We start from the raw sequence: 46,040 nt of genomic DNA, 5'->3' as shown, positions 1-46,040 counted from the left end.
TTTTTAAAGTACCCCACTTTAACACCGATTGCATCTGTGAATTGTGATAATCTACGATATCACTCAATTTTTTGTGATCTTCATCAAGTCCGCTGTAAGCAGCTTTAACGGCTTTGGCGCTAATAAGGTTATCTTTCTCTAATAAACGCTTGTGCGTCTCTAATAATTGGTAGTAAACCTGGTCTAAGTAACGGTTCATTTGTTTGATGCGTTCACTTGATCCTCGAAGCCTTCCTTTAGAAGAGTCCCATTCATTCACTGAAGTTTTACGTTGGAGGCTCATTTCGGCTGATTTACCGTTGACGGTAATACGGGCATAAATAGAAAGTTTCTCAGCATTTTTGCTGATCTTTCTGGTAAAGAATAATACGGAAAAGGTAGTAAACTCTGGCATAAGCTGGTTTTTTAATGAAACAAACATGACTATAGACGAAAATCAAATCAGCCGTTATGCACTCTTAAGGTAAGAAATAAATGAAGAAAAAGCATTCACCGAACAGAACCATAACCTTTGGTTTTAGATGGTATGCCCTAAAACAAAAAATCACCGAAAATGCTTGATTTTCAGTGATTTTACTAAAGTTTGATACTTAGTTCGTCGGGGTGGCAGGATTCGAACCTGCGACCTCCTGCTCCCAAAGCAGGCGCGATGACCGGGCTACGCTACACCCCGTATAGCAATCAAATGCGGGTGCAAATATAAACATACTTTTCAATTCACAATAAAAAAATATAACTTTTTTTATTCTTCACTTTTAGACTCTATTTTTCTTAGTATATTTAGAATTAATCAACACTCGATCTCTATGAGATTTTTACTTAAAATTAGTATACTTATTTGCATAATAGCTTGTAATGGTCAAAAAGAAAATTCTAAAAAAACAAAAGAGGTAATAAATATTGAAGATAATAGTAACGCCACCATAACATTACCAGAAATTTCTAGTAACCAAAATTTCAGTACTGAACTAATTATTAGCGATGTCTCTATTCCGTGGGGTATAACATTTTTACCCGATAACAGTATTTTGTATACTGAGAAAAAGGGAGAGTTTATTCATTTTAAAAATGGAAAAAAATACCACGTAACAGGTGTTCCTGAAGTTTATAATTCTGGGCAAGGTGGTCTTTTAGATATTACTCCTCACCCTAATTTCGAAAAAAACAATTGGATTTATTTCACTTATGCTTCTACAGCTGGAAATTCGGAAGGTGGGAATACAGCAATTGCTCGAGCTAAATTATTAAACAATTCACTTAGCAATCTAGAAGTTCTTTACAAAGCTTCTCCTAATACACAAAAAGGGCAACACTTTGGTTCCAGACTTGTTTTCGATGGTAACAATCATATTTATTTTAGTGCTGGAGAGCGTGGAGAAAGAACGGTAAACCCACAGGATATTACACGAGATAATGGTAAAGTTTATCGATTAAACGAAGATGGATCTATTCCTGCAGATAATCCTTTTGTAGATCAAGAAAACGCAAAAAAAGCAATTTATTCTTACGGGCATCGTAATCCTCAAGGAATGATTCTTAATACTGAAACAAACGAAATCTGGATACATGAACATGGACCAAAAGGAGGCGATGAAATTAATAATATTAAAGCAGGAGCTAATTATGGTTGGCCAGTTGTAACTTATGGTGAAAATTATGATGGCACCCCGATTACTTCCGAAAGATCGAAACCCGAATTCGAAGATCCACTTTACTACTGGTTACCGTCTATTGCTCCTAGCGGATTTGAGTATGCAACTTCAGACAAATATCCAGATTTAAAAGGCAACTTATTGGTAGGTTCTTTAAAATTTCAGTATTTAGAACTTCTAAAATTAGAAAAAAATAAAGTTGTAAAAAGAGAAAAATTACTAGAGGGTATTGGGCGAGTTAGAGATGTAGCTCAAGCTCCGGATGGTAATATTTATATAGCTGTAGAAGGAAAAGGTATTTTCAAATTAATCAAGAATAATAACTAATAAAACAACACTACACAATAATGAAAAAAATTCTGAGTATTGCTCTTATTTTAGGAGCGTTTGCCTGTAAAAACAATGAAAAAAACTCTCAAAATAAAACTCAAAAAAACTATACAACTACTTCAGAAGTGAAGTCTACAGGAAATACAGATCTAGATATTAGTATTGCTAAAGGCAAAAGTATTTATAATAAACTATGTGCTACTTGCCATTTACCAAGCGGTAAAGGTATTCCCGGAACTTATCCTCCTTTAGATGGTTCTAATTGGTTAACCGAAAAAAGAAAAGCTAGTATTAAAGCTGTAAAATTTGGATTACAAGGTCCTATTACCGTTAATGGAAAAGAGTACAATAATGTAATGACAAATATGGGACTAACTGATAAGCAAGTAGCTGATGCTCTTAATTATTCTATGAATAGCTGGAGTAACTCAAATACAGATATGATTACTCCCGAAGAAGTCGCCCAAATAGAAAAATAAGAATAATACCGATATTTTGGGGCAATTAGTTAAATTTGCCCCAAATTTTTTTGCAATGCTTATAATTGGAATTACCGGTGGAACCGGAAGTGGAAAAACCACCGTTGTTAATCAAATAATTGATGAATTAAAGAATGAAGAAGTAGACGTTATTTCGCAAGATTCTTACTATACCGATACTACACATCTTAGTTTTGAAGAACGAAAAAAAATAAACTTCGATCATCCAAAATCAATAGATTTTGATTTATTAGTAAGCCATCTTAAAGATTTAAAAGCAGGAAAAAATATTCAACAACCGGTTTATTCTTTTAAAGACCATAATCGAACAGGAGAATTTGTTGAAGTTCATCCACGTAAAGTAGTAATTGTAGAAGGTATTTTGATTTTAGCCCATCCGGATATTCGTGATATGTTCGACATTAAAATATATGTTCATGCCGATAGTGATGAACGCTTAATCCGACGTTTGAAACGAGATATTGCTGATCGAGGTCGAGATTTAGATGAAGTACTTTGGCGTTACCAAACTACCCTAAAACCTATGCATAATCAATTTATTGAACCTACTAAAGAGTTCGCTGATATTATTATCCCTACAAACCGATATAATACCGTAGCTGTAGACATTGTACAAACTATAATTAAAGACCGCTTAAGTTAATTTTGTATATTGATAAATATGAAATTGAAAAAACTCTCGCAAAAAAGATGGTTTCGAATACTTCGGAATAAATATGTACTGCTAAGCCTTATTTTTGCTGTATGGATGTTCTTTTTTGATAGTAACTCGTACTTTGTACATAGAGAGTTAAATGGCGAATTAGAAGAATTAGAAAATAATAAAGCTTATTTCGAAAAAGAAATCAATAAAGATGAAGCTATTATAAGCAAACTTGAAGATACTGTAGAATTAGAAAAATTTGCGCGCCAAAAATATTATATGAAGCGTCCTAACGAAGAAATTTATATTGTAGAATACGATACAATAGATTAATTCTCTACTTCTTTTTCCATTAAACTTATTTATTATGCATAAATCGTTCTTTAATGAATTTGACGAGATTTCTGCCAAGCAATGGAAACAGAAAATTCAGTTTGAATTAGAAGGGTCTCCTTATCAGGATTTAATTTTCAACTCCTTAGACGGAATCGATATTAAACCTTTTTACACCAAAGAAGACTATAAATCGGATATAGAGCTTAATACCTCAACCCGAAATTCGTTAATTTGCGATCAAATTTATGTAGTTTCAGAAGAAAAAAGCAATCAGCACGCTCAAGAAATAATTGCTGATGGAGCAGAAAGTATTTGGTTCATAATTAGTTCAGAATCTATAAATTTAGAGCTTCTTTTTAACGAATTACCTTCTGAACTACCTATTTTTTTAAAGTTTGAATTTCTTTCAGAAAAAATAAGTTTATCACTAGAAAAACTAAAAAATCGCTTTAAAAATATCCATTTACAAATCGATAATATTGGACACTTAGCCCGCTATGGTAATTGGCATACTTCGCTACAAAATGATTTTTCTGTTCTAAAAAAATTACTCGAAAATTCTGCTAATTTCAATACATGTTTAGCTGTAGATAGTACATTATATCAAAATGCAGGAGCTACTATTCCGCAGCAACTGGCCTATACCCTAGCCCATGCTAACGAATATTTTAATTTTATAGATCAAAATCTTTCTAAAGATCAAGCAAAATCTATACAGATTCAGGTTTTAATTGCCTCAGGATCTAATTTTTTCTTTGAAATTGCTAAAATTAAAACTTTACGCCGATTATTTTCTAGCTTGGCAACAATATATAATTTCAAAAAAGAAATAGTTATTCTAGCTCAACCTAGCAAACGGAACAAGACTTTATATGCTTCTAATTTCAATTTATTACGATGTGCTACAGAAAATATGAGTGCCATTATTGGGGGGTGCGATGCTATTTACAATATACCATTCGATAGTATTTACCGAAAAAGTAACAAAACCAGTAAACAAATTGCTCGTAAACAACTTCAGCTATTAAAAGCAAACTTGAATGATGCTAAAAATGCTTCAAACGGAGCTTATTATATTGAAAATATAACAGAACAACTTGCTGAAAAATCACTTCGAATTTTTACGAGTATTGAAAAAAGCGGCGGATTTTTAGTACAATTAAAAGCTGGAAGTATTCAGAAAAAAATACAAGAGTCGGCTGCTATTGAACAAACTAAATTCGACAATAAAGAGCTAACTATATTAGGCGGAAATGTAGCTATTCCGAATAATGAGAGTTTAAAAAATGACATTCAATTATATCCTTTTTTAAAAAAGAATCCTAGAAAAACATTATTGGCTCCTATTTTAGAACGGCGTTTAAGTGAAAAGTTAGAACAAAACCGCTTACAAAAAGAAAAACTGTAACTACTGAAAGTTTATGAAAAATCGTAAAAATCTAAAGGATTTACAGTCCGTTTATTCTCAAAAAAATTCCGATTCGCTTATTTCCGAACATGATTTTGACTTTGCAGCTGGTTTCCCTCCTTTTTTGCGAGGAGCTAATGTTACTCCTACCCAAACAAAATCTATCCAACGCTTTACGCTTAAATTTATAGAAGTTGAAGCGCAACAATTAGAGCTGACACTAAATATTACTACTAAAAAAAGAATTCAGATTCGATCAGTTTCAGAATTTATAGAAACTATAGAAAAATTACCTTCTAGCTCTGTAATTCAACTAAAATATAGCAAATACAGCGTATTACTTTTAGCTATTTGCGGTGTTGTTTCAGAAAATTTGAAGCGTCGAAAAATTTCTATAGAGTTGCATTTTAATAGTCTTCAATATTATTTAGAAGAAAAAAAGCAAGCTTCAACTATTCAAAAAAAGCTTGCTATACTCGAAAATTCCGATTTTTATAAGACATCGGTAGCTATTGTTTTTTCTGAAAAAGGAATGAAAAAACATCAACTTTCGGTTGAAGATTGTTTAGTTGTTAATTTATATTCAGCTTCTAAATGTATTCAGCAAAATAGAAATTTAATTCCAAAATTAGAATTAGAATCAACTTCAAATTATTTTCTGGAAATTGCTAAGGTACGAGCGGCAAGAGCACTATGGAGTAAGCTCTTATTAAAACTAAATTTACCGCTTAGTGCAACAGCATTACATATACTTTCTACCGAAACAAATATAACAAACGGTAAAAATATAACTAAAAAAATAACGCAATCCGTTTTAAATGCAAGTGCTAGTTTTGTTAACGAAACACAAGCACTTGAGCTTACAAAAAACACAAAAATAACCGCAGAAAATATATTTAAGTATTTAGAAGAAGAAACACTTATAAATAAAACTACCGACCCATGGGCCGGCAGTTTTTATGTGGAACAACTTACTCAAAAAATTATCGAGAAAGCTTGGAATACTATTTCTGAAATTGAAAATGGAATAATCCCCGATTCTTTAAAAGAATTAAACCACGTTGAAAGCCTAAAAAATCAATTGGTTACCGAAGAAGATTTCGATTATTCTATCATTAAATTTGATACTGAAAAAACAGGAAATGCTCCGAACAATTCAAATAAAGATAAACTTCAAAAAAGTAACCTAAATTTTGCTAATTCTAATTCTATTTTAGATTCTGCCATAAAAGCAATTTCAACCGGAAGTTCTATAAACGATATAAAAAATTCGCTTGAAAAGATAATTCTTAATTAAGTATACCGAAAGAATTACTATAGGTATTAATTCTAAAGTTTCCAAAAAGCACACTTGCTCCATTATCGGACTGTAAAGGACTGCTTATAAAGAAATGCTTAAATTTCTGCCCCCTAAACAATTCGCTATCGGCAATCTTTGTATCGTCTAAATAAACTTGTACTCTATCGCCATCTACTGCAATAGCTACGTGCATTTTTTGGTTGGCATATATTGCTAAATCAAAGTTTCCTGATCTATATAAATCTCGCACCCTACTTGATACAACAAAATCGTTATCATTCATATACTGTAATTCTGTATACCAAATATTGTTGTTACTTGAAATCCATCTACTTAAACTATTATCTTTACTAAAACCAAAATACAGGGATGATAAGTCATCTACTTTTTCGGCAGCAACTATCAAATCAAACTCTACAGTAAACCGATCTGGATAATTAATAGTGCGCTTGAGTTTATAGCTAGTACGCTCACTCATATTTAGCCATTTTCCAGGAAATCTACTTATTTTTACGATAGAGCCTGATCCGGTAGTTTTCCATTGTTTAGACATACTACCGGTAGGTAGATGGTTAAAATTAGTGGTATAAACTAATGAATCTCCGGGCATAAAAGCATTACTTTTTTCAATTTGAATTCGGTTAGAATTATTAGAACTATTATCCTCTATAATTCCATTATTTTTAGAGTTTTTATTTAGTTGTTTATCTACCGCTTTTTCAGCTTCTTTTTCAATCTTATTTTTTAATTTTTTAAATATTTGAGCTTGCGTTGAAGGTACGCTTACCAACATTACAACTCCAAAAATTAGTAGTTGATATAAAAATTTCATAGGTTTATTTTTCAAGTTAGTTTATAGTTACAAATTTAATATGACTAATAGCAGTTTGTAAACTTAGCTATCCATTTTTAGCAATTGCAGTTGTTCTGTTAGAATTCAACAAGAATCAGCTAGAATTTATTAAAAAAATCTAATAAAACGGTTCGTTTTGCAATAGATACCGGTATATCTTCTTCAGAGGTTAACACTAAATTATTTATCTTTTTTTGAAATTTCTTAATGTAGTTTGTATTCACTAAATGAGATTGGTGTACACGTATAAAACCAGAAAAAGATAATTGGTTTTCAATTTTCTTTAAAGATTGCGATACTAATATAGAATCTCCAGAGTAACGATAAATAGTAGTATAATTGTTATGCGCTTCAGCCCGAATAATATCAGCAACATTCACCACATAAATATCTTCCTGTGTTTTTAAAACAATTTTACGTTTTTGTGGTTCTTGCTGATTATATAGTAAAGTTTCTAGCTGGAGTTTATATGAATCTTCTTCCCAACGCTGCAAAACTTTTTGAATACTTTCAATTAATTGATTTGGGGTAAAAGGTTTTAAAATAAAATCTAACGCACTAAATTGAAAAGCTGCAACGGCATATTTAGAAAAAGCAGTTATAAAAACTACTTTGAATGAATGGGTATTTTCTGTATAAATTTCTTTTAAAAAATCAATAGAATTACCATCGGGAAGATTTACATCTAACAATAAAATTTTAGGTTCAAATTTTCTAAATTTTTCAGTAGCAACCTTTAAATTTTCAGCTTTTAAAAGTGTTAATTCAGGGAAGTTATCACTCAAAATTTTCTCCATCATTAGTGCAGACGAAACTTCATCTTCAACAATTAGCGTTTTCATTTGTTCATATTTTAAGCAACTCGGTAAGGCATATAAATTACAATATGTGTACCTGGAGAGTTCTTAGTTTTATCAGCTTCTAACACTTGTAGTTTTATTTTACGAGAATGCGTTTTATTATATTCTAAAACGCGTTCATCTAAAATAGCACTACCCATAGAATTGTGCAATCGCTGCTGATTTATTTTTTTTGTATGCTCAATTCCTTTCCCATTATCAATAATTTCAGCTATAATTTGTTGATTGGTTACATCTTGTTTAAAAATCAACTGTATCTCTCCGTTAGCATGATCATTTACACCATGTAAAACAGCATTTTCTACAAATGGCTGTACTAACATAACAGGAATTTGCAATTCAGAACTATCGGTTTCGGTATTTATTGTAAAGAAATATTGAAATTTATTAGAAACTGCACTTTGCTGTAAATACAGGTAATTTTTCAGCATTTCTATTTCTTCTGATAACGAAATAAATTCTTTGTTAGAGGTTTCTAAAACTAATCGAATTAACCGACTAAAATTAGCTAAGTAATCCATCGAATTTTCTTTTTCATTATTGAAAATATAAAATTGAATTTGCTGTAATGCATTAAATAAAAAGTGCGGATTTAACTGAACCTGCAAAAGCTGCTGCTTTAGTTTGGATTTTGCTAATTTTTGTTTGACTTGCTGATTTTTGAAATACAAAAAACCAATGATAATTAACAAGCCTAATAAGATTATTCCGCCGATAATTAATTGCTCAAATTCACGTTTTTTATGTGCATTTTCAGCTTGTAATAATTCTATTTTCTTTTTGTTTTTTTCAGTTTCATATGCTGTTTGAATAGTTGCAATTTTTTCACGGTATTGCTTAGCATCAATACTATCTTTTACTCTATCGTATTGCTGAGAAAATGCTAAAGCTTCTTTATAATTTAAGGCTCCTTTATAGGCATTCATTAAGTTAAAAAGCAAGCGTTCTTTTTCTTGTAAAGAGGCTTTAGGTAATGCCTTTTTATAGGCGTTAATACCTTCTTTTATATTTCCTAACTGTACTAACGCATAGCCATAATTATTATAAGTAATTACAGAAACAGGCATTTGTAACTGTTCCCTAATCTGTAAACTTTTCTCGGCATTTAACTTGGACGATAGCCATTTCTTTTGTTCTATATAATAATTACTCAAATTGGTATAAACGACAGCCTGAATATCTTTTCGGTTCAGCTTCTTGGCTAATTTCAAACTTTTTTGATAGGTTGATAAAGCTTTTGGATTATCAGTTTCTATATAAAGGCCGGCTAAATTTATATATACTTTTAGAGCAAAGATATTTTCAGTAGTAATTTGATTAAGTGCTTTTTTAAGATAGTCCTCAGCTTTCTTAAAATTTTTAAGTTTAGAATGTACTACACCTATCCCGGTATAAATTTCCTGTAAATTTTGTTGATTTTGGCTATTTGTAAAAGTTTCTGCATGTATATAATTTCCCAGAGCTCGATCAAACTTAGACTGCACTAGTTCAGATTTTGCTAAACCAATATATGCTGCTGCTAATTGCGAACTATCTTTAGTAGATTTTATTTCTAATTGATAGAATTCCGCGGCTTTTTCAAACTGACCTATTCTCAATAAGCTATCTGCTTTTTCTATTTCTTCGGATTGAGCTTGAAGCTGGGAAAAATGAAAAAGTAAAACGACTATTGATATAAAAAAGAATAATTTATGCGAATTCTGAAACTTTACAACCATCTGTTAAATTAAAAACACCTACAAAATTATCATTTTTAATTGCAGGAATCATTCTTTTAAGAAGATACTAAACATAAATTTTTATCCTTATATTTAATTTAAATAGAAATTTATGGATTATACTAAAAAAATGTTGCGTGATGATGCTCTAAAAGGTAAAACCATAGTAGTTACTGGTGGTGGTAGCGGACTTGGAAAATCCATGTCTACCTACTTCTTAGAACTAGGAGCTAATGTAGCTATTTCATCCAGAAATTTAGAGAAATTGGAAACTACCGCAAAAGAATTAGAAAAATTGACTGGTGGAAAATGTTTACCGGTACAATGTGATGTAAGAAACTACGAAGAAGTAGAAAAAATGTTAGCGGTTGTTCTCGAAGAATTTGGGGAAGTTGATATATTACTAAATAATGCCGCTGGAAATTTTATTTCTCCTACCGAGCGCCTTTCCGCAAATGCTTTTGATACTATAATTGATATTGTTTTAAAAGGAAGTAAAAACTGTACACTCGCATTTGGAAAACATTGGATCAACAAGAAAAGAGAAAATAAAACAATCCTAAACATTGTAACCACTTATGCTTGGACAGGTTCAGCTTATGTAGTTCCCAGTGCTACAGCTAAAGCAGGCGTATTAGCTATGACGCGATCTTTAGCTGTTGAATGGGCTAAATACGGAATTCGATGCAATGCAATTGCTCCAGGCCCCTTCCCTACCAAAGGAGCTTGGGATAGATTATTACCGGGCGATTTAAAAGATAAATTTGATCTTGCTAAAAAAGTACCCTTAGATCGAGTTGGCAATCATCAAGAATTAGCGAATTTAGCTGCTTATTTAATTTCCGATTTTTCAGCATATATAAATGGAGAAGTAATAACCATAGATGGCGGTGAATGGCTTAAAGGCGCCGGGCAGTTTAACATTTTAGAAGCTTTACCTAATGAAGTATGGGATCAGTTAGAAAATCAATTAAAAAGGAAAAAAAAGGAATAATAATTTCAATTATAAAAAGTTATTAATAGGCTGTTAACAAAACAATTTTCTAAAGCTAGAATAAATTGTATTTTTACTTTTCAAAAATCGATATCATTTAATGGGGAAAATAATTGCTGTTGCTAACCAAAAAGGAGGTGTAGGGAAAACCACTACATCAGTTAACCTAGCTGCTTCTCTAGGAGTATTAGAAAAAAAGGTACTGCTTATTGATGCCGATCCACAAGCAAATGCCACATCTGGTTTAGGAATAGATGTGGAAGAAATAGAATTAGGCACCTATCAGTTACTTGAACATTCTATAGCTCCAGAAAAAGCGATTATAAAAACCAGTTCCCCAAATTTAGACCTAATACCAGCTCATATAGATTTAGTGGCTATTGAAATTGAATTGGTAGATCAGGAACAAAGAGAATCAATGCTTCGTAAAGCGATAACTCAATTCAAAAACGATTATGATTACATTCTTATAGATTGTGCTCCTTCTTTAGGATTGCTTACGCTAAATGCATTAACGGCATCCGATTCGGTAATTATTCCTATTCAATGTGAATATTTCGCCTTAGAAGGTTTAGGCAAGTTATTAAACACAATAAAAAGTGTTCAAAAAATACATAATAATAAATTAGATATCGAAGGGCTTTTACTTACTATGTACGATAGCCGTTTACGTTTATCTAACCAAGTAGTCGAGGAAGTTCAAAAACATTTTAATGAAATGGTTTTTGATACAATCATTCAAAGAAATGTTCGTTTAAGTGAAGCACCTAGTTACGGAGAAAGTATAATAAATTACGATGCTTCTAGCAAAGGGGCTACAAATTACTTAAGTTTGGCGCACGAAATTATCAAGAAAAATAGTTAGAAGATGGCGAAGGCAACGAGAAAGCAAGCACTTGGAAGAGGACTTTCTGCTCTTTTAAAAGATCCGCAAAACGATATAAATTCAGCTGAAGATGAAAATGCTAATAAATTAGTTGGCCATATTGTTGAATTAGAATTATCTTCTATTGAAGAAAATCCATTCCAACCTCGAACTAATTTCAATGAAGAATCTTTACAAGAACTAGGAAGTTCGATAAAAGAACTAGGTGTTATTCAACCTATTACCGTTCGAAAATTAGACTTTAACAAATATCAATTAGTTTCTGGAGAACGTCGTTATCGTGCATCGAAACTTATTGGCCTTTCTACAATTCCGTCTTATATAAGAATTGCAAACGATCAGGAAAGTCTTGAAATGGCTTTGGTAGAAAACATCCAACGTCAAGATTTAGATCCTATCGAAATTGCATTATCATACGAACGCTTAATTGATGAAATTAAATTAACTCAAGAGCAGTTAAGTGATCGTGTAGGTAAAAATCGTTCTACAATTGCCAATTACCTTCGTTTATTAAAGCTAGATCCAATTATCCAAACAGGAATGCGAGATGGCTTTTTAAGCATGGGGCATGGTCGAGCTTTAATTAATATAGACGACACTCAAAAACAACTAGATATTTACGAGAAAATTCTTGAAAAATCTTTATCTGTACGAGATACAGAAAGTTTAGTAAAAGAATTTAAAAACGGAGGTCAGAAAAAAAAGGCTCCCAAAACTCCAACATTACCGGTTAATTATCGAAAAGGAATAAAAGAATTTACAGATTATTTAAACGCTAAAGTTGAAGTAAAAGTTCAGAAAAATGGAAAAGGAAAACTAACAATTCCTTTTTCTTCCGAAGAAGATTTTAATCGAATAAAAATGTTGATTCAGGGTGACAATTAATCAGTTATTAGCTAGTATTTGCTTTCTTATTATTACTACTGTCTGCCATGCGCAAAAAGATACAATATCGAATAATCTTGCCATGGTTAACGACTCTAAAGTAGAAGTAAAGAAAGATTATAAACCATACAATGCGCTAGCACCGGCAAAAGCAGCATTTTACTCTGCTATATTACCAGGGTTAGGCCAAATTTATAACGGAAGTATCTGGAAGGTACCTTTTGTATACGCCGGTATCGGTATCCCTCTCTATATATATTTAGATAACGATAAAAAATACGATAGATATCGTACCGCTTATAAGCAACGATTAGCCGGAAAAGAAGATGAGTTTGCCGGAAAATTCTCTACAGAATCCTTACGAAGAGCCCAAAAAGTTTACCAAGACAATAAGGAAATGTCGTTACTATTCCTTATTGGTTTTTATGCACTGAATATTGTAGATGCTAATGTAGATGCGCATTTGCAGCAATTTAATGTAAGTAAAGACCTTAGCTTACGGCCGAAATATAAAATGGATAATTTCACTGGAAAATCAAATTTTGGACTTTCACTAAATTTCAAATTCTAAATTTAAACATGAGAATAGCATTATTAGGTTACGGAAGAATGGGAAAAACAATTGAAGAAATTGCTTTAACACGCCACCATGAAATCGTAATTACCATCGATAAACATATTGAAAATTATGAACTTGAAAAGATGGATATCGATGTAGCTATCGATTTTAGTGTTCCCGATGCTGCTTTTAAAAACATTACCTCGTGTTTTAAAGCCGGAATCCCTGTAGTTTCTGGAACTACAGGATGGTTAGATAAATATAATGATGCGGTTGCTAGTTGTAATGAAAATAAAACGGCTTTTTTATATGCTTCAAACTTTTCATTAGGAGTTAATATCTTTTTCGAGCTTAATAAAAAACTAGCAGACATGATGAAGAATCTGGATAGCTATTCAGTAGAAATTGAAGAAATTCATCATACTAAAAAATTAGATGCACCTAGCGGAACTGCTATTACGCTTGCAGAACAAATTATTGAACGTAATGAATCTAAAAAAGGCTGGAAGTTAGAAAAAGCTGCTGGAAACGAAATTCCTATCTATGCTAAACGAATTGAAGATGTACCGGGTACACATACAGTAAGTTATCGTTCTGAAATAGACGATATCGAAATTATGCATACGGCAAAATCTAGACAAGGTTTTGCAAAAGGTGCAGTTATTGCTGCTGAATGGCTCCATAATAAAGAAGGCGTTTTTTCTATGAAAGATGTGCTTTCAAGTTTATTTTAATACAAATTACAAATCTATGGCTTAGGCTAAAATATTTATAAGACTATGACATTTACTGAATGGTTCATTTTTTTCTTAGTAGTACAGGTAATTCATTTTGCCGGAACTTGGAAGTTATATAAAAAAGCAGGGCGCCAAGCTTGGGAAGCATTAGTTCCTGTTTACAATGCGGTAATTTTAATGAAAATTATTAACCGCCCTTGGTGGTGGGTTATTTTACTATTTATACCAATTGTAAACCTAATTATGTTCCCTGTAATTTGGGTTGAAACGTTACGAAGCTTCGGAAAAAAAAGTACTACAGATACTTGGCTAGCTATCTTAACTTTAGGATTTTATATTTATTATATAAATTACGCACAGGATGTTTCTCATATAAAAGAGCGTAGTTTAAAGCCAGCCACAACTGTTGGGGAATGGGTGAATTCTATTTTATTCGCTGTTATTGCTGCAACTATAGTTCACACCTATTTTATGCAACCTTTTACTATCCCTACTTCTTCTTTAGAAAAAACATTGCTAGTAGGCGATTTCCTATTTGTAAGCAAAATGCATTATGGTGCTCGATTACCACAAACTGCAATTGCTTTCCCTATGGTTCACGATACTATTCCTCTTTTAGGAATTAAATCGTATACTACAAAACCACAAATTCCGTATATGCGACTACCTGGTTTTGAAGATATTGAAAAAAATGATATTGTAGTTTTTAATTGGCCGGTAGATACTGTAAATGCTTTCCATCAATATGGAGATGGAAAATATCATTACAAGCCCATAGATAAAAAATCAAATTACGTTAAACGTGCAGTTGCTACTCCTGGAGATTCATTAAAAATTGTAGAGGGGCAAATATATATTAATGGTAAAAAATTAGCATTTCCGGAACGTGCAAATCCACAATTTTCATACAAAGGAAAAACAAACGGACAGCCATTAAGTGCGGAATACATGTACAAAATGTACGATGTTACTGATGGCTTTAGTTACGACCCTAATACCAATGAATTCTATATACCAGCTCTTTCTAAAGGGGCTGTAACTCGTCTAAAAAATAATCCATACATCGAATCTCTAGAACGTATTATTTATCCGAAAGATTATAAAATGACGAATATGTTTCCTAACGATGGAAACAAACGTTATAATGTAGATTTCTTCGGCCCAATTTATATTCCTAAAAAAGGGAAAACAGTTAAAATTGATGCCAAAAGTTTGCCTTTTTATAAACGAATTATAGAAGTTTATGAAGGAAAAGAAATGGGTGTTACTAATAAAATTACTAAAAATGGCACTCAAATTTTATTAAATGGTCAACCTATAAACAGTTATACCTTTAAGCAGGATTACTATTGGATGATGGGTGATAACCGACATAATAGTGAAGATAGCCGAGTTTGGGGATATGTTCCTTTTAATCATGTAGTGGGAAAACCTGTATTTATTTGGTTTAGTAAAGATAAATTTGCAGCTAAATTTTTAGATAGTATTCGTTGGGATAGAATTTTCACAACAGTATCCGGAAAAGGAACTCCTGTTTCTTATTTACCATATGCACTTATTATTCTAGTAATTGTAGTAGGATGGAACTTCTTTAAAAAACGTCAAAATAAAAAGTCCTAGATAAAAAATGAGAGAGAAAGTATTAACACACCCTGTGTATTTTGGGCCTATAAGCTTATATGCTACTCTTTTAAAATTCGATACGTTTGTTTTTGAAAATGATGATAATTTTCAAAAACAAACATATCGCAATAGGATATATATTTACGATGCAAATGGTCCACTTTTATTAAATATTCCTATAAAACATAAATCTAGCTTAAGTAACGTAAAACCCGAAGGAAAGCAGAAATATAGAGATGTTTTTATAGATAATTCATTCGAATGGCAAAAGCAACATTGGCGTGCATTAAAAGCTTCTTACCAAACTTCACCATTTTTCGAATTTTATGAGGATGAGTTAAAACCTTTATACGAAAAAAAGTTTGAGAATTTAATAACTTTCAATTATGAATGTCTAAATTTTATTGCTGAAGCTCTAGAAATTGACTGGGACATTGAAAAGACTTCAGAATATATTGCAGTGCCGAAAGATGCTTTTGATGCTCGGAAATTGGTTTTTTCAAAAAAAAGGCTAGCGCCAAAATTTGACGCAGAACGTTACGCTCAGGTTTTCGAAACAAAACATGGCTTTATTAATAATCTAAGTATTTTAGATCTTTTATTTAATTGTGGCCCTCAAACTTTAGCATATTTAGAGGCGCAACAATTACCTATTTTTGAAGTTTCTGAATAACTTATAATCTATCCTTAAAGTTATTTTCAGTAATAAAAAAGTATAAGTAGTATCTTGTTCTTTATAAGAATCGAGCCTATAAAAGCTCGTTAATTATTTATATGAAACAAATATCTACAGTACTAGTTGTATTTCTAATAACTCTTGTAAATCCACTATTAGCGCAAAAATCTTTCGATATTCCTAATAGTAAAATTACAGAACGTTTTATCGAAAACTTACCTAATAAGTTAGGAGCACTTAATTTAAAAGACCTAAGAACTTCTCTAAATTCTATAACTATTAGAATTTGGAAGAATAATGAAGTCTTTACTATTAATCATAACGATTCTACTTTTTTAGATTATAAACTCTATATTAAAAATAATGAACTTTTAGTAAGGTCTTTTAAGTTCTCTGAAGCTATTTCGCAACCCTTATTAAATAAACTAATAGATGCAAAGATTACAGATTTAGAAAATGATAATTTTAGAGGCATCGACGGGAGTTTTATTTATATAGAGACCTCAACTAAAAAAAAGTACAAAATTGTTAGTTTCTGGTCTCCGAGCTCAGAAAGAAGTGCAGATAATAAAACACTTATTCAAATTCTTAAAATGCTTAATCAAGCAATCGATTCTAAGCATTTAAAACATCACTATTTAAATTCATTATCTCCAGGAAATTACACATGGGGAACTAGCACTATCCGAATTGATTCTTTTTTAGATGAAAAAATACACAAAACAAATTTCTATAATAAGGCTGAAACTAAAATTAGAAATAAATTAAAAATTACAGATTCCACTAAGCATTGGGAGTATCCAGTGGTTTTTATAAATAATTCTATAGCTAAAATTTCAAATTTAAACTTATACAACAATGAAGATGTTACTAAGTTTAAAATTATACCGCCAGATATGGGTTCTGTTTTATATGGCAATATGGGAAGGAATGGAGTTATTGTAGTTGATGCAAAGTGAAAAATCAGTATTCATAAAATATAACTGACTCCTAAATTCATTTAAATTTTAATAACATAATTATTTATTGCATAAACAGTACACCAGATTACTTAATATTTAGAAAATTAATCTTGTATAAAATAGCTTATTTTTAGTTCATCAATTAAAAATTATCAATCAATATTACCATGATTCAAAATTCTTCTCTTAAACTTTTTATTTGCATGATACTAATCTCGTTGATATCTGCCTGTAAAAATGATGTGAAAATTGCAAAAAATGAATCGAAAATAGCTTCAGATACCATTAATTTCAATTGGCTAAAACTAAAACAAGATGGTTTTACGATAAATCATGGTGCTATCTTAATTCCAGTAAGAATTGAAGGTATCGATAAAACCTTCAATATGCAGCTCGACCTTGGCATAAATCATAATGTGATTTTTGGGGATAGTCTAAAAGTTATTACTTCAGCATATCCTCAGCTCAAAAGCAATATTCAACATCGTGAGGATTACGATATATTTTATTCCAAATTAAAATTCAGCAACAATAAATCTGCTAATGGAGATAGTTTATTTGTTCTAAAAAATCATGGTGAAAATGGAGATTTTGAAGATTTAGATATTATTGGAACTCTAGGCGCAAACGAAATTAAAGATAAAATTTTAATAATCGATTTTAGTACGCAACAACTTGTAATTACCAATAAATTAGAAAATTGGGAAGAAAAAAGCTTTAGTTTTACTCCGCTTAGTTTTAAAAACAATCAAATTTATATAGATCTTATAGCTGCCGGAAAGAAAAATGCTTTTATATATACTGCACAAGCCAATTTATTCCCTTTAACTACAGTTGATCGTTTTTTATTTAACAAGCTAACCACAAAAAATAACGAAATTAAGAAACTGAAATCGTGGAATGAAGAAATCAAAGTTATTGGTGGCAATATTACAACTGCGGTCAAAATAGCCGATGTAAATCTTCCTATTAATAACAAAAATGCCTTTTTTATTAATGCTGAAAATGCTACTAAATCTTTAAATACTGAACATATACAGGGCGTTTTGGGAAATGATTTTTTTATAAACAATACCATTGTAATCGATTTGGTTAATAATCGATTTGGAATAAAGTAATTTCACTTTAAATTCTTAGTATTTATAAAAAGTAGTACATAAATTAAAATCTAACTTTTAAAATAATTCCTATGAATAAGCTATTATACTTGCTTTTGCATATCTATTAATTTCTAATAATGGTGAAATAGAAATAACTACAGACCCTATAGGTATACCTCCAGAAAATACATCAAAAACTTTTGTCTATAAAATAGTTATGAAATTGAAAATCTGAATTTAGATGGTAATCGGAATATTGATGAAAATGACCTTCTTTTAGATCTATGGAGTTTATGCGAAAATCCTTTTTTTGACGAGATAATATTAAAAAAAGATTCCATCTTATTTAATATTGAAATATTCTTACAAATTCGAAGTAAAGAACGATAACTTATTTATTGAAATTAATGATCAGGATATTTTTATCGGAAAAGTTATAGATGAAAATAAAGAATTAATTATTTATAAAAAATACCTTTCCTATCTTGTTGTATTAGACAAAGAAAATTATACGTTCACGACTGAAAGGAGCAGTGATCTAGGATTTTATGAAGAAAAAGATATATACCCAAGAATTATAAATTCATCAGCAGATTTAAAAGAAGATGAGGAGTTTATTTTATGGAGTACTATTTCTTATAGGTCTATGCTTAAAACTAATTCCCCCGAATAATAAACTATAGATTAATTAATATTTATAATAGCATAAAAAAACCCCATTATCATTACGATACGGGGCTTTTTAGCGGAGAAAGAGGGATTCGAACCCCCGGAGGTGTGACCCTCAACAGTTTTCAAGACTGCCGCATTCGACCACTCTGCCATTTCTCCTTGAGCGTCTCATCAGCTATTCGCTGATTGCGGGTGCAAATATACAAAGCTTTTTATCTTCTCAAAAGAAAAAATAAATAAAATTTTGAACTTATTTATAATATATTGATTTTCAACAAAATTAATTTTCTATTTTATTACCTCAAATAAATATTGCATTTTTAAAAGCACGTAAATATTCAAAATAGCTTTTAATTCATTCCTATGACCCGATTTTTAGTTATCGCTATAGCACTTACAAGTTTATTAAGTTGTAGAAAAATAAATAGTCAATCTCAAGTTGACTTATTACAATATGCTGAAACAATTACTGCCTCAGAACTTAAAGAGAAAGTGTCAATTTTTGCTAGTGATAAATTTGAAGGAAGAGAATCCGGAGAAACTGGACAAAAAAAAGCTGCTGAATATTTAAAGAATCAATATCAGTCGCTTCAAATAAAAGGTCCTTTAAAAGGAAGCAATTACTTTCAAGAAGTCCCATCAAGTTATTTTTTAGGGTCCTCAAAAAAATCAGAAAATGTAGTCGCATTTATCCAAGGATCAGAAAATCCTGAAGAAGTTGTAGTTATTTCTTCTCATTACGATCATTTAGGTGTAGATGAAAAGGGTAATATATTTAATGGTGCTGATGATGATGCTTCTGGAACGATGGCTGTTATTGAAATTGCTGAAGCTTTTGCTGAAGCTGTAAAAGATGGGAATACTCCAAAACGCAGTATCTTATTTTTAAATAATACCGGAGAAGAAAAAGGACTCGTTGGTTCAAGATATTACACCGATAATCCTATTTTTCCTCTTGAAAACACGGTTGCTAATTTAAATATAGACATGATTGGTAGGATAGATAAACAACATCAAAATAACCAAAATTATTTATATTTAATTGGTAGTGACAAACTCAGTACCGAGCTCCATGAATTAAGTGAAAAAATTAATACCAAATACGTACAATTAGAATTGGATTATACATATAATGATGAGAACGATCCTAATCGGTTTTATTATCGTAGCGACCATTACAATTTTGCAAAAAACGACATCCCTATTATTTTCTATTTTAATGGCACTCATCCCGATTACCATAAAACTACAGATACTGCTGAAAAGTTAGATTATCAATTATTAGCTAAACGGACAAAACTTATATTTTTAACAGCCTGGGAAATAGCAAATCGAGAAAATAGATTAAAAGTCAATAATTTATCAAAATTCAATTAACTTTTATTTTTTAAAAGTGGTACAAATCGAAATTCTCCATAAGTTGTTTTATCAAATTCAGTAGGCGATTTTCTTAAAAATTCAGTCATAATCTGTACATCTTTTCCTAGCGGTATTACCAATTTTCCGCCTACTTTTAATTGTCCTAATAAACTTTTAGGAAGACTAGGCGCCCCGGCAGTAACAATAATTTTATCGAATGGAGCATATTCTGGCAAACCTTTATACCCATCGCCAAAACTTAAATATTTAGGCCTATAACCCAAATCATCTAAAAACTTCTTTGTTTTTTTGTACAATTCATGTTGGCGTTCAATACTATACACGCGCGCTCCCAACTCGCATAAAACGGCTGTTTGGTAACCACTCCCCGTCCCTACTTCAAGCACATGCTCTCCTGGTGTTATTGCTAATAATTCAGATTGAAATGCGACTGTATAAGGTTGCGATATGGTTTGGCTTGCAGCAATCGGAAAAGCTTTGTCTTGGTAAGCATGATCTTCAAAACTACTATCCATGAATAAATGCCGAGGAATTTTACCGATAGCTTGTAATACACGTCTATCTTTAATTCCTTTCTCCCTAATGGTTTTCACTAACTGTTGGCGTTTTCCTTGCTGCCTGTAACTATCTTTATACAATGATTAAAAGCTTTTTTTGAGGTTAAAAATAGGGAAAGTATTCCCTTTTGCATAAAAAAACTAAATAGGATATTCGTATAAAACTAGATTACTTTAGAATCAAAATAGTATTTTTGAAAAAAATAAAATCCTATGCTTACAGTTGGGGTACTAGGTGCCGGGCACCTAGGTAAAATCCATTTAAAATTACTAAATCAGTCTTCTAAATATCAACTTGTCGGATTTTACGATCCAGACACTAAAAACGCTGCAAAAGTTAGCGAAGAATTTGGCTATAAAGCCTACGATAATTTAGAAGATCTTATAAATGATGTAGATGTGGTAGATGTGGTTACGCCTACTATGGCCCATTTCGAAGTAGCTAAAAAAGTTATTACTGCCAAAAAGCATTTGTTTATAGAAAAACCTATTACTAATACTTACGAAGAAGCTCAAATATTAATTAAGCTTGCTGAAGAAAATAATGTAAAAGGACAAGTAGGTCATGTAGAACGGTTTAATCCTGCTTTTCAGGCAGTAACCTCTCGTATCGAAAATCCTATGTTTATTGAAGCGCATCGTTTGGCTGAATTTAATCCTAGAGGTACCGATGTCCCTGTTGTGTTAGATTTAATGATACATGATATCGATGCTATTTTAAGTGTTGTAAAATCTGAAGTAAAAAGCATTAATGCTAGTGGTGTTTCTGTAATTAGCGACACTCCGGATATTGCCAATGCTCGTATTGAATTTGAAAATGGCTGTGTGGCAAACCTTACTGCTAGCCGAATTTCGATGAAAAACATGCGAAAATCAAGATTTTTCCAGCGAGATGCTTATATTTCAGTAAATTTCTTAGAAAAGAAATGTGAAGTGGTGAAAATGAAAGATGCACCAGAAGAGCCTGAAGAATTCGCTATGGTGTTGCAAAATGCAGAAGGAGTAAAAAAACAGATTTATTTTGATAATCCTTCCGTTGCGCTTAACAATGCTATTTTAGATGAATTAGAAACTTTTGCTGATGCTATCGAAAATAATACTACGCCAATTGTAACCTTACAACAAGGAGCGAAAGCTTTACAAGTGGCAAAACAAATTATTGCGAATTTCTAACTAAATTTTTATAGAATGAGGACAGTTGCTGTAATTGGCGCGGGTACAATGGGAATCGGAATTGCACATACGTTTGCCCAATCTGGATTTCGGGTACAATTAATAGATGTTTCTAAAGAACAACTCGAAAACGGACTACATACTATTACGGCAAATTTGGACCGAATGGTTTCGAAAGAAAAAATTTCGGATTCCGACAAAGAAAATACGCTAGCTAATATCAGTAATTTTATAGATATACCTACGGGTATTAAAAATGCAGATTTAGTTATTGAAGCGGCAACCGAAAATGAAGCTGTTAAGCTGAAAATTTTTAAACAGCTTAACGATCATTGTTCTTCTCAAACTATTTTGGCTAGTAATACATCTTCCATTTCTATTACTAAAATTGCTTCAGTTGTTGAAAATCCAGAACGAGTTATCGGAATGCATTTTATGAATCCGGTCCCTATTATGAAGTTAGTAGAAATCATAAAAGGATACAACACCTCTACCGAGGTTACCAATAGTATTACAAAACTAGCGGAAAAACTAGGAAAAATTCCGGTAACAGCAACCGATTATCCTGGTTTTGTAGCGAACCGAATTTTAATGCCAATGATTAATGAAGCTATCGAAACGCTTTACAATAGCGTAGCTGGGGTTTCAGAAATCGATTCGGTTATGAAGTTAGGCATGGCACACCCAATGGGCCCTTTACAACTAGCCGATTTTATTGGGTTAGATGTTTGCTTATCAATTTTAGAGGTACTATATAATGGGTTCAAAAACCAAAAATATGCACCTTGCCCGTTATTAGTTAACATGGTTCAGGCTGGTAAACTAGGCTTAAAATCTGGTGAAGGATTTTATAATTATTCTGAAAGTAAAAAAGCAGAATATGTTTCCTCACAATTCCTGTAAATTTGCATACAAAATTGTAAAAAGTAATAATTGAAATTTTTTAATTTCAATTATTACTTTTTTAATGTTTCAATAAAAATAATCTTTTTTGGTCCAAATAATTCCATTTAAAGCAGTACGTCCTCAACGTGCACGAGCCGGTTTAGTAGCTTCTCGCCCTTATGGTGAATACAACGAAGATGAAATGAAAGCTCGCCTAGAATATAATCCTTATTCATTTCTTCATATTTTAAATCCTGGTTATAAGTTTAAGCATACCTTAAATGGAACAGATAAGTTTCAACTAATAAAAAACCGGTATTTAGAATTTAAAGAGGAAGACACATTTATTCAAGATACTTCTCCCTGTTTATATGTCTATAAAATTGAAAGTCGAGATTTAACTTGTTGCGGAATTATTGCCGCTGCCAGTGCCGAAGATTATAAAAATGGTATCATAAAAAAGCATGAAGAAACTATAGAGAGTCGTGAAATTCTATTTAAAGATTATGTAAAAACAATCGGTTTTAATACAGAACCCGTATTACTTACCTATGAAAATACACCGGAAATTCAGCAATTTTTAAATAAAATAATGCAGGAAATTCCGGAATATGAATTTGCTACACGACAGCGAGAAACTCATTTTCTATGGAAAGTAGAAAAGCCTGAAAACATTCAAAAAATTCAGCAGTATTTTAAAAATTTAAATTCTATTTATATAGCCGATGGTCACCATCGTTGTGCTGCCTCTGCATTACTTTCCGAAGAAAATGCTCAAAAAAATGATTTACACACCGGTAAAGAATCTTACAATCACTTTTTAAGCTACCTAATTCCTGAAGATGATCTAAAAATCTACGAATTCTCTCGGTTAATTACCGATTTAAACGGCTATTCTAAAGAGGAATTCTTAATGTTGTTAGATGAACATTTCCGCATTGAAAACATGCATCTTCAACTCCATATTCCTTCTGAAAAACATCATTTCAGCATGTATTTAGATGGAGAGTTTTATTATTTATGGCTACGCAAAACTAGTTCTAACTTCGATAATTGTCTTAGTGAATTAGATAGTCAAATTTTATTTGAGCGTATTCTAGAACCTATTTTAGGAATACATGACCTTAGAAACGACAAACGGATTAATTACATACCCGGAAAACGAGATATTTTACAACTAAAAGCGCTTATAGATTCTGGAGAATTTGCAGTCGGTTTTGGAATGAAACCAATTTCGATTACTGAGATTAAAAAAATTGCTGATCAAAATTTTGCGATGCCTCCTAAAAGTACTTATATAGAACCAAAATTAAGAAGTGGGCTTACCATATATGAGTTTTAATAAAGATGCTCTCTATTACGTGGATTAATTAGTATCTTGCATATAGTTTAAAAATTCAATTATTGAAATGGGTACAATTGCTGAAAATATAAAAAATTATACAGACGAACTTCCAGAGGGAGTAGATCTTATAGCCATCAGTAAAACTAAACCTATCGAAGCACTTAAAGAGGCTTACGATGCCGGACAACGAATTTTTGGGGAAAATAAGGTTCAGGAAATGACCGATAAATGGGAGCAACTTCCTAAAGATATTAAATGGCATATGGTTGGGCATGTTCAACGTAATAAGGTAAAATACATGGCTCCGTATGTAGATCTTATACATGCTGTAGATAGTTTAAAACTTCTTAAAGAGATAAATAAACAAGGTGAAAAAAAGGATCGGATAATACGATGTTTACTCCAAGTTAAAATAGCAGAAGAAGATTCTAAATTTGGCCTTACAGCTGCGGAAGCTGAAGAAATTCTAGAATCTGAAACATACCGAGAATTTAAAAATGTAGCTGTTGTTGGTTTAATGGGAATGGCGACTAATACCGAAGATACTTCTAAAGTAAACAAGGAATTCGATTTTTTAGCTTCAGTACTAAAAAACCTACAAATTAAATACCCTGTTTTAAAAGAACTTTCTATGGGGATGAGTGGTGATTATAAAATTGCCATAGAAAACAATTCTACCATGGTGAGAATTGGAAGTGCAATATTTGGAGAAAGAAATTATAATTAATTTAGAAGAATAAGTTTTTGTACGCAATTTTAGACATAGAGACTACCGGTGGTAAATACAATGAAGAAGGAATTACTGAAATTGCAATCTATAAATTTGATGGAGATGAGGTAGTCGATCAATTTATAAGCTTGGTTAATCCAGAACGCCCTATACAACCTTTTGTAGTAGGATTAACAGGCATTAATAACGAAATGCTTCGGAATGCACCAAAATTTTACGAAGTAGCAAAACGTATTATTGAGGTTACAGAAGATTGTATTTTAGTAGCGCATAATGCAAAATTTGATTATCGAATCTTAAAAACCGAATTTCGACGCTTAGGTTACGATTATCAAAGAAAATCTGTATGCACAGTTGAATTATCTAAAAAACTGATTCCAGACATGCCTTCTTACAGTTTGGGCAAATTAGTACATTCTTTAGGAATCCCTTTAACCAATAGGCATCGTGCTGATGGAGATGCAAAAGCAACTGTAAAACTTTTTAAAATTCTTTTAGCAAAAGATAGTAAAAAGGCTATTTTAAAGGATAACGTTAGGCTAGAACCTAAACGCCAATTAGATAGTAAATTGGTTCATATTTTAGATGATTTACCTAGTATTGTTGGTGTGTATTATTTGCACGATAAGGATGGTGAAATTATCTATGTAGGTAAAAGTAAAAACATAAAAAAACGTATTAACCAGCACTTTACTAATGATAATGCAAAAGCTCGTGATATGCAAAAGCATGTTGCAGCGGTATCTTACGAGGCTACTGGTAACGAATTAGTCGCTTTACTAAAAGAAAATCAAGAAATAAAAAAACTTAAACCTAAGTATAACAAAGCATTACGAAAAAATATCTTTACTCACGGTATTTTTCATTTTGTTGATGACAATGGATATATTAATTTTAAAATCCGAAAAGCTACTGTTACTAAAAATTGCATTACTACATTTTCAAGTTTACAATCTGCTAAACATACATTAGCAAACTGGATTGAAGAATACCAATTATGTTCTCGTATTGCAGGATTGCATCCTGGTAAAGGGAATTGTTTTAATTATACCATAAAAAGTTGTTATGGTGCTTGTACTGGTGAAGAGTCAGCTAAGGATTATAACAAAAGAGCCCAGCAACTTATTGAAAAATATTCTTATACAAATGAGAATATGCTAATTATTGATAGAGGCCGGAAAGTAGATGAAAAAAGCGTTGTTTTAGTTGAGAGTGGTAGTTTTAAAGGTTTTGGGTTTTTCGATCTTAATTTCCAGATTCAAAATCCGGAAATTGTTAAAAATAGAATTACTTCCATGCGTAATAACCGCGATGCAAAGCATATTATACAAAGTTATTTACGAAAAAATAAAAAAATAAAAACGATCAACTATTAATTATCCAGCATGAAAAAATGCTTCTTTTTACTTTTAAGCCTGAGTATTTTCACTTCATTATTTGCTCAGGAAAAAAAGTTCAATGTTCAAAATTTTAATATTAAATCAGGAAATGTAATTCAGACAGATTTAAAAGCAACAATATATTTACCCGATACTACTGCGAATGCATTTTATATTTACGAATATGGAAGTAGCAAAATTGAAGACGGAAACGACTATAATCTATTCACAAAATATGTAGCTAAAATTAAGATTCTTAATAAAGAGGGATATCACAAAGCTTCTATTGAAATACCACTATACAAAGGAGGAAGTGGAGAAGAAAAGATTCATGACCTGAAAGCGACAACTTATTACCTACAAAATGGGAAAAAGCATAGTACCCTACTTTCCAAAAAAGAAATTTACAGAGAAGAAACCGAAAAAGTGGATTATGTAAAATTTACTTTTCCAGATATTAGACCGGGTGCCGTTTTAGTTTACTCTTATACCCTAGAAAGTCCTTATATTTTTAATTATCATACTTGGACGTTTCAAGAAGATATTCCAAAAGTATATAGCGAATATCATACTGAAATACCGGGGAACTATAATTACAATATTAAAAAAGTAGGTGAATTAAAATTAGATACTAACGAGGCAAATATTAAAAAGAATTGTTTTTATGCAGGACAAACAGCAAATGGTGCAGATTGTTTAGTAACAACCTACGCAATGAAAGATATTCCCGCTTTTATAGAGGAAGATTATTCAACTTCAAAATACAATTATATTTCTCGAATTGAATTTGAATTAATGCAGGTTACTCATTTAGATGGATATGTAAAAAAATTCACTAAAGAATGGAAAGATGTAGATAGAGAAATAAAAACCGATAAAGGTATTGGTCGGCAATTACGTAAAAGCCGATTGGTAAACGATATATTACCCGAGGAAATTAAAAGGCTTCCAAATAATTTAGACAAAGCAAAAAAAATATTCGAATTTGTTCGCAATAATTATAAATGGAATGGGAGATATCGCATTTTCGATAAAATGAATCTGCGTGATTTACTAAAAGAACATACCGGTAATATATCCTCTATAAATGTTCTTTTACATAATTTATATGATAGCGAAGGCTATAAAGTAAACCCCATACTTAGCGCAACAAGAAGCTTAGGTTTCCCTACAAAAATACATCCTGTTTTATCCGACTTCAATTATCTAATGGTTTTACTTACAATAGACGATCAAGAATATTTTTTAGATGCTACAGGTAACTATACAAAATTTGGCCAATTACCATATAGAGCATTAAACCAGTATGGTCGGAAAATTGATTTTGATAAGGGTAGCGAATGGGTTTCTATAACAGCGAACCAAAATTCATTTGAAATTTATAATGATTCTCTAAAAGTTAACCAAAATGGAACAGCATCTTTAACCTCTCATGTAAAACTTACCGGTTATGAAGCTAGTTCAGCGAGGAAAGTTATCAATACATATAAAAATGCTCCTGAAGAAGAACTTTTTTTAAAGCTCAATAATTTAAGAAATTCATATCAATTAAATTCAACTAATTTTGAGAATGAAAAAGCTACAGAAAAGCCATTAAAAATATCATATAAAGTAAAAAATAATTCTCAAAAAATAAACGATGTCATTTACTTGAATCCGTTTACATTTTTATTCTGGACAGAAAATCCGTTTAAACTTGAAGAACGAAAACATCCTATAGATTTTGGTTTCAAACGGACATATATTAATAATATAGTTATAAAAATACCAGAAAATTACTCGATCAGCGAAATGCCTGAAAATATATTGTTAGGCTTGCCTAATAAAACGGGAGTTTTAAAATTTATAATACAAAAAATTGCAGATAATACTATAACCATTCAGTATTTAGCAAGAATTGATAGTCCTATGTATCCTTCAGAATACTATCCGTATTTAAAAGAATTTATAGATCGTGCTATCGATATTCAGAAACAAACTGTTGTTGTGCTTACAAAAAATAAAAAGTAACTTAGTCCGAAACATATATGTTTGAAATCTAAAAACACATTACATACTTGGAAAGACAAGCTTTATGAGATTATTTATGAAGCCGATACCCCAATGGGGAAACTTTTCGATATCGCCCTATTAGTACTTATTGTACTAAGCGTTATTTTGGTGATGTTAGAAAGTATAGCCACTATTAGCAAACAATATCATAACTATTTTTACATTGCTGAATGGATAGTTACCGTTTTTTTTACTTTAGAATATATTGCTCGGATTATAGTTATTAAACGGCCTAAAAAATACATTTTCAGTTTTTATGGAATTGTTGATTTACTCTCTACCCTACCCAGTTATTTAGGGTTTTTAATGGGCGGACATAATTTATTTTTTGCAATTCGAGCATTACGCCTTCTACGAGTTTTTAGAATTTTAAAAATAACTCGTTATGTTGGCGAATCACATAAATTAATTATCGCTTTAAAAAATAGCCGCCCTAAAATTTTAGTGTTTTTGTTTGCAGTATTAATAGTCTGTATAATTACAGGAACTTTAATGCATTTAATAGAAGGGAAAGAAAGCGGATTTACAAACATCCCAATTAGTATTTATTGGTGTATAGTAACATTAACCACTGTAGGCTTTGGTGATATTGCTCCTATAACTCCTTTAGGACAATTTTTAGCCGGATTATTAATGATTATGGGGTATGGAATAATTGCAGTACCTACGGGTATTGTAGGTGCCGAATTTAGTAAAAGTAATGAGGAAAGCATTGCTAAAAACACACAAGTTTGCCCCCATTGTAACGAAGAAAAGCATCTTTCAGATGCAGATTTTTGCCATAACTGCGGAAATAAATTAAATGAATAACGAAAAGTACCTAATCTCAGTCGTTGGGCCAACTGCAATAGGAAAAACAGCAAAGGCCATAGAAATTGCTAATTATTATAATACTGAAATAATTTCAGCAGATTCTAGACAGTTTTTTAAAGAAATGAATATTGGTACGGCTGTACCTAGTCCAGAAGAATTAGCAAGTGCAAAACATCATTTTATCCAACATGTATCAATAGAACAAAAATATTCCGTTGGAGATTTCGAAAAAGAAGCAATTGCTACTATAAATAATTTATTCGAAAAACACGATATTCTGGTTTTAGTTGGTGGCAGTGGGCTTTACATTAAAAGTATTATAGAAGGGCTGGATAATTTTCCTGAAGTGCCTACTGAAATTCGAGAAAAATTGAATGAAATTTTAGAAAAAGAAGGACTACATATACTTCAGCAACAATTAAAAGGTTTGGATCCTGAGTATTTTGAAAAAGCAGATATCGAAAATCCACACCGAATTATTCGAGCGCTTGAAATTTGCATAGGTACTGGTAAAAAATTCTCTTCATTTTTAAATAAAAAGAAAAAAATAAGACCTTTTAAAACTATCGAAATAGGATTAACAGCCGATCGAGAAATTGTGTATGACCGAATTAATCGTCGGGTAGATATAATGATGAATGAAGGCTTATTAGACGAAGTAAAAATACTATATGCTAAAAAGGGATATAATGCTTTAAATACTGTTGGCTATAAAGAGTTGTTTAGGTATTTAGAAAAAGAAATTTCTTTAGAATTCGCAATCGAAGAAATTAAAAAAAATACTAGACGTTTTGCGAAACGGCAACTCACTTGGTTCCGAAAGAATAAAAACATCGAATGGTTTAACTATACCGATCCTGCTAATTCAATACTAGACTATGTTGAAGAAGCTAAAAGCTAACTAAAAACTAGCTTATTTCAGTTAAAGCTTGGAATATTTTTAGGTCTCAACGCTAAAAATATTCCATTGCTTTTGAAACTGAAAATACTTATCTTATTTTTTTAAAATTTGTATTCGTTAAGGCTTATTTTTCTTCTTTATTCTTAATAACAAGCCTAAATCCTTCACCATGGATATTTAATATTTCTACATTTTCATCCTTTTTAAGATACTTACGTAGTTTTGCAATATAAACATCCATACTTCGTGATGTAAAGTAATTATCGTCTCTCCATATTTTAGTTAATGCTAATTCTCTAGGCATTAAATCATTTTCATGAAGTGCTAATAAACGTAACAATTCGTTTTCCTTAGGTGATAATTTTTGAGGTTCTTCCTCTTTAAAAGTTAAAAATCGAAGTTTAGAATTTAAATGGAAATGACCTATTTCAAATTCAAATTGCTTACTATCGGCAACGCTATCTGTTGCTTTACGTTGCATTATAGCTTGAATTTTCATTAATAACACTTCACTATCAAATGGCTTGTTTAAATAATCATCAGCACCTACTTTATATCCTTTAAGAACATCTTCTTTCATGGCTTTAGCCGTTAAAAAGATTATTGGTACTTCTTCGTTTTTTTCTCTAATTTCTTTAGCTAGTGTAAAGCCATCTTTATACGGCATCATAACATCTAGAATGCATAAATCGAAATCATCCTTTTTGAATTTTTCGAATCCTTCCATTCCGTTCTTTGCATGCGTTACTTCATAATCGTTCATGGCAAGATAATCCTTTAACACTGTTCCAAAATTTGGATCATCTTCTACTAGTAAAATCTTTTTGTTTTCAGTTTCCATATATTAAGATATTAATGGTAATTTAATTATAAATGTACTTCCTTTTCCTTTTTCACTCTCTACGGAAATAGTTCCGTGGTGATCGTCTAAAATTTGTCTAACATAAGCCAAACCTAAACCGTGGCCTTTTACATTGTGTATATCTCCGGTGTGCTCTCTATAGAATTTTTCAAAAATTCGTTTTTGCACACTTTTTGTCATTCCGCCTCCTTGGTCACGTATTCTCACAAAAATGTAATTTTTTACATTTTCAGTATAAATATCAATCTTAGGTTCATCTTCACTATACTTTATTGCATTATCTAAAATATTTACAACAACATTTGTTAAATGGTCGTCGTTGGCTAAAACAGAAGATTTTAATGCCCCAAAATGAGTTTGAATATACCCCTTCCTATCTTCAACTATTAACTTAACGTGAGTAATAGCGTCTAAAATTATATCGTGTAATTGCAAGCGTTGCTTTTTAAGATCAAGCTCATTACGCTCTAACTTAGATATTCTTAATACATTTTCTACTTGGGCATGCATTCGTTTATTTTCATCACGAATCATTTGCAAATAGCGTGTTACTTTTTCTTTATCTGATATTATTTTAGGATTTTTTATAGCATCTAACGCTAAATTTATTGTGGCAATTGGTGTTTTAAATTCATGCGTCATATTATTAATAAAATCCGTTTTTATCTGAGAAATTTGTCGTTGCTTAATTAATTGAGATAACGCACTAGAATAAGCAATTACTATTATAAGCGTAAAAATAACAGACAGTATAGTCATCAACATTACAGAAGAAAGAACTACCTCTTTTTTCTGATTAAAATTTACTAATAATTGATAATTACTTTCTCCTTCGCTATTTGCATATAACGGAACTCCATAAGTTCCAGGAAACGACACATCAAAATTTTCAGAATGAATTCCTGTTTGAATAGAATTACTATAGACTGCAAACTCAAAATCTGTTTTTAAATCTTTATTTTTTAACTCTTTAGATATTAATTTTTCAATTTTTGTTTCTGAAATACGTTTACGTAAAGGTTGACGCTGAGCAGATTCTGAAATTAAATCTCGCAACATTTCCTTTTCATAATCTTCAAGCCTCATAATCTTTTTTATGATACTCGACGTTTTTTTATCCTTAGAATTTAAATTATTATTCTTTATAATTTTTGTTACTTGCTTATTAATAAGCTTCGTAATTTGTATACTATCATTATCGTTTTCGCTGCCTAAAAAATCCGAAGAGACTTTATATCCTTTCTTCTGAATAGAATTAAAATTTAAAATATCTTCGCCTTTAGAATCATCTCTAGTTGAGAATAAATATTCAGTAAGCGTAATTTCGTCTACCTTTTTATTAGCATTACCAATTTTATTCTCTAGATAATAGTAAAACTTTTCTATTTCTTCATTTTGTATTTTACTCGCTACATCAATTAAAATTTGTTTTGCATTATAAGAAAACTGCTGTTCACGATCTTCCACCGTACTTTTTATCCAATATCCTTGCACGAAAATTATCCCCACTAGGGATAAACTCATTAAAATAACGAGAAGGATAAACAACTTCTTATTCATAGTTTCAAAAGTAGTATTTTAACATTTAGACGATAAGTGGTTTAACCAAATGTTAACAGAAGATCTAATAATTTTTAATCGACTTTAAGATTATCTCATTTAAATGTAATGTTTGATCTTTTGTTTCTAAAAAATTTACATTTTGAATTTCAAAAGAAGCCAACTTTCGTTTGCGATCGTCTGTCCACTGATTATTCATTCGAGATTCGATTTCTTCACGACTGCTAGCATCCCTTTCCAATAATCGTTGAATACGAATTTCTTTAGGAGCTGTTACTAAAATTGTATAATCGAACTGCTTGTAATTTCCGCTCTCAAATAAAATTGCAGCTTCGTAAACAACATAATCAGCTTTTTGTTTGGCTACCCATTGCTTAAAGTTATTTGCTACGGCTGGGTGTATAATTGAATTTAATTGCTTTAATAAAGCTCCATCATTAAAAACTTTTGAAGCTATGTACTTTCTGTTAGGCACTGATTTTTGGTACGATTCCTGACCTAATAGTTTTACTATTTGTTCTCTAATTTCAGTAGAAGTATCCATTAACTTTTTTCCGGCTTCATCGGCTATATAAGTGGGAATATTCAATTCCTTGAAAATATTAATAACAGTAGTTTTACCGCTACCAATACCTCCTGTTAATCCTACTAAAATCATCGTTTAATAATAAATTGAATTTTTCGCTCGCTTATCCGGATATTCCGAACAAATTTTGGCTTAGCAGAAACAGAAGCTAACATATACCCTACTCCCTTCTGAATTTCATTATAATCACAAGATACCGAAAACTGAGAAGTTTCTACATCATCATAACTTTTCAGATTAACTTGATAATATAGCATTACTTCCTTAGGAAAAATACTCAGGTTTGTTCCTTTTGGTACATTTTCTACCTCAACAGGAACTTGCACTTTCCCTTCCGTAAATTTTTCTACACTTTGGTGGTATGTAACTTTGTTCTTGTAAAAGTTTACCATTCCTAGATTTGAAGTGTCAATAGAGATGGATCCTGATATATCAGAATTTAATTTTGAACCAGAAATAGTATTCGTTTTAATTTGAGTTAAAGTATCTATTACTTTTTCAGGACCACTTATCATTATACTATCTGGCGATAAATTTACAGGATTTATGGCAGAAAAGCCTATATCGTAATTTAATTTTGTAACTGGAGTAACTAATACCTTTTTCTCTTTTCGCTTTTGAAAATCGATTACTAATACTTTTTTTGAAAAAGTAGTATTATCAAAATCTACCCCCAACTGATTTTCGATACTATTTCGATTATCGTCTAAACTATATACTAATTTAGAATTTTCATTTTCTTTAGCTTGTTCTAAATCGATAGTTAAATCAGGTTTAAACAAACGATATTTCCATAATATCCGAAATCCTTTAGCTTTTAAACCTACTTTTAAAGTTTTTGGCTCATTAAATAAACTCTTATCTATAGGCTTATTAATGTAGTTTAAAGATAATTGAATTGTCTCGGTATATTCTTTAGAGAATTGTACCAATACCCAAATTATGGATGAAAAAATTAGAAAAAAACCAAATGTTTTTGCATCTGCTTTTTTAAATTTCATTTTTCCTATTTTTTTATAGTCTGGCATATTAAAAAAATAATCCTGGATAAGCCTCTTCTGGTTTCAATTTTAAAACTAAAATACTCCAACTAGATTTTAAAAAACCATAGCCATAACCAAAAAATTGTATCATTGTTGCTAAAACAGCTAAACTACCTATTCGTAAACTTTTAGTTTTAAAGGAAGCTGCTAAAAAAAGTATCAAAAAATATACAATATAACATGCTAGAAACCACCAAAAATCTAGTTTAATAACTAATACAGAAAATACAAATCCAATTACAAAAAGAGTAGGAAACCAATAGGTTATTTTCCCGCTTCCTTTGTGCCATTTATTAAGAATTGGCCTTGTAAGTCCAAATTTGTGCACTTGTAAATAAAATTTATCCCAATCTATCCGGCGTTTGTGAAAAACTTTAGCTTCTGGTATTAACCGGATTTTAAAACCCATTTTTTTTAAGCGAATAGAAAGATCTGGATCTTCTCCTGGATGAATATTTCCAAAACCATTAGTAGCTTCAAATGCTTTTTTAGAAAGTCCCATATTAAAACTACGAGGCTGAAACTCGGAAACCGATTTTTTTCTACCACGAATACCACCGGTAGTCAAAAAAGATGTCATACTAAAATCTATAGCTTTTTGAATATTGCTAAAGCTTGCATGGGAGCAATCAGGGCCGCCAAAACAATCACAATAATCTTGCTGTAAACTATGTGTTACCGATTTTAAATAATCAGGTGGTAACAGTACATCGCTATCTAAGATTAGGAAATAATTGCCTTTTGCCTTTTGCATTCCAAAATTACGAGACTTTCCTGGTCCGGAATTTTTCTTGTAATAATAATTAATTGATAATTTATCTTGAAATTCGGCAACTACTGCTTCTGATGTATCTTTAGAACCATCTTCTACAATTACAACTTCAAAATCACTTTCGAAATTTAATTCCAACATACTACTCAGTAATTCTCTAACCTCTTGTGGCCGATTATAAACAGGTATAATAAATGAATAATATAGTGGCATCTAATTAGAAAATGTTAGTATAAAAAACTGAATTTATCTTAACTGATAAATTCAGTTTATAAATGGATCTATTTTTCGTCTAATCCTTTCAAGAAAGCTTCCATAACCTCTTGGCTTACACCAACATTAGAAAAACCACCATCATGGAATAGGTTTTGAAGTGTTACTTTTTTAGTTAAATCAGAAAATAAACTTATAGTATAATCAGCACAATCTTGAGCTGAAGCATTTCCTAGAGCAGACATTTTATCGGCATACGCAATAAAGCCATCAAATCCTTTAACACCTTGTCCTGCAGTAGTAGGTGTTGGAGACTGAGAAATGGTATTTACTCTAACTTTTTTCTCCTTTCCAAAGAAATAACCAAAACTACGAGCTATACTTTCTAGATATGCTTTATTATCTGCCATATCATTATAGTCTGGAAATACTCGTTGAGCAGCCATATAAGATAACGCTACAATACTTCCCCACTCATTCATAGCATCTTTTTTATAAAGCGATTGCATTACTTTATGGAAAGAAACAGCTGATACATCCCAACCTTTTGCTGTCCAATCGTAATTTTGATCTGTATAATGCTTTCCTTTTCTCACGTTTACAGACATCCCGATGGAGTGTAATACAAAATCAATTTTTCCACCCAAAATTTCCATGGATTTCTCTACCAAATTCTCTAAATCTTCAGTACTAGTAGCATCTGCTGGAATAATTTCAGAACCGGTTTTCTCTGCTAAACTTTTTAAATTTCCCATTCTCATGGCAATAGGAGCATTTGTTAATACAAATTCGGCTCCTTCTTCATGAGCTTTTTCTGCGGTTTTCCAAGCAATAGAATTTTCATCTAATGCACCAAAAATAATTCCTCTCTTGCCTTTTAGAAGGTTATATGACATGTTACTATTTATTTTATGTTCGTTTTAGCGGGTAAAGATACTAATTTTCATTTCAGTAAAAATTTAGTTCCCATTAATCTTGCTCTAACAACGATTTTGCATGTATTCTAGCAGAATCTGTAATTGTTTTTCCTCCAAGCATCATCGCTAGTTCTTCTATACGCTCGTCTGTATTTAAAGCTTTTATTTTAGTTTGGGTTACTTTTGCTTTATCTTCTTTAAAAATTTTAAAATGGCTATTTCCTTTACCTGCAATCTGCGGTAAATGAGTAATGGCTATCACTTGCATACTCTGTCCCATTTTATATAAAATTTCGCCCATTTTTTGTGCAATATCACCTGAAACCCCTGTATCTATTTCATCAAAAATAATACTTGGTAAATTACTTTGTGCAGCTAATATACTTTTTACAGCTAACATAATTCGAGAAAGTTCTCCGCCTGAAGCGGCTTTTCTAATTTCTTTAAAATTACCCCCTTTATTCGCGGCTAAATACCACACTAATATATCGTTCCCATTTGAAAAAAACCGATCTTGCTGTTCTAATTCTATTTTTAGTTTTGCATTAGGCATTCCTAAATCTGCCAAAATAGTTTCGGTTTCTTTTACAAAAGCAGGAATTATTTTTTTTCTACGTTGGTGTATTTTTTTAGCAATATTCGCTAATCTTAACTCTTGTTTTTGTATTGCTGAAGTTATTGCAGCTAAATCCTCTTCGGCATTCTCGCTTAACGAAATTTCTTCTCGAAGTGTTTCTGCTATATTCAACAATTCATCTACTTCTGAAACATTATGTTTTTTCTGAAGGCTGTATATTAATTGTAATTTGTCGTTTATCGTTTCTAACTCATGCGGATTTGCTTCTATTTGTTCAAGCGCATTTTGAAGTTCTTGTTCTACATCGTCTACTTCAATAATTACACTATCTATACGCTGAAGAATATTTTCATATTCAGAAGAAAAGCCTGCTATTTTAGCAATACTGCTTTTTGAGTTTTTAAGGGTTGCTAAGCTACCTATTTCGTCCTGACTAATATAATTAATAGCGGCACCAAGATTTTCGGTAACAACCTCTACATTATTCAATTCTTCATATCGAAATTCTAATTCTTGTTGCATTCCCGTCTGAAGATTGGCTTCGTCTATCTCTCGCAATAAAAACAGGTTATAATCGTATTCTTTAGTAGCCTGAGCTTGCTCTTCTTTTAATAATTCTTGTTTTTTCTGAAGTTTTTTAAGTTGCTGTAAGGCTTCTTTATATTCTAACTTTAAAGCTTCATTTTTAGCAATAGTATCTATTACTTCAAATTGATAATCTGTATTGCCTAAACTTAATGTTTGATGCTGACTGTGAATATCTATTAAATAACTTCCTAGCTCACTTAAATTCGCTAATGTTACTGGAGTGTCATTAACAAAAGCTCTTGATTTTCCAGAAGAAAGAATTTCTCTTCGAATTATTGTTTTAGGGTCGTAATCTAAATCGGCATTCTCAAAAAAGGAAAGTAGTCCATAATTTGTAATATCAAAAACACCCTCTATTACACATTTTTTTTTCGGATTTTTAATAGCACTATAATCGGCTCTATTTCCTAACAATAGCCCTAATGCTCCTAACATTATAGATTTTCCAGCTCCGGTTTCTCCAGTTATAATGGTAAACCCTTCAGTTAAATTAATGTTGATATCTTCTATCAACGCATAATTTTTTATTGATAATGATGTAAGCAATGTTTCCTAGAATTTATTTTTAAAGATACGAGAGAAATTACAGCTAATCAACTTCAAATAATTTAAAATTAAATTTTAAATGAAGTATCAAAAATAAGTAGAAAAGCTTTAAAAAAGCAGATAAATTTTATTCAGAAAAGAAATAAACACTATTTAATTAAACGCCACTTTCTAGCATAATTAGGTGCCATAGAATTTAATTTTTGCGGCAAACTAGGGGAATTAATGTCAGGGCCATCTTTAAAAATAGCTACAATTTCTTCTACTTTGGCATCAAAAAACACTCGTAATAATAGCGAATTTCGACGTAAAGCATTCATCTCTCGAAGCAATTCTAAAGCATTTGCAATTGCTTGTTTACCTTCTTTAACATCCTCATGCATTACATCTAAGCCTAAGCGATGATATTGATAAAGTGCTGTACGGTATTGTGAATATGCATTTGATAATAAATCTGCATTTAAACGAAATCTAGATCTATTATTTCCACTTGGCTGCCAACCTGAAGAGCCTCCTTGTTGTGCAACAGTTACAATTTTTTTAGCTTCTTCGTAATATGGAGTTCCTGCATTCTCTTCAAACGTATCTGCATCTAAGCCTAAAATAGTATAGACATAAAATGATATTACTGAAACTAAATTAGATGAAAATGTATTCTGACTATAATTGAGAGGTTGATATTGCTCGTATATAAAATTAAAATTGGTGTCTTTAAAATTGAATATAGGAGTAACCATATCGGAGCCAAAAACAGGTCTAGATGCCTGAACTTGTATAGTAGCCGTAAAATTTTGATCTTCTAAAGCAGCAACAGTAATAAACATACTGCAATTAATACGTTGTTCGGGAGGTAATTCTCGTCCCGTCCAACTTCTTTCATTAATAAATTCCTGAAGTGAAGATTTTAGCGTTTTTAAAATCGACAAATTAGCTTGCCCTGTTTGCTCTGCATTAATTTGAATATCGCAATTCAATTCTTGTGCTTTTAAGAATTGAAAAGAACACACTATTAATAAAAAAGCAATCAATTTATTCATCTAATAATAAGATAATTTCGTTTAAAATGTCGCTTGCTACGGCAGTTTTAGATTTTAATTCAAAATTCTTTTCGCGATCCGAAAAAATAAAAGATACTTTATTTGTATCGCTTTTAAAGCCTGCGCCTTTATCTTGAAGTGAATTTAGAACGACAAAATCTAAATTTTTACGTTCTAATTTAGATTTTGCATTTGCTAATTCGTTATTAGTCTCTAGAGCAAATCCTATTAACTTTTGATGTTTTTTTTGTTTCCCAAGAGCTTGCAAAACATCTTGCGTTTTAGTTAGGTTTATAGTAAAAGATTCTTCTTTCTTTTTAATTTTTTGATTAGCTACCGTAACCGGTTTATAATCTGATATTGCTGCGGAAGCAATTACCACATCTACATCTTCAAAATAAGAAAGTGTAGCTTCGTACATCTCTTGCGTATTGAAAACAGAAACTAAGGTTATGTCTGGATGTGGGTTTTCTAAAAATGTAGGTCCTGAAATTAAAATTACTTCAGCTCCTAATCGTTGTGCTTCTTTAGCAATTGCATAACCCATTTTACCACTGCTATGATTTCCGATAAACCGAACCGGATCTATAGCTTCGTAAGTTGGTCCTGCGGTTATTAGCATTTTCTTTCCCTTAAGTGGTAATGAACAATCAAAATGCTCGCTCAATTTTTTAAATATAGTTTCAGGTTCTGCCATTCTACCTTTACCAGATAGACCACTAGCTAATTCACCAGTTTCAGCCGGTATCATCTTATTACCGTAATCTTGTAAAATCTGAAGATTTTTTTGGGTAGAAGGATGTTGGTACATATCCAGATCCATTGCAGGTGCAAAAAACACAGGACATCTTGCAGATAAGTATACTGCAACTAATAAGTTGTCGCTATTACCTGCTACCATTTTAGATAAGGTGCTTGCGGTAGCCGGTGCTATTAAAAAAACATCAGCCCATAAGCCCAATTCTACATGGTTATTCCATTGTTCTTCCTCAGATTGAGTAAAGGAAGAATAAACTTGATTTTTTGAAAGGGTAGAAAGTGTAAGCGGCGTTACAAACTCTTTTGCAGCCGGCGTCATAATTACTCGGACATCTGCGCCGGCTTTAATAAGAAGTCGCACTAAGGAGGGAGTTTTATAGGCAGCAATACCACCTGTAATACCCAAAAGTATTTTTTTACCTCTTAGTACGTGCATATTTTATAAGGTATCTTCTGAATCTTTTGTATTTCTCCAGTAAATCTTATCGTTCAACCATTCCTCTACAGCTAACGCATGTGGCTTTGGAAGTCTTTCGTAAAACTTAGAAACTTCTATTTGTTCTTTGTTTTCAAAAATCTCATCTAAGCTATCGTTATAAGTAGCAAATTCATCAAGTTTTTCTAATAATTCCTTCTTGATTTCTCCATTAATTTGATTCGCACGTTTCGCTACAATCGATATTGCTTCATAAATATTTTGAGTTGGTGCATCAACTTCATTTTTATTCAGCGTAATCGTATTTACGGGTGCATCAGATTTCTTAATATCCATATTCTAAAACTAATTAAAAGTTTTTAATCTTTTTTCTATATCCTCATGAGCTGCTTCTGCCTCTACTATAAATTTTCCGTCAGGATAACTTTTTTTATAAGCCTGATAAAATTCTTCAGCAGTTTCTAAACGCTCTTGCATTAAATTTCTAAAACTATTGGTAGCATATAAATATGCTGAATCAAATCGTAAATAAAAAGCTTCTTCACGGTATGGTGTTCCCGGAAAATCTGCTATAAAATTATTAAAAGATGTAATAGCTGCTGTAAAGTTGCCTTCTCGGTAATTACCACCTATTTCATAATATTGTTTAGCAATCTCAAATGCTTTTTTTTCTAACTTCAGTCGTAATTCGGTAGCTAACTTATTTGCCTCATCAGAAAATTCTCCATCCGGATATTTATCTAAATAGGTTTGCAAAGCCGTTATTGCTTTATTGGTATCGGTTTGGTCTAGATCGAATCGAGGTGATTGCTCATAGTAACTTCTACCAGATTTAAAATAGGCTTCTTCTACTTTTGAACTATTTGGATAGGATTTCACAAAACGTTCAAATTCAAAACCTGATAAATAATAATCGCCAACCTGATAATAGGAGTCAGCATAAATAAAACTCAATTTTTCACCTTGTGGTTTCCCACGATATTTTGGCATAATTTGCTCAAAAAGGCGAATTGCTTTTCTAAATTTTCGGTTACTATCTTCCTGTTTAGCTTCATTATAAAGATTTTCAGCAAAAGTATATTTTTCACCGGCATCTTTACTTTTTAACATGTCTTGATATTCGCTACATGATTGTAACAAAAATATTGCGCTTAATAATAGTAATCCTTTTTTCATCAATTTTAAAAACATCTGGCAAAAGTACATTTTTTGGATTATAAAAAAAACTTTAAAGTATCACAACAATAACTAAATAAGAATTTATTTAGTATAAAAGTACCTACTTTTAAATTTTATGATCAAAATCTATAAAAAGAGCTGCTTAAAAGCAGCTCTTTTTTTGAAGCTATTCTAACTCTAAAAATTAGAAATATATGTTGCTATGTTTTTTTGTAAACTCTCGGTTGCATTAACCAATGGTAAACGTACATGAGGTTTACAAATCTTCTGTTGAGCTAAAAACGATTTAATACCAACCGGATTTCCTTCTGCAAACGCTAATAAAATTGCTGGAGCTATTTTATAATGTAATTGATATGCTTCTTTTGAATTACCTGCTATTCCTAAACGAATCATTTCTGAAAATTTCTTAGGACAAGCTTGCCCTATTACCGAGATCACTCCTGCTCCTCCTGCTAAAGTAATTGCTAAAGCGATCATATCATCACCAGATATTACCAAAAAATCTTTTGGCAATAAACTTATTAATTGCATAGCTTGCACCAAATCTCCGGCAGCTTCTTTAATACCTATAACATTATTGCACGCTTCGGTAATTCTTAATACTGTTTCTGGAAACATGTTAGATCCGGTTCTACCCGGTACATTATATAATATTACTGGTAATGGTGAAGCTTCTGCTACAGCTTTAAAATGCTGAAAAATTCCTTCTTGAGAAGGTTTACTATAGTATGGAGATACAGAAAGTATGGCATCAAAACCAGATAAATCTTCAGTCTTTAAACTATTTACTAACAAACTGGTATTATTTCCGCCTACTCCTAAAACTAATGGCAAGCGTTTATTATTCTTTGCTACAACACATTTTATCACCTGCTGTTTTTCTTCCCAGCTAAGGGTAGCATATTCTGCGGTAGTTCCTAATACTACTAAATAATCAACCCCATTATTTATTTGGTATTCTACCAAACGCTCTAAAGCCTCTAAATCTACACTAAGGTCGCTTTTAAAAGGAGTAATCAAGGCAACTCCTGTCCCTACAAATGCGTTCATTTATCGTATTTGTTTAATTGTTTTGTAATAGTTCAATAATTCATTCTCAAAACTTTTAACTTCATCTGCATTAATAATCAAATTTGCAGTTGATATTTTGTGATTTGAGGTTTTTAAAGGGGCTTGTACTAGTTTAAAAACAAACTGAAATAATTTTGTTGGCTTTTGGCTAAACCCTATAACTATTTCAAATTTTTGCTGAAAAACAAGTTTCAGTTCTTTGTTTGAAAAATCACCGTTCCCTTTTATTGCTGAAGCTGAAAAGAGCAAAGAATTTTTATCTTCAATAACTATAGGTTTTTCGGTACAAACAATAAATTTAAAATGATCGTTTTTAAGATTGAATTTTTGACGAAGCTCAACCAGTTTTTTTGCTTCAACTAAACTCTCTGCAGTAGTTACAATAGCTAGTCCTTTTCCAAAAGAATCATTATTTCCGACGTTTAATTTTGAAATTTTCCTTTCTAATAAAGAAAACTTCAATCTAGTAAGCATATTACCCATATAAAGCAACAAATGTAAAATTTTTGTATTTACAATCTGTCTTGCAAAGCAAGCAATATTTACTCAACTTTTCATATTTAACAGCTTTGTTTTTTTTGTTAGAATAAATACAAGAATTTTATCGAATCCTAGATTTTTTAAATTTACATAACACATTTTATACATTCTGTTATACCTTTGCATTACATTTTTTGACTTAATTAAAATGCTAAGAAACTCATTTATTGCGCTAATTCTTCTTGCCTCTATTGCCTGCGGAAGAAAAAAAACAACAAGCACAGCACCGGTTGTTGAAGGAATTGAAATTCCAATCAATCAAAATATAGAAAGTGATACAGCTATTGAGAACTTTATAGCTCCTTATAAAGAACACTTGCATAAAACTTTAGATAGTAATCTTGTCTACAACCCTACTTCTTTAGAAAAATCTGAAAAGGGATTAAATACCGGAATCGGGAATTTAATGGCAGATATTATCATGGAACAAGCAGAACCAATTTTCAAAAAAAGAACTGAACATAATATCGATTTTGCCTTATTAAATTATGGAGGTATTAGAGCCGACTTAAACAAAGGATATATTACTACTAGCGATGCTTACCGAATGATGCCTTTTGAAAATGAAATTGTAGTGGCTGAACTTACCGGTGAAAAGGTAAATGAAATTTTAGCATATCTAGAAAAAACAAAAACAGCACATCCAGTAAGTGGTATTAAAATTGTAATGAATAGTGACTATAAAGTGACCAATGCAACTATTAATGGGCGCCCTATTTTAGCTGACCAATCTTATTATGTGGCCACTTCTGATTACTTACAACAAGGTGGTGATAATATGAACTTTTTTAAAAATCCTGTTCATCTATATCATCTAGATTATAAATTGCGAAATGCAATTATCGATTATTTTGAAAAAACAGATACGCTCCACACAAAACAAGATGACCGATTTTATATTCGATAACTCAATGTTTTGCTAATACCATAGAAAAATGAAAAGAAGACAGTTTATACAACAAACCTCAGCAGCAACTACATTTTTAGGTCTCGGTGGACTTTCAGCATTGAGTTTTGCTGAGCCGGCTAAACACATCACCATTTTACATACTAACGATGTACATAGCCATATTGAACCTTTCGGACCAAACGATCCGAAAAACCCAAATATGGGAGGTGTGGCGAGACGTGCTATTTTAATCGACAAAATTAGACGAGAAAATCCTTATACGCTTTTATTAGATGCTGGAGATATTTTTCAGGGAACACCTTACTTCAATTTTTATGGAGGTGAATTAGAATTTAAGCTAATGAGCAAACTCCGTTACGATGCTTCTACTTTAGGTAACCACGATTTTGATAATGGTATTGAAGGTTTGTACAAACAATTACCCAATGCCGATTTCGATTTTCTTATTGCAAACTACGATTTTAGCAATACGGTGATGAACGGACACACCAAACCCTATAAAGTATATACTAAAAATGGAGTTCGAATTGGTGTTTTTGGATTAGGAATTCAATTAAAAGGTTTGGTTAACGACAAACTATATAAAGAAACTAAATATTTAGATCCGGTTGAAATTGCTACCGACATTAGTAACACCCTTAAAACCGACGAAAATTGCGATTTAGTAATTTGTCTTTCTCACCTAGGGTATAAATACGATGGCGATAAAATTGATGATAATAAATTAGCGGAACAAACCGAAAATATCGATTTAATTATTGGTGGGCACACCCATACTTTTTTAAAAGAACCTACTATAAAGCGAAATAAAGTAGGCAACGAAATAATGATTAACCAAGTAGGCTGCTACGGTTTATACTTAGGAAGAATTGATTTTTATTTAGACGGAACCAACAATAGCGCAGCAGGAAAGGCTATGAATGTTTAAAAAAATATGAAGTTCCTTTATAATTTCCTGATAATACTAACTATCAACCTATTATGCACAGGTTATCTGTTTTCTCAGAATGAGTTAAGTCCTATTTTAACAAAAAATGGTGAAATTTTATATAAAATAGATCAAATAATAATTTCGCCTTCTGGAAGACTCGCTTTTTTAGCAATTATCGAAGGTGTTCCTTTTTCTGTAGCAAGAAATAAAAAAATAAATCCGCTACTTAATAAAGAAATTGAATACTTCGATATTTATAATACAATTCCAAAAAACATTCAAAACCATATCAAATATGGTTTTGAAGGAAAAATAACGGATTTCAATCAATATCATATTGATTATAACTTAGAAAACCATGTAGCTAAAATTGGAAAATTTAGAATCGATTACAATCTAAATAATCAAATTAGAAAAATTGATAATATAAGAATTTCTCATTCTTTTGATAATAGAATCGAAAAAGTCGGAAATACTAATATAGATTATAATTTTGATGGCCTCATCAGTAAAATTGGCAGTTATAAAATTTCTTATAACCTAAACGGCAAAATTGATAAAATCGGCAAAAAACGTATTTCCTACAACCTAAAAAATCGTTTAGATAGAATTGGAGATATCAAAATAGATTATGATAGAGACAATCGTGTTTCTAAAATAGGAAATATAGAAATTGAATATGATTTTGATGAAAATATTTCAAGAATAGGAAATCAAGAAATTTCTAATAAATCTTTCTAAAATGCTAAATTCACTAAGCATTCATAAAAGTATTAAAATGGCTAGAAAATTAATTCTAAAACTAAAACAATATTCTCAATAACTTTTCTTCTGAAATAATTGGAGTTCCAGCAGCTTTTGCTTTTTCAACTTTCGCTTGTCCAGGCTCGCTACCACAAACCAAATAATTAGTCAATCCAGAAACCGATCCTGTTACTCGCCCCGCATTTTGCGTAATTATTTTTTGCATTTCAGATCTCGAAAAATTCTGAAAATTACCGGTAATCACAAAACGCAAACCAGAAAAAATTTCACTAAAACTAGACAGAGCTTTACGTCTGATTTGGACATTTTGGCCTTGCTTTTCGGCAATCCAATCTAAATAATCGGAAGGAAAATCTACTCCATGTTCTTCCTGTAATTTCAATTCCTCTTCTACTCTATTCAGCTTTAAAAACAGTTCCCCACAAACAAAAGCATCTTCTAGCGCATTATGATGCCGAAATTGTGGTACTTCAAAAAAATGAGCTAACGAACTTAATTTATAACTCGGTAACTGTACTAGTTTTCGAGCGCGTTGCAGCGTACAAAAACTGGTATAATTAGGAAAATCCAATCCATAACGTTGCAAGGAATAAAGCAATACAGAATTATCGAATTTCGCATTATGGGCCACCAAAGTTTTACCCTCAATAAAAGGGATCATTTCTTCCCACAGCTCAGCAAAATTCCTTTCATACTGTACATCTTCATACGTTATTCCATGAATTTGTACCGCAAACGGATTAAAATAAGCAACTTCAGGATTTATTAATTCATAAAATTCGTGGTATTTTTTCCCATTTTTATACTCTACCATTCCCAACGAGCATGGATTTTTC

Annotated in this window: 47 protein-coding genes and 2 tRNA genes (1 of these 49 only partly in view); 28 read left to right on the top strand and 21 right to left on the bottom strand. The window is 31.3% G+C overall.

All coding sequences use genetic code 11. From position 1 onward, the window contains the following. Both ACN0WI_RS12545 and ACN0WI_RS12540 read right to left on the bottom strand, forming a co-directional pair. Positions 1-394 (bottom strand): Arm DNA-binding domain-containing protein (locus ACN0WI_RS12545; protein ID WP_417887282.1); only part of this gene is annotated, 394 nt, incomplete at its 3' end. A 204-nt stretch (positions 395-598) separates the two neighbouring features. Further along, positions 599-673 (bottom strand) — tRNA-Pro (locus tag ACN0WI_RS12540). A gap of 133 nt (positions 674-806) precedes the next feature. Here ACN0WI_RS12540 and ACN0WI_RS12535 point away from each other — a divergent pair. Genes ACN0WI_RS12535 through ACN0WI_RS12510 form a run of 6 tightly spaced genes read left to right on the top strand, consistent with a single transcriptional unit; the run spans position 807 to position 6,166 of the window. Next, the gene (locus ACN0WI_RS12535) at positions 807-1,979 is read left to right on the top strand and encodes a PQQ-dependent sugar dehydrogenase (RefSeq protein WP_417887280.1); all 1,173 of its coding nucleotides are present in this window, start codon (positions 807-809) and stop codon (positions 1,977-1,979) included. 20 nt (positions 1,980-1,999) lie between these two features. Then, entirely contained in the window at positions 2,000-2,461 is a 462-nt protein-coding gene (locus ACN0WI_RS12530) for a c-type cytochrome (protein WP_417887279.1), read from the top strand. A 55-nt stretch (positions 2,462-2,516) separates the two neighbouring features. Further along, a complete protein-coding gene (udk, locus tag ACN0WI_RS12525; protein ID WP_417887278.1) occupies positions 2,517-3,125 on the top strand; it encodes a uridine kinase in 609 nt (202 codons plus the stop codon). Positions 3,126-3,143: 18 nt separating this feature from the next. Beyond that, entirely contained in the window at positions 3,144-3,458 is a 315-nt protein-coding gene (locus ACN0WI_RS12520) for an FtsB family cell division protein (protein WP_417887277.1), read from the top strand. A gap of 34 nt (positions 3,459-3,492) precedes the next feature. Next, positions 3,493-4,869 carry a methylmalonyl-CoA mutase family protein gene (locus tag ACN0WI_RS12515; protein ID WP_417887276.1) on the top strand — a complete coding sequence of 459 codons (1,377 nt, stop codon included), beginning with the start codon at positions 3,493-3,495 and terminating at the stop codon, positions 4,867-4,869. Positions 4,870-4,882: 13 nt separating this feature from the next. After that, entirely contained in the window at positions 4,883-6,166 is a 1,284-nt protein-coding gene (locus ACN0WI_RS12510; RefSeq protein ID WP_417887275.1) for a methylmalonyl-CoA mutase family protein, read from the top strand. Here the strand turns inward: ACN0WI_RS12510 and ACN0WI_RS12505 are convergent. From ACN0WI_RS12505 to ACN0WI_RS12495, 3 genes are all read right to left on the bottom strand, one after another. Continuing rightward, the gene (locus ACN0WI_RS12505) at positions 6,159-7,001 is read right to left on the bottom strand and encodes a hypothetical protein (protein ID WP_417887274.1); all 843 of its coding nucleotides are present in this window, start codon (positions 6,999-7,001) and stop codon (positions 6,159-6,161) included. The genes ACN0WI_RS12510 and ACN0WI_RS12505 overlap by 8 nt on opposite strands. A gap of 119 nt (positions 7,002-7,120) precedes the next feature. Next, the gene (locus tag ACN0WI_RS12500) at positions 7,121-7,864 is read right to left on the bottom strand and encodes a LytR/AlgR family response regulator transcription factor (protein ID WP_417887272.1); all 744 of its coding nucleotides are present in this window, start codon (positions 7,862-7,864) and stop codon (positions 7,121-7,123) included. 11 nt (positions 7,865-7,875) lie between these two features. Then, positions 7,876-9,600, bottom strand: coding sequence for a histidine kinase (locus ACN0WI_RS12495; RefSeq protein ID WP_417887270.1), 1,725 nt, complete (start codon positions 9,598-9,600; stop codon positions 7,876-7,878). A gap of 112 nt (positions 9,601-9,712) precedes the next feature. Here ACN0WI_RS12495 and ACN0WI_RS12490 point away from each other — a divergent pair, with 112 nt between their 5' ends. The 10 genes from ACN0WI_RS12490 (at position 9,713) to ACN0WI_RS12445 (ending at position 18,695) form a co-directional block, all read left to right on the top strand. Then, a complete protein-coding gene (locus tag ACN0WI_RS12490) occupies positions 9,713-10,594 on the top strand; it encodes an SDR family oxidoreductase (protein WP_417887269.1) in 882 nt (293 codons plus the stop codon). A gap of 100 nt (positions 10,595-10,694) precedes the next feature. After that, entirely contained in the window at positions 10,695-11,459 is a 765-nt protein-coding gene (locus ACN0WI_RS12485; RefSeq protein ID WP_417887268.1) for a ParA family protein, read from the top strand. Positions 11,460-11,462: 3 nt separating this feature from the next. Next, positions 11,463-12,365, top strand: coding sequence for a ParB/RepB/Spo0J family partition protein (locus ACN0WI_RS12480; protein WP_417887267.1), 903 nt, complete (start codon positions 11,463-11,465; stop codon positions 12,363-12,365). Further along, a complete protein-coding gene (locus tag ACN0WI_RS12475; protein WP_417887266.1) occupies positions 12,355-12,936 on the top strand; it encodes a DUF5683 domain-containing protein in 582 nt (193 codons plus the stop codon). The genes ACN0WI_RS12480 and ACN0WI_RS12475 overlap by 11 nt, the downstream gene beginning before the upstream one ends. A gap of 8 nt (positions 12,937-12,944) precedes the next feature. After that, a complete protein-coding gene (gene dapB / locus ACN0WI_RS12470; protein ID WP_417887264.1) occupies positions 12,945-13,658 on the top strand; it encodes a 4-hydroxy-tetrahydrodipicolinate reductase in 714 nt (237 codons plus the stop codon). A 45-nt stretch (positions 13,659-13,703) separates the two neighbouring features. Next, on the top strand, positions 13,704-15,281 hold the full coding sequence (gene lepB, locus ACN0WI_RS12465; RefSeq protein WP_417887263.1) for a signal peptidase I: 1,578 nt from the start codon (positions 13,704-13,706) through the stop codon (positions 15,279-15,281). 7 nt (positions 15,282-15,288) lie between these two features. Next, complete coding sequence (locus tag ACN0WI_RS12460) at positions 15,289-15,957, top strand: WbqC family protein (protein WP_417887261.1); 669 nt, start codon at positions 15,289-15,291, stop codon at positions 15,955-15,957. Between the two features lie 101 nt (positions 15,958-16,058). Continuing rightward, positions 16,059-16,919, top strand: a complete 861-nt coding sequence (locus ACN0WI_RS12455) for a hypothetical protein (RefSeq protein WP_417887259.1) — start codon at positions 16,059-16,061, stop codon at positions 16,917-16,919. Between the two features lie 206 nt (positions 16,920-17,125). Beyond that, positions 17,126-18,040, top strand: coding sequence for a hypothetical protein (locus tag ACN0WI_RS12450; protein WP_417887258.1), 915 nt, complete (start codon positions 17,126-17,128; stop codon positions 18,038-18,040). Between the two features lie 334 nt (positions 18,041-18,374). Then, a complete protein-coding gene (locus ACN0WI_RS12445) occupies positions 18,375-18,695 on the top strand; it encodes a hypothetical protein (RefSeq protein WP_417887257.1) in 321 nt (106 codons plus the stop codon). Between the two features lie 73 nt (positions 18,696-18,768). On the opposite strand, the gene ACN0WI_RS12440 is transcribed toward ACN0WI_RS12445, so the two are convergent. Further along, positions 18,769-18,853, bottom strand: a tRNA-Ser gene (locus ACN0WI_RS12440). Positions 18,854-19,057: 204 nt separating this feature from the next. Between ACN0WI_RS12440 and ACN0WI_RS12435 the strand changes: the two genes are divergently transcribed. Next, entirely contained in the window at positions 19,058-20,071 is a 1,014-nt protein-coding gene (locus tag ACN0WI_RS12435) for a M28 family metallopeptidase (RefSeq protein WP_417887256.1), read from the top strand. Here ACN0WI_RS12435 and ACN0WI_RS12430 read toward each other — a convergent pair. Continuing rightward, complete coding sequence (locus tag ACN0WI_RS12430) at positions 20,068-20,712, bottom strand: protein-L-isoaspartate(D-aspartate) O-methyltransferase (RefSeq protein ID WP_417887255.1); 645 nt, start codon at positions 20,710-20,712, stop codon at positions 20,068-20,070. The two genes, ACN0WI_RS12435 and ACN0WI_RS12430, sit on opposite strands and share 4 nt — an antisense overlap. A gap of 132 nt (positions 20,713-20,844) precedes the next feature. On the opposite strand from ACN0WI_RS12430, the gene ACN0WI_RS12425 reads away from it, so the two are divergent. The 8 genes from ACN0WI_RS12425 to miaA all read left to right on the top strand — a co-directional run bounded on the left by ACN0WI_RS12425 (position 20,845) and on the right by miaA (position 29,909). Next, positions 20,845-21,804 carry a Gfo/Idh/MocA family protein gene (locus ACN0WI_RS12425; protein WP_417887253.1) on the top strand — a complete coding sequence of 320 codons (960 nt, stop codon included), beginning with the start codon at positions 20,845-20,847 and terminating at the stop codon, positions 21,802-21,804. Between the two features lie 15 nt (positions 21,805-21,819). After that, positions 21,820-22,707: a 3-hydroxyacyl-CoA dehydrogenase family protein gene (locus ACN0WI_RS12420; RefSeq protein ID WP_417887252.1), complete on the top strand. Its 888-nt coding sequence runs from the start codon at positions 21,820-21,822 to the stop codon at positions 22,705-22,707. Positions 22,708-22,795: 88 nt separating this feature from the next. Beyond that, positions 22,796-24,031 carry a DUF1015 domain-containing protein gene (locus ACN0WI_RS12415; RefSeq protein WP_417887251.1) on the top strand — a complete coding sequence of 412 codons (1,236 nt, stop codon included), beginning with the start codon at positions 22,796-22,798 and terminating at the stop codon, positions 24,029-24,031. Between the two features lie 67 nt (positions 24,032-24,098). Further along, positions 24,099-24,761 (top strand): YggS family pyridoxal phosphate-dependent enzyme, encoded by a 663-nt coding sequence (locus ACN0WI_RS12410; RefSeq protein ID WP_417887250.1) that lies wholly within the window; start codon positions 24,099-24,101, stop codon positions 24,759-24,761. A gap of 17 nt (positions 24,762-24,778) precedes the next feature. Next, positions 24,779-26,140: an exonuclease domain-containing protein gene (locus ACN0WI_RS12405; protein WP_417887249.1), complete on the top strand. Its 1,362-nt coding sequence runs from the start codon at positions 24,779-24,781 to the stop codon at positions 26,138-26,140. A 9-nt stretch (positions 26,141-26,149) separates the two neighbouring features. Beyond that, positions 26,150-28,153, top strand: a complete 2,004-nt coding sequence (locus ACN0WI_RS12400) for a DUF3857 domain-containing protein (RefSeq protein ID WP_417887247.1) — start codon at positions 26,150-26,152, stop codon at positions 28,151-28,153. Positions 28,154-28,246: 93 nt separating this feature from the next. Beyond that, on the top strand, positions 28,247-29,005 hold the full coding sequence (locus ACN0WI_RS12395) for an ion transporter (protein WP_417887285.1): 759 nt from the start codon (positions 28,247-28,249) through the stop codon (positions 29,003-29,005). Continuing rightward, positions 28,998-29,909 (top strand): tRNA (adenosine(37)-N6)-dimethylallyltransferase MiaA, encoded by a 912-nt coding sequence (gene miaA, locus ACN0WI_RS12390; RefSeq protein WP_417887246.1) that lies wholly within the window; start codon positions 28,998-29,000, stop codon positions 29,907-29,909. The genes ACN0WI_RS12395 and miaA overlap by 8 nt, the downstream gene beginning before the upstream one ends. A gap of 124 nt (positions 29,910-30,033) precedes the next feature. On the opposite strand, the gene ACN0WI_RS12385 is transcribed toward miaA, so the two are convergent. The 13 genes from ACN0WI_RS12385 to ACN0WI_RS12325 all read right to left on the bottom strand — a co-directional run bounded on the left by ACN0WI_RS12385 (position 30,034) and on the right by ACN0WI_RS12325 (position 42,520). Further along, a complete protein-coding gene (locus tag ACN0WI_RS12385; protein ID WP_417887245.1) occupies positions 30,034-30,750 on the bottom strand; it encodes a response regulator transcription factor in 717 nt (238 codons plus the stop codon). 3 nt (positions 30,751-30,753) lie between these two features. Continuing rightward, the gene (locus ACN0WI_RS12380; RefSeq protein ID WP_417887244.1) at positions 30,754-32,331 is read right to left on the bottom strand and encodes a sensor histidine kinase; all 1,578 of its coding nucleotides are present in this window, start codon (positions 32,329-32,331) and stop codon (positions 30,754-30,756) included. A 64-nt stretch (positions 32,332-32,395) separates the two neighbouring features. Then, positions 32,396-32,989 carry a dephospho-CoA kinase gene (coaE, locus tag ACN0WI_RS12375; protein WP_417887243.1) on the bottom strand — a complete coding sequence of 198 codons (594 nt, stop codon included), beginning with the start codon at positions 32,987-32,989 and terminating at the stop codon, positions 32,396-32,398. Beyond that, positions 32,986-33,918, bottom strand: coding sequence for a YbbR-like domain-containing protein (locus ACN0WI_RS12370; RefSeq protein WP_417887242.1), 933 nt, complete (start codon positions 33,916-33,918; stop codon positions 32,986-32,988). Before ACN0WI_RS12370 ends, coaE begins: the two co-directional genes overlap by 4 nt. A gap of 28 nt (positions 33,919-33,946) precedes the next feature. Then, positions 33,947-34,945, bottom strand: coding sequence for a glycosyltransferase (locus tag ACN0WI_RS12365; RefSeq protein WP_417887241.1), 999 nt, complete (start codon positions 34,943-34,945; stop codon positions 33,947-33,949). A gap of 68 nt (positions 34,946-35,013) precedes the next feature. Next, positions 35,014-35,841: an enoyl-ACP reductase FabI gene (locus ACN0WI_RS12360; protein ID WP_417887240.1), complete on the bottom strand. Its 828-nt coding sequence runs from the start codon at positions 35,839-35,841 to the stop codon at positions 35,014-35,016. A gap of 73 nt (positions 35,842-35,914) precedes the next feature. Continuing rightward, positions 35,915-37,573: a DNA repair protein RecN gene (gene recN / locus ACN0WI_RS12355; RefSeq protein WP_417887239.1), complete on the bottom strand. Its 1,659-nt coding sequence runs from the start codon at positions 37,571-37,573 to the stop codon at positions 35,915-35,917. 149 nt (positions 37,574-37,722) lie between these two features. Beyond that, positions 37,723-38,610 (bottom strand): DUF4835 family protein, encoded by an 888-nt coding sequence (locus ACN0WI_RS12350; protein WP_417887238.1) that lies wholly within the window; start codon positions 38,608-38,610, stop codon positions 37,723-37,725. Continuing rightward, positions 38,603-39,805: a bifunctional phosphopantothenoylcysteine decarboxylase/phosphopantothenate--cysteine ligase CoaBC gene (gene coaBC / locus ACN0WI_RS12345; RefSeq protein ID WP_417887237.1), complete on the bottom strand. Its 1,203-nt coding sequence runs from the start codon at positions 39,803-39,805 to the stop codon at positions 38,603-38,605. Before coaBC ends, ACN0WI_RS12350 begins: the two co-directional genes overlap by 8 nt. A 3-nt stretch (positions 39,806-39,808) precedes the next feature. Beyond that, positions 39,809-40,141 carry a DNA-directed RNA polymerase subunit omega gene (locus tag ACN0WI_RS12340; RefSeq protein WP_417887236.1) on the bottom strand — a complete coding sequence of 111 codons (333 nt, stop codon included), beginning with the start codon at positions 40,139-40,141 and terminating at the stop codon, positions 39,809-39,811. A 9-nt stretch (positions 40,142-40,150) separates the two neighbouring features. Next, positions 40,151-40,981 (bottom strand): outer membrane protein assembly factor BamD, encoded by an 831-nt coding sequence (locus ACN0WI_RS12335; RefSeq protein WP_417887235.1) that lies wholly within the window; start codon positions 40,979-40,981, stop codon positions 40,151-40,153. 180 nt (positions 40,982-41,161) lie between these two features. Then, positions 41,162-42,037, bottom strand: coding sequence for a 4-hydroxy-tetrahydrodipicolinate synthase (dapA, locus tag ACN0WI_RS12330; protein WP_417887233.1), 876 nt, complete (start codon positions 42,035-42,037; stop codon positions 41,162-41,164). Next, complete coding sequence (locus ACN0WI_RS12325; protein ID WP_417887232.1) at positions 42,038-42,520, bottom strand: DUF6913 domain-containing protein; 483 nt, start codon at positions 42,518-42,520, stop codon at positions 42,038-42,040. Between the two features lie 226 nt (positions 42,521-42,746). Between ACN0WI_RS12325 and ACN0WI_RS12320 the strand changes: the two genes are divergently transcribed. The 3 genes from ACN0WI_RS12320 to ACN0WI_RS12310 are packed head-to-tail and all read left to right on the top strand — an operon-like array spanning position 42,747 to position 45,180. Beyond that, positions 42,747-43,505: a 5'-nucleotidase C-terminal domain-containing protein gene (locus ACN0WI_RS12320; protein WP_417887231.1), complete on the top strand. Its 759-nt coding sequence runs from the start codon at positions 42,747-42,749 to the stop codon at positions 43,503-43,505. Between the two features lie 28 nt (positions 43,506-43,533). Further along, on the top strand, positions 43,534-44,436 hold the full coding sequence (locus ACN0WI_RS12315; protein ID WP_417887230.1) for a bifunctional metallophosphatase/5'-nucleotidase: 903 nt from the start codon (positions 43,534-43,536) through the stop codon (positions 44,434-44,436). 6 nt (positions 44,437-44,442) lie between these two features. Next, on the top strand, positions 44,443-45,180 hold the full coding sequence (locus ACN0WI_RS12310; protein ID WP_417887229.1) for a hypothetical protein: 738 nt from the start codon (positions 44,443-44,445) through the stop codon (positions 45,178-45,180). Between the two features lie 61 nt (positions 45,181-45,241). Here the strand turns inward: ACN0WI_RS12310 and ACN0WI_RS12305 are convergent, their stop codons facing one another. Then, positions 45,242-46,040 carry the 3' portion of an exonuclease domain-containing protein gene (locus ACN0WI_RS12305; protein WP_417887228.1) on the bottom strand. Its footprint extends 44 nt past the window's final position, so the window shows 799 of its 843 coding nt (coding positions 45-843); the start codon falls outside the window, past its right edge; the stop codon is at positions 45,242-45,244.

The sequence above is a fragment of the Zunongwangia sp. genome, from assembly GCF_048269745.1.
In the GTDB taxonomy this organism is placed as follows: Bacteria; Bacteroidota; Bacteroidia; order Flavobacteriales; family Flavobacteriaceae; genus Zunongwangia.
Note: the sequence above shows the minus strand (reverse complement) of the source record. Positions and strands in the feature narration are given on the sequence as shown.

Bases quoted from the DNA above. Each gene is read 5' to 3' on its own strand.
- ACN0WI_RS12535 (WP_417887280.1), top strand. From the start codon at position 807: ATGAGATTTTTACTTAAAATTAGTATACTTATTTGCATAATAGCTTGT.
- ACN0WI_RS12530 (WP_417887279.1), top strand. From the start codon at position 2,000: ATGAAAAAAATTCTGAGTATTGCTCTTATTTTAGGAGCGTTTGCCTGT.
- udk (WP_417887278.1), top strand. From the start codon at position 2,517: ATGCTTATAATTGGAATTACCGGTGGAACCGGAAGTGGAAAAACCACC.
- ACN0WI_RS12520 (WP_417887277.1), top strand. From the start codon at position 3,144: ATGAAATTGAAAAAACTCTCGCAAAAAAGATGGTTTCGAATACTTCGG.
- ACN0WI_RS12515 (WP_417887276.1), top strand. From the start codon at position 3,493: ATGCATAAATCGTTCTTTAATGAATTTGACGAGATTTCTGCCAAGCAA.
- ACN0WI_RS12510 (WP_417887275.1), top strand. From the start codon at position 4,883: ATGAAAAATCGTAAAAATCTAAAGGATTTACAGTCCGTTTATTCTCAA.
- ACN0WI_RS12505 (WP_417887274.1), bottom strand. From the start codon at position 7,001: ATGAAATTTTTATATCAACTACTAATTTTTGGAGTTGTAATGTTGGTA.
- ACN0WI_RS12500 (WP_417887272.1), bottom strand. From the start codon at position 7,864: ATGAAAACGCTAATTGTTGAAGATGAAGTTTCGTCTGCACTAATGATG.
- ACN0WI_RS12495 (WP_417887270.1), bottom strand. From the start codon at position 9,600: ATGGTTGTAAAGTTTCAGAATTCGCATAAATTATTCTTTTTTATATCA.
- ACN0WI_RS12490 (WP_417887269.1), top strand. From the start codon at position 9,713: ATGGATTATACTAAAAAAATGTTGCGTGATGATGCTCTAAAAGGTAAA.
- ACN0WI_RS12485 (WP_417887268.1), top strand. From the start codon at position 10,695: ATGGGGAAAATAATTGCTGTTGCTAACCAAAAAGGAGGTGTAGGGAAA.
- ACN0WI_RS12480 (WP_417887267.1), top strand. From the start codon at position 11,463: ATGGCGAAGGCAACGAGAAAGCAAGCACTTGGAAGAGGACTTTCTGCT.
- dapB (WP_417887264.1), top strand. From the start codon at position 12,945: ATGAGAATAGCATTATTAGGTTACGGAAGAATGGGAAAAACAATTGAA.
- lepB (WP_417887263.1), top strand. From the start codon at position 13,704: ATGACATTTACTGAATGGTTCATTTTTTTCTTAGTAGTACAGGTAATT.
- ACN0WI_RS12460 (WP_417887261.1), top strand. From the start codon at position 15,289: ATGAGAGAGAAAGTATTAACACACCCTGTGTATTTTGGGCCTATAAGC.
- ACN0WI_RS12455 (WP_417887259.1), top strand. From the start codon at position 16,059: ATGAAACAAATATCTACAGTACTAGTTGTATTTCTAATAACTCTTGTA.
- ACN0WI_RS12450 (WP_417887258.1), top strand. From the start codon at position 17,126: ATGATACTAATCTCGTTGATATCTGCCTGTAAAAATGATGTGAAAATT.
- ACN0WI_RS12435 (WP_417887256.1), top strand. From the start codon at position 19,058: ATGACCCGATTTTTAGTTATCGCTATAGCACTTACAAGTTTATTAAGT.
- ACN0WI_RS12425 (WP_417887253.1), top strand. From the start codon at position 20,845: ATGCTTACAGTTGGGGTACTAGGTGCCGGGCACCTAGGTAAAATCCAT.
- ACN0WI_RS12420 (WP_417887252.1), top strand. From the start codon at position 21,820: ATGAGGACAGTTGCTGTAATTGGCGCGGGTACAATGGGAATCGGAATT.
- ACN0WI_RS12410 (WP_417887250.1), top strand. From the start codon at position 24,099: ATGGGTACAATTGCTGAAAATATAAAAAATTATACAGACGAACTTCCA.
- ACN0WI_RS12400 (WP_417887247.1), top strand. From the start codon at position 26,150: ATGAAAAAATGCTTCTTTTTACTTTTAAGCCTGAGTATTTTCACTTCA.
- ACN0WI_RS12395 (WP_417887285.1), top strand. From the start codon at position 28,247: ATGGGGAAACTTTTCGATATCGCCCTATTAGTACTTATTGTACTAAGC.
- miaA (WP_417887246.1), top strand. From the start codon at position 28,998: ATGAATAACGAAAAGTACCTAATCTCAGTCGTTGGGCCAACTGCAATA.
- ACN0WI_RS12385 (WP_417887245.1), bottom strand. From the start codon at position 30,750: ATGGAAACTGAAAACAAAAAGATTTTACTAGTAGAAGATGATCCAAAT.
- ACN0WI_RS12380 (WP_417887244.1), bottom strand. From the start codon at position 32,331: ATGAATAAGAAGTTGTTTATCCTTCTCGTTATTTTAATGAGTTTATCC.
- coaE (WP_417887243.1), bottom strand. From the start codon at position 32,989: ATGATTTTAGTAGGATTAACAGGAGGTATTGGTAGCGGTAAAACTACT.
- ACN0WI_RS12370 (WP_417887242.1), bottom strand. From the start codon at position 33,918: ATGAAATTTAAAAAAGCAGATGCAAAAACATTTGGTTTTTTTCTAATT.
- ACN0WI_RS12365 (WP_417887241.1), bottom strand. From the start codon at position 34,945: ATGCCACTATATTATTCATTTATTATACCTGTTTATAATCGGCCACAA.
- ACN0WI_RS12360 (WP_417887240.1), bottom strand. From the start codon at position 35,841: ATGTCATATAACCTTCTAAAAGGCAAGAGAGGAATTATTTTTGGTGCA.
- ACN0WI_RS12350 (WP_417887238.1), bottom strand. From the start codon at position 38,610: ATGAATAAATTGATTGCTTTTTTATTAATAGTGTGTTCTTTTCAATTC.
- coaBC (WP_417887237.1), bottom strand. From the start codon at position 39,805: ATGCACGTACTAAGAGGTAAAAAAATACTTTTGGGTATTACAGGTGGT.
- ACN0WI_RS12340 (WP_417887236.1), bottom strand. From the start codon at position 40,141: ATGGATATTAAGAAATCTGATGCACCCGTAAATACGATTACGCTGAAT.
- ACN0WI_RS12335 (WP_417887235.1), bottom strand. From the start codon at position 40,981: ATGAAAAAAGGATTACTATTATTAAGCGCAATATTTTTGTTACAATCA.
- dapA (WP_417887233.1), bottom strand. From the start codon at position 42,037: ATGAACGCATTTGTAGGGACAGGAGTTGCCTTGATTACTCCTTTTAAA.
- ACN0WI_RS12320 (WP_417887231.1), top strand. From the start codon at position 42,747: ATGCTAAGAAACTCATTTATTGCGCTAATTCTTCTTGCCTCTATTGCC.
- ACN0WI_RS12315 (WP_417887230.1), top strand. From the start codon at position 43,534: ATGAAAAGAAGACAGTTTATACAACAAACCTCAGCAGCAACTACATTT.
- ACN0WI_RS12310 (WP_417887229.1), top strand. From the start codon at position 44,443: ATGAAGTTCCTTTATAATTTCCTGATAATACTAACTATCAACCTATTA.